The 54,410-nt window shown below is 70.5% G+C and carries 51 protein-coding genes, 2 tRNA genes and 1 pseudogene (2 of these 54 cut by a window edge); 36 read left to right on the top strand and 18 right to left on the bottom strand.

The genetic code is table 11. The features are described from left to right. On the bottom strand, nt 1-211 hold the 5' portion of the coding sequence (locus E0493_RS07860; protein ID WP_160936378.1) for an aldehyde dehydrogenase family protein. It extends 1,301 nt beyond the left edge of the window; the window shows 211 of its 1,512 coding nt (coding positions 1-211); the start codon lies at nt 209-211; its stop codon lies off the left edge, out of view. 261 nt (nt 212-472) lie between these two features. Here E0493_RS07860 and E0493_RS07865 point away from each other — a divergent pair, with 261 nt between their 5' ends. The 4 genes from E0493_RS07865 (at nt 473) to E0493_RS07880 (ending at nt 6,698) form a co-directional block, all read left to right on the top strand. Further along, a complete protein-coding gene (locus tag E0493_RS07865) occupies nt 473-2,959 on the top strand; it encodes an EAL domain-containing protein (protein WP_160936379.1) in 2,487 nt (828 codons plus the stop codon). Between the two features lie 98 nt (nt 2,960-3,057). Further along, entirely contained in the window at nt 3,058-4,275 is a 1,218-nt protein-coding gene (locus E0493_RS07870) for a CaiB/BaiF CoA transferase family protein (RefSeq protein ID WP_160936380.1), read from the top strand. A 120-nt stretch (nt 4,276-4,395) separates the two neighbouring features. Beyond that, nucleotides 4,396-5,535 (top strand): alpha/beta hydrolase, encoded by a 1,140-nt coding sequence (locus tag E0493_RS07875; RefSeq protein WP_160936381.1) that lies wholly within the window; start codon nt 4,396-4,398, stop codon nt 5,533-5,535. Between the two features lie 215 nt (nt 5,536-5,750). After that, a complete protein-coding gene (locus tag E0493_RS07880) occupies nt 5,751-6,698 on the top strand; it encodes an aldo/keto reductase (protein WP_160936382.1) in 948 nt (315 codons plus the stop codon). 232 nt (nt 6,699-6,930) lie between these two features. On the opposite strand, the gene hemB is transcribed toward E0493_RS07880, so the two are convergent. Continuing rightward, complete coding sequence (gene hemB, locus E0493_RS07885; protein ID WP_160936383.1) at nt 6,931-7,959, bottom strand: porphobilinogen synthase; 1,029 nt, start codon at nt 7,957-7,959, stop codon at nt 6,931-6,933. Next, the gene (locus E0493_RS07890; RefSeq protein WP_160936384.1) at nt 7,956-9,257 is read right to left on the bottom strand and encodes an O-acetylhomoserine aminocarboxypropyltransferase/cysteine synthase family protein; all 1,302 of its coding nucleotides are present in this window, start codon (nt 9,255-9,257) and stop codon (nt 7,956-7,958) included. Before E0493_RS07890 ends, hemB begins: the two co-directional genes overlap by 4 nt. A 236-nt stretch (nt 9,258-9,493) precedes the next feature. On the opposite strand from E0493_RS07890, the gene rpiB reads away from it, so the two are divergent. From rpiB to thiL, 10 genes are read left to right on the top strand one after another with little or no spacing between them, the layout of a single operon-like run. Next, the gene (gene rpiB / locus E0493_RS07895; protein WP_160936385.1) at nt 9,494-9,958 is read left to right on the top strand and encodes a ribose 5-phosphate isomerase B; all 465 of its coding nucleotides are present in this window, start codon (nt 9,494-9,496) and stop codon (nt 9,956-9,958) included. A gap of 4 nt (nt 9,959-9,962) precedes the next feature. Next, nucleotides 9,963-11,267, top strand: coding sequence for a serine hydroxymethyltransferase (gene glyA, locus E0493_RS07900; RefSeq protein ID WP_160936386.1), 1,305 nt, complete (start codon nt 9,963-9,965; stop codon nt 11,265-11,267). Between the two features lie 27 nt (nt 11,268-11,294). Then, complete coding sequence (gene nrdR, locus E0493_RS07905) at nt 11,295-11,756, top strand: transcriptional regulator NrdR (RefSeq protein ID WP_160936387.1); 462 nt, start codon at nt 11,295-11,297, stop codon at nt 11,754-11,756. A 49-nt stretch (nt 11,757-11,805) separates the two neighbouring features. Then, the gene (locus tag E0493_RS07910; RefSeq protein WP_160936388.1) at nt 11,806-12,339 is read left to right on the top strand and encodes a GNAT family N-acetyltransferase; all 534 of its coding nucleotides are present in this window, start codon (nt 11,806-11,808) and stop codon (nt 12,337-12,339) included. Continuing rightward, complete coding sequence (gene ribD, locus E0493_RS07915) at nt 12,336-13,472, top strand: bifunctional diaminohydroxyphosphoribosylaminopyrimidine deaminase/5-amino-6-(5-phosphoribosylamino)uracil reductase RibD (RefSeq protein ID WP_235913643.1); 1,137 nt, start codon at nt 12,336-12,338, stop codon at nt 13,470-13,472. Before E0493_RS07910 ends, ribD begins: the two co-directional genes overlap by 4 nt. Then, nucleotides 13,473-14,105: a riboflavin synthase gene (locus E0493_RS07920; RefSeq protein WP_160936389.1), complete on the top strand. Its 633-nt coding sequence runs from the start codon at nt 13,473-13,475 to the stop codon at nt 14,103-14,105. It begins immediately after the preceding gene. Then, a complete protein-coding gene (ribB, locus tag E0493_RS07925) occupies nt 14,102-15,226 on the top strand; it encodes a 3,4-dihydroxy-2-butanone-4-phosphate synthase (RefSeq protein WP_160936390.1) in 1,125 nt (374 codons plus the stop codon). Before E0493_RS07920 ends, ribB begins: the two co-directional genes overlap by 4 nt. Further along, complete coding sequence (ribH, locus tag E0493_RS07930) at nt 15,223-15,705, top strand: 6,7-dimethyl-8-ribityllumazine synthase (protein ID WP_160936391.1); 483 nt, start codon at nt 15,223-15,225, stop codon at nt 15,703-15,705. Before ribB ends, ribH begins: the two co-directional genes overlap by 4 nt. After that, a complete protein-coding gene (gene nusB / locus E0493_RS07935) occupies nt 15,702-16,205 on the top strand; it encodes a transcription antitermination factor NusB (protein WP_160936392.1) in 504 nt (167 codons plus the stop codon). The genes ribH and nusB overlap by 4 nt, the downstream gene beginning before the upstream one ends. A 55-nt stretch (nt 16,206-16,260) precedes the next feature. Continuing rightward, a complete protein-coding gene (gene thiL / locus E0493_RS07940) occupies nt 16,261-17,229 on the top strand; it encodes a thiamine-phosphate kinase (protein WP_160936393.1) in 969 nt (322 codons plus the stop codon). A gap of 39 nt (nt 17,230-17,268) precedes the next feature. Here thiL and E0493_RS07945 read toward each other — a convergent pair whose 3' ends face one another. Next, a complete protein-coding gene (locus E0493_RS07945; protein WP_160936394.1) occupies nt 17,269-18,486 on the bottom strand; it encodes an MFS transporter in 1,218 nt (405 codons plus the stop codon). A gap of 100 nt (nt 18,487-18,586) precedes the next feature. Between E0493_RS07945 and E0493_RS07950 the strand changes: the two genes are divergently transcribed. Beyond that, nucleotides 18,587-19,297, top strand: coding sequence for a DUF6544 family protein (locus E0493_RS07950; RefSeq protein WP_160936395.1), 711 nt, complete (start codon nt 18,587-18,589; stop codon nt 19,295-19,297). A 12-nt stretch (nt 19,298-19,309) separates the two neighbouring features. On the opposite strand, the gene E0493_RS07955 is transcribed toward E0493_RS07950, so the two are convergent. Together E0493_RS07955 and copM are read right to left on the bottom strand one after the other, a co-directional pair. Beyond that, nucleotides 19,310-20,134, bottom strand: a complete 825-nt coding sequence (locus E0493_RS07955; RefSeq protein WP_160936396.1) for an RNA methyltransferase — start codon at nt 20,132-20,134, stop codon at nt 19,310-19,312. A gap of 79 nt (nt 20,135-20,213) precedes the next feature. Beyond that, entirely contained in the window at nt 20,214-20,585 is a 372-nt protein-coding gene (copM, locus tag E0493_RS07960; RefSeq protein WP_235913644.1) for a CopM family metallochaperone, read from the bottom strand. Nucleotides 20,586-20,750: 165 nt separating this feature from the next. Between copM and E0493_RS07965 the strand changes: the two genes are divergently transcribed. Beyond that, entirely contained in the window at nt 20,751-21,617 is an 867-nt protein-coding gene (locus E0493_RS07965; protein ID WP_160936397.1) for a protein-methionine-sulfoxide reductase heme-binding subunit MsrQ, read from the top strand. 56 nt (nt 21,618-21,673) lie between these two features. Here the strand turns inward: E0493_RS07965 and cysS are convergent, their stop codons facing one another. Further along, nucleotides 21,674-23,104, bottom strand: a complete 1,431-nt coding sequence (cysS, locus tag E0493_RS07970) for a cysteine--tRNA ligase (RefSeq protein WP_160936398.1) — start codon at nt 23,102-23,104, stop codon at nt 21,674-21,676. 102 nt (nt 23,105-23,206) lie between these two features. Continuing rightward, entirely contained in the window at nt 23,207-24,778 is a 1,572-nt protein-coding gene (locus tag E0493_RS07975; RefSeq protein ID WP_160936399.1) for a putative bifunctional diguanylate cyclase/phosphodiesterase, read from the bottom strand. Nucleotides 24,779-24,973: 195 nt separating this feature from the next. Between E0493_RS07975 and E0493_RS07980 the strand changes: the two genes are divergently transcribed. Further along, nucleotides 24,974-25,918, top strand: coding sequence for an N-carbamoyl-D-amino-acid hydrolase (locus E0493_RS07980; protein WP_160936400.1), 945 nt, complete (start codon nt 24,974-24,976; stop codon nt 25,916-25,918). Nucleotides 25,919-26,254: 336 nt separating this feature from the next. Here the strand turns inward: E0493_RS07980 and E0493_RS07985 are convergent, their stop codons facing one another. Further along, nucleotides 26,255-26,431, bottom strand: coding sequence for a hypothetical protein (locus E0493_RS07985; RefSeq protein ID WP_160936401.1), 177 nt, complete (start codon nt 26,429-26,431; stop codon nt 26,255-26,257). Nucleotides 26,432-26,907: 476 nt separating this feature from the next. On the opposite strand from E0493_RS07985, the gene E0493_RS07990 reads away from it, so the two are divergent. Next, entirely contained in the window at nt 26,908-27,171 is a 264-nt protein-coding gene (locus tag E0493_RS07990) for a hypothetical protein (protein ID WP_160936402.1), read from the top strand. An 817-nt stretch (nt 27,172-27,988) separates the two neighbouring features. Then, nucleotides 27,989-29,554 (top strand): polysaccharide pyruvyl transferase family protein, encoded by a 1,566-nt coding sequence (locus E0493_RS07995; RefSeq protein WP_160936403.1) that lies wholly within the window; start codon nt 27,989-27,991, stop codon nt 29,552-29,554. Nucleotides 29,555-30,292: 738 nt separating this feature from the next. Here E0493_RS07995 and E0493_RS08000 read toward each other — a convergent pair. After that, nucleotides 30,293-30,366: transfer RNA gene (locus tag E0493_RS08000), tRNA-Gln, on the bottom strand. Between the two features lie 175 nt (nt 30,367-30,541). Between E0493_RS08000 and E0493_RS08005 the strand changes: the two genes are divergently transcribed. The 8 genes and pseudogenes from E0493_RS08005 to E0493_RS08040 all read left to right on the top strand — a co-directional run bounded on the left by E0493_RS08005 (nt 30,542) and on the right by E0493_RS08040 (nt 37,013). Next, nucleotides 30,542-31,612, top strand: a complete 1,071-nt coding sequence (locus tag E0493_RS08005) for a Ppx/GppA phosphatase family protein (RefSeq protein WP_160936404.1) — start codon at nt 30,542-30,544, stop codon at nt 31,610-31,612. Nucleotides 31,613-31,625: 13 nt separating this feature from the next. After that, nucleotides 31,626-32,306, top strand: coding sequence for an RlmE family RNA methyltransferase (locus E0493_RS08010; RefSeq protein WP_160936405.1), 681 nt, complete (start codon nt 31,626-31,628; stop codon nt 32,304-32,306). Nucleotides 32,307-32,434: 128 nt separating this feature from the next. After that, a complete protein-coding gene (guaB, locus tag E0493_RS08015; RefSeq protein ID WP_202396983.1) occupies nt 32,435-33,958 on the top strand; it encodes an IMP dehydrogenase in 1,524 nt (507 codons plus the stop codon). A 9-nt stretch (nt 33,959-33,967) separates the two neighbouring features. Further along, nucleotides 33,968-35,287 carry an RsmB/NOP family class I SAM-dependent RNA methyltransferase gene (locus E0493_RS08020; protein ID WP_160936406.1) on the top strand — a complete coding sequence of 440 codons (1,320 nt, stop codon included), beginning with the start codon at nt 33,968-33,970 and terminating at the stop codon, nt 35,285-35,287. A 35-nt stretch (nt 35,288-35,322) separates the two neighbouring features. Then, nucleotides 35,323-35,886 carry a GNAT family N-acetyltransferase gene (locus E0493_RS08025; protein ID WP_160936407.1) on the top strand — a complete coding sequence of 188 codons (564 nt, stop codon included), beginning with the start codon at nt 35,323-35,325 and terminating at the stop codon, nt 35,884-35,886. A 158-nt stretch (nt 35,887-36,044) separates the two neighbouring features. Next, the gene (locus E0493_RS08030; protein ID WP_160936408.1) at nt 36,045-36,353 is read left to right on the top strand and encodes an integration host factor subunit alpha; all 309 of its coding nucleotides are present in this window, start codon (nt 36,045-36,047) and stop codon (nt 36,351-36,353) included. A 99-nt stretch (nt 36,354-36,452) separates the two neighbouring features. After that, a pseudogene (locus E0493_RS24045) lies at nt 36,453-36,714 on the top strand (MerR family transcriptional regulator); the annotation flags it as partial. Between the two features lie 222 nt (nt 36,715-36,936). Further along, nucleotides 36,937-37,013 (top strand) — tRNA-Pro (locus tag E0493_RS08040). A gap of 96 nt (nt 37,014-37,109) precedes the next feature. Here the strand turns inward: E0493_RS08040 and cysK are convergent. Further along, complete coding sequence (gene cysK, locus E0493_RS08045) at nt 37,110-38,072, bottom strand: cysteine synthase A (protein WP_160936532.1); 963 nt, start codon at nt 38,070-38,072, stop codon at nt 37,110-37,112. A gap of 78 nt (nt 38,073-38,150) precedes the next feature. On the opposite strand from cysK, the gene E0493_RS08050 reads away from it, so the two are divergent. The 6 genes from E0493_RS08050 (at nt 38,151) to E0493_RS08075 (ending at nt 43,524) form a co-directional block, all read left to right on the top strand. Beyond that, nucleotides 38,151-38,606 carry an RrF2 family transcriptional regulator gene (locus tag E0493_RS08050; protein ID WP_160936410.1) on the top strand — a complete coding sequence of 152 codons (456 nt, stop codon included), beginning with the start codon at nt 38,151-38,153 and terminating at the stop codon, nt 38,604-38,606. Nucleotides 38,607-38,721: 115 nt separating this feature from the next. After that, nucleotides 38,722-39,495, top strand: a complete 774-nt coding sequence (locus E0493_RS08055; RefSeq protein ID WP_160936411.1) for an ABC transporter ATP-binding protein — start codon at nt 38,722-38,724, stop codon at nt 39,493-39,495. Beyond that, a complete protein-coding gene (locus E0493_RS08060; protein WP_160936412.1) occupies nt 39,488-40,192 on the top strand; it encodes an ABC transporter ATP-binding protein in 705 nt (234 codons plus the stop codon). Before E0493_RS08055 ends, E0493_RS08060 begins: the two co-directional genes overlap by 8 nt. A 106-nt stretch (nt 40,193-40,298) precedes the next feature. Next, nucleotides 40,299-41,546, top strand: coding sequence for an ABC transporter substrate-binding protein (locus tag E0493_RS08065; RefSeq protein WP_160936413.1), 1,248 nt, complete (start codon nt 40,299-40,301; stop codon nt 41,544-41,546). 85 nt (nt 41,547-41,631) lie between these two features. Next, nucleotides 41,632-42,519 (top strand): branched-chain amino acid ABC transporter permease, encoded by an 888-nt coding sequence (locus tag E0493_RS08070; protein ID WP_160936414.1) that lies wholly within the window; start codon nt 41,632-41,634, stop codon nt 42,517-42,519. 3 nt (nt 42,520-42,522) lie between these two features. Continuing rightward, the gene (locus E0493_RS08075) at nt 42,523-43,524 is read left to right on the top strand and encodes a branched-chain amino acid ABC transporter permease (RefSeq protein ID WP_160936415.1); all 1,002 of its coding nucleotides are present in this window, start codon (nt 42,523-42,525) and stop codon (nt 43,522-43,524) included. A gap of 9 nt (nt 43,525-43,533) precedes the next feature. Here the strand turns inward: E0493_RS08075 and E0493_RS08080 are convergent, their stop codons facing one another. The 5 genes from E0493_RS08080 to E0493_RS08100 form a co-directional block, all read right to left on the bottom strand. After that, on the bottom strand, nt 43,534-44,247 hold the full coding sequence (locus tag E0493_RS08080) for an ABC transporter permease (RefSeq protein ID WP_160936416.1): 714 nt from the start codon (nt 44,245-44,247) through the stop codon (nt 43,534-43,536). Continuing rightward, entirely contained in the window at nt 44,244-45,176 is a 933-nt protein-coding gene (locus tag E0493_RS08085; protein WP_160936417.1) for an ABC transporter ATP-binding protein, read from the bottom strand. The genes E0493_RS08080 and E0493_RS08085 overlap by 4 nt, the downstream gene beginning before the upstream one ends. Then, nucleotides 45,173-46,366 carry an ABC transporter permease subunit gene (locus E0493_RS08090; RefSeq protein WP_160936418.1) on the bottom strand — a complete coding sequence of 398 codons (1,194 nt, stop codon included), beginning with the start codon at nt 46,364-46,366 and terminating at the stop codon, nt 45,173-45,175. Before E0493_RS08090 ends, E0493_RS08085 begins: the two co-directional genes overlap by 4 nt. A gap of 3 nt (nt 46,367-46,369) precedes the next feature. Continuing rightward, nucleotides 46,370-47,305 carry a glycine betaine ABC transporter substrate-binding protein OsmF gene (gene osmF, locus E0493_RS08095; protein ID WP_160936419.1) on the bottom strand — a complete coding sequence of 312 codons (936 nt, stop codon included), beginning with the start codon at nt 47,303-47,305 and terminating at the stop codon, nt 46,370-46,372. 190 nt (nt 47,306-47,495) lie between these two features. Beyond that, on the bottom strand, nt 47,496-48,560 hold the full coding sequence (locus E0493_RS08100) for an FAD-dependent oxidoreductase (protein ID WP_160936420.1): 1,065 nt from the start codon (nt 48,558-48,560) through the stop codon (nt 47,496-47,498). A gap of 131 nt (nt 48,561-48,691) precedes the next feature. Between E0493_RS08100 and E0493_RS08105 the strand changes: the two genes are divergently transcribed. From E0493_RS08105 to E0493_RS08115, 3 genes are all read left to right on the top strand, one after another. Then, nucleotides 48,692-49,276: a tetratricopeptide repeat protein gene (locus E0493_RS08105; protein ID WP_160936421.1), complete on the top strand. Its 585-nt coding sequence runs from the start codon at nt 48,692-48,694 to the stop codon at nt 49,274-49,276. Between the two features lie 55 nt (nt 49,277-49,331). Further along, nucleotides 49,332-50,372, top strand: coding sequence for a bifunctional DNA-binding transcriptional regulator/O6-methylguanine-DNA methyltransferase Ada (gene ada / locus E0493_RS08110; protein WP_235913646.1), 1,041 nt, complete (start codon nt 49,332-49,334; stop codon nt 50,370-50,372). Between the two features lie 99 nt (nt 50,373-50,471). Continuing rightward, a complete protein-coding gene (locus tag E0493_RS08115) occupies nt 50,472-51,668 on the top strand; it encodes an amidohydrolase family protein (RefSeq protein ID WP_160936423.1) in 1,197 nt (398 codons plus the stop codon). Between the two features lie 21 nt (nt 51,669-51,689). Here the strand turns inward: E0493_RS08115 and pyk are convergent, their stop codons facing one another. Together pyk and E0493_RS08125 are read right to left on the bottom strand one after the other, a co-directional pair. Continuing rightward, on the bottom strand, nt 51,690-53,123 hold the full coding sequence (pyk, locus tag E0493_RS08120; RefSeq protein ID WP_160936424.1) for a pyruvate kinase: 1,434 nt from the start codon (nt 53,121-53,123) through the stop codon (nt 51,690-51,692). A gap of 85 nt (nt 53,124-53,208) precedes the next feature. Continuing rightward, nucleotides 53,209-54,410, bottom strand: the 3' portion of a protein-coding gene (locus E0493_RS08125; RefSeq protein ID WP_160936425.1) for a glycerate kinase type-2 family protein. The gene runs 82 nt beyond the window's last position; 1,202 of the gene's 1,284 nt are visible here — the last part of the coding sequence; the start codon falls outside the window, past its right edge; the stop codon is at nt 53,209-53,211.

The raw sequence follows: 54,410 nt of genomic DNA on the forward strand, positions 1-54,410 counted from the left end.
CATCGGCCACCGCCGCCTCGACATCGGCGGCGTCGCCCTCGGCCGCCTGCGCCACCTCGTCGCCGGTCGCCGGATTAACAACGGCGAAGGAGCGGCCGGACCGGGCCGGCGTGAAGCGGCCACCGATCAGGTGCGACCCCGAGAGCGCCTTGGCGAGGGCGAAGGGGTCGAGGCAAGGCGCTTCCGGCGCAGGGTTCGGACGGTCGAGCATGGGTTTCCTCCGCTGCGGTCTGGCAATCGGCAAAGCGCGACCATGCGCCGCCGCGGTCAGGCGGGCAACCCCGGCACCGGCGGCGACGCGCCGGAACTCAACGCCCGGTCACATTGTCTTGCACAACCTTCGCCGTTCTGGAATTTTGCGCTTGGACAGAAGGTCCGACCGCATGCTGGAGAAGGGCGTTGCGCCGCATCGCGGTGGCAGGCGCCCGGCCGGGCTGGGGGAAGGGTTCCGGCACGCGACGGGGGGCATGTCATGGCGAGCATGGACGTGGCCACGGGGGTTCAGCAGGGCGGGGCGGGGCAGCCGCGCGACGGCGCGGGGGACCTTGCCGTCTTCATGCTCGATCCCGGAGGGCGGGTCGCCAGCTGGAACGCGGGCGCGGCCCGGCTGAAGGGCTATGGGGCGGCCGAGATCATCGGCAAGCCCTTCGCCATCTTCTTCGGCCAGGAGGAGGTTCGCCAAGGGAAGCCGGAGGCGCTGCTCGCACGCGCCCTGCGCGACGGCCATGCCGAGGCCGAGGGGCGGTGCCTGCGGCGTGACGGGCGCTCCTTCCGGGCCCATGTCACCCTCAGCCTGATCCGTGATGCGGAAGGGCGGCATGTCGGCTTCGTCGAGGCCACGCGCGACCTGGCGCCGCTGCGGGAGCGCGAGGAGGCGCTGCGCGCGAGCGAGGAGCAGTTCCGCAAGACCATGCTTCATTCGCCCATCGGCATGGCGCTGGTGGGGCTGGACGGCACCTTTCTGCGCGTCAACCGGGCGTGCTGCGCGCTGCTCGGCTATGGGGAGGCGGAGCTGCTGCGGCTGAGCTTCCAGGAGATCACCCATTCCTCCGACCTCGCCGGCGACCTGCGGCAGCTGGAGGCGCTTCTGCAGGGCCGGACCGACAGCTATCAGGTGGAAAAGCGCTACCGCCGCCGGGACGGCGAGCTGATCTGGGGGCTGCTCTCCGTTTCGCTGCTGCGTGACGCGGCCGGACAGCCCATGCATTTCATCTCGCAAATCCAGGACATCAGCCGGCTCAAGCGCAGCGAGACCGCCCTGCACGAGGAGCGGGACCGCCTGCATGTCACCCTCTGCGCCATCACCGACGGGGTGATCAGCACGGATGCGGAGGGGCGCATCTGCTTCATGAACCCGGCCGCCGAGGCCGCCACCGGCTGGATGCTGGAGGAGGCGCGGCACCGGCCGATCGAGGCCGTCTTCGAAATCGCGGACACGGAGGCCGGCGAGGCGCTGCTCAACCCGGTCCGCGTCACCCTCGCGACCCGCCGGCCCTTCGACCTGAAGCGCCAGGCGGTGCTGATCGACCGGCAGGGCGAGCGGATCGAGGTGCGGGACTCCTCGGCGCCGATCCGGGCGAAGGACGGCGGCATCCTTGGCGCGGTGCTGGTCTTCCAGGACGTGCGGGCGGTGCGGAGCATCGAGAAGGAGCTGGAGTTCTCCACGCTGCATGACGCCCTGACGGGCCTGCCCAACCGCAGGAAGTTCGAGGCGGCGCTGGCCAGCGCCGTCGACTCCGCGCATATGGGCGGCGGCGAGCACACCCTCTGCTTCCTGGACCTCGACCGCTTCAAGATCGTCAACGACAGCGCCGGCCATGCGGCGGGGGACGCGCTGCTGCGGGCGGTGGCGCAGACCCTCTCCCGGATGGTGCGGCCCACCGACATGGTGGCCCGGCTGGGAGACGACGAGTTCGCCATCCTGCTCTTCGGCTGCCCGGTGACCAAGGTGCGCCGCGTGCTGGCGCCGGTGATCGAGGCGATCGCCGCCATGACCTTCACCTGGGAGGAGCGGGACTACCACATCACGACCAGCATCGGCGTGGCTTCCATCGGCGCGGTGGCGACCAGCGCCAGCGTGATGAAGCACGCCGACGTCGCCTGCTACGCGGCCAAGCTGGCCGGCCGGAACCGCATCAGCGTCTACGACATGGAGGACGAGGCCGGCGGCGCGCATCACCGCGAGATCATCATGGCGACCGAGATCCGCACGGCGCTGCGCGAGGAGCGATTCCGCCTGCACGCCCAGCGCATCGCCGCCATCGGGGTGGAGCGGGGCAGGCACTACGAGCTGCTGCTTCGCATGGTGGGGAAGGACGGCGCGCTGGTCTCGCCCGGCCTGTTCATCCCCGTGGCGGAACGCTACGACCTGATGGCGGAGCTGGACCGGTGGGTGCTGCGCGAGGTCTTGCAGCGCCGCGCCCCGCAGCTCGCCGCCGTGCCCGGGCTCTCGCTGGCGGTCAACATCTCCGCCCATTCGCTGAACGACCCGCAGTTCCTGCCCTTCTTCCTGCAGCTCCTGCAGGACTCGCCGCTGCGGCCGCAGGCCCTCACCCTGGAGATCACGGAAACCGCCCTGGTCAGCAACCTGACATCGGCGGGGGCGATGCTGGACAGCATCCGCCAGCTCGGCTGCCGCGTGGCGCTGGATGACTTCGGGGCCGGCCTCAGCTCCTTCGGCTATCTGCGCGCCTTCAAGGTGGATGTGATCAAGATCGACGGCAGCTTCATCCGCAACCTTCCGGAGAGCGTGATCGACCTCACCATCGTGCGGTCGATCCACCGCATCGCGCACGAGATCGGCGCGGAGACGGTGGCCGAGTTCGTCGAGAACGGCCTGATCCTGGAGCGGCTGCGCGAGATTGGCGTGGACTACGCGCAGGGCCACGCCATCGCGGTTCCCGTGGACCTCGACGAACTGATCGCCGAGCTGAGGGCCCTGGGCGGAATACTGGCCTGAGGGGGCCGGGCTGGCAGGGCGGCGGCGAATCTGGCTTCATGCCCGTTCGGCCCGGTTTGCGGCCGCACCAGCCAACGCGACAGGAAAGAGCCAGCCTGATGACCGAGCCAAGCCCCTCCAACGTCACGGGTCCGCTGAAGGGCTTGCGGGTGGTTGACCTGACCCGCGTCCTGGCCGGCCCCACCTGCACCCAGATGCTGGGCGACCTCGGCGCCGAGGTGATCAAGATCGAGCGGCCCGGCGCCGGCGACGACACCCGCGGCTTCGCGCCGCCCTACGTGCCCAACACGAAGGAGAGCGCCTACTTCGTCGGCGTCAACCGCAACAAGAAGTCCCTGACGCTGGATATCGCCCAGCCCGAGGGTCAGGCGGTGGTCCACAAGCTGCTGGAGACGGCGGACATCCTGGTCGAGAACTTCAAGGCCGGGGCGCTGGCCAGGTACGGGCTGGGCTGGGAACAGCTCAAGGAGAAGTATCCCGGCCTGATCTACTGCTCGATCACCGGCTTCGGCCAGACCGGCCCCTACGCGCCGCGCCCGGGCTATGACGCGCTGATCCAGGCCATGGGCGGCGTGATGAGCCTGACCGGCGAGCCGGAGGGCGAGCCGCAGAAGGTCGGCATCCCCATCGCCGACCTCTTCGCCGGGCTGTACGGCACCATCGGCATCCTGGCCGCGCTGCGCCACAAGCAGGCGACAGGGCAGGGGCAGCAGATCGACATCGGCATGCTCGACACCCATGTCGCCTGGCTCGCCAACCAGGGCATGAACTACCTCGCCACCGGCGAGAACCCGCCGCGCCTCGGCAACCAGCACCCCAACATCGTGCCCTACCAGGTCTTCCCGACCCAGGACGGCTACATGGTGCTCTCCATCGGCAACGACCCGACCTTCGAGCGCTTCTGCAAGAGCTTCGCGCTGGAGCACCTGCTGGCCGACGCGCGCTACGCCACCAACGCCGCCCGCGTGCAGAACCGCGCGCTGGTGACGGAGACGCTGACCGAAGTCACCCGGACCATGCCCACCAAGGAATGGATCGCCAGGCTGGAGGCGCTGAAGATCGGCTGCGGCCCGATCAACACGCTGAAGGATGTTTTCGCCGACCCCCATGTGCTGGCGCGCGACATGCTCAAGGAAATGCCGCACGCCTCCGGCGAGACGGTGACGGTGATCGCCAATCCCGTGAAGCTTTCCGCCACCCCGCCCGACTACCGTTCCGCCCCGCCGGTGCTGGGGGAGCATTCCGACGCGGTGCTGGGCAGCCTCGGCTATTCGGCCGGGCAGATCGCCGCCCTGCGCGAAAAGGGTATCGTCTAAGCCACCCTGGCGGCTTGGCCTGAACCGGAGCACCCGCAAGGGTTCTGCAACCTGGCCGCCAAGACCACGTTGCCATCTCCGCATGTCCCGGTCCTCCGACCGGGGCCGAGGAGATGCCCCATGCCTGTTCTGTCGCGCCGCGCGAGCCTGTTGCTGCCACTGGGCCTCGCCGGCCTCGCCAGCGCCTGCGCAACCTCGCCCGAGCCAATGCCGCCCGCCGACCCGACCGGCCGCGCCGACCCGCAGATGCGCGATTTGCTGGAGAGCCTGCAGGCGCTCCGGCCCAAGCCCATCGAGACGCTGAGCCCCGCGGAGGCGCGCCTGCAGCCTGGCATGGCGGATGCGGTGAAGCACCGCCTCAACGCGCTGGGCCGGCCGGATACGCCTCGACCGCTGCCGGTCGTCCGCGACCTGCAAATCCCCGGCCCCAGCGGCCCGCTGGCGGCGCGGCTCTACAGCCCGGCGGAGCTGCCGCGGCGGAACCAGGGCCAGCCCTTGCTGCCGCTGATCGTCTATTATCATGGGGGCGGCTGGGTGATCGGCAGCCTCGACGCCTATGACTCCTCGGCGCGCACCCTGGCGGCCGAGGCCCAGGCCGTGGTGCTCGCCGTGCACTACCGCCAGGCGCCGGAGACCAAGTTCCCGGGCCCGGTGAACGACGCCTATGCCGGCTACCTCTGGGCGTTGCAGAACGCCGCGCAGTTCGGCGCGGACCTTTCCCGCGTGGCGGTGGTGGGCGAGAGCGCCGGTGGGAACCTGGCGCTGGACGTGGCCATGGCCGCCCGGGAGGCCCGCGCGCCGCTGCCGGTGGCGATGGGGCTGATCTATCCGGTCGCCGGCACCGACGTGACCACCGAGTCCTACATGCAGAACGCCAACGCCAAGCCGCTCAACGCGGCCATGATGCGGTGGTTCTTCGACAAGTACATCACCAGCCCCTCGGACCTGCAGGACACGCGCCTCAACGTCTATGGCCGGGCCGATCTGCGTGGCCTGCCCAAGGCGGTCATCGTCACGGCCGAGATCGACCCCCTGCGCAGCGATGGCATGCTCCTCGCCGAGCGGCTGCGGCAAAGCGGCGTGACCGTGGTGGCGCAGGACTTCCCCGGCGTGACGCACGAGTTCTTCGGGGTGAATCCGTTCCTGCTGGCGCAGGCGGGCGCGGCGCAGCGCTTCATGGCCGGCGAGTTGCAGTCCGCCTTCGCGCTTCCTGCCCCCGCCGTGGTCGTGCCGGACCGCCGGCGCGCCCGGCGCGGCTGAGCCGCGCCTCACTCCGCTTGCTCACGCGGCCTGCCCCCACGGGCCGCGCGAGCAAGGACGGGCCAGGGGAGCCCGCCTCCCCTGGCTGCCCGCCTCCCCTGGCTGCCCGCCCAAGCTTCCATCCTTGGGGACTTCCGCCGCGGCGAAGGAAGGGCCACTCTCCCGCCCGGCGCGCCGCGCACGGCCGGTGCCCCACCGATGGAAGGAAGCTGACGATGGACATGCGCCCCCTCGGCCGCTCGGGCCTGAAGGTCTCGCCACTCTGCTTCGGCGGCAACGTGTTCGGCTGGACGGCCAGCGAGGCGGACTCCTTCCGCCTGCTCGATCGCTTCGTGGAGGCAGGCTTCAACTTCATCGACACCGCGGATGTTTATTCGCGCTGGGCGCCCGGCCACCAGGGCGGGGAGTCCGAGACGGTTCTCGGCAACTGGCTGGCACGCAGCGGCAAGCGCGACCGCGTCATCATCGCGACCAAGGTCGGCATGGAGATGGGGCCGGACCGCAAGGGCCTCGCCCCCGCCTACATCCGCCAGGCCGTGGAGGACTCGCTGCGCCGCCTGAAGACCGACGTCATCGACCTCTACCAGTCCCACAAGGACGACCCGGACACCCCCCTGGAGGAGACGCTCGGCGCCTATGCGGAGCTGATCAAGGCCGGCAAGGTGCGCGCCATCGGCGCCTCCAACTACGAGGCACTGCGGCTGAGAGCCGCGCTGGAAGCCAGCGCGAAGCATGGGCTGCCACGCTACGAAAGCCTGCAGCCGCATTACAACCTTGTCGAGCGGACCCATTATGAATCCGGGCTGGAGGCGCTCTGCCGGGCGGAAGGGCTGGGGGTGATCCCCTATTTCTCGCTCGCCGCCGGCTTCCTCACCGGCAAGTACCGCTCGGAGGCCGATCTGGGGAAGAGCCCGCGCGGGGAACGCAGCGTGGCGAAGTACCTGAACGAGAGCGGCTTCCGTGTTCTGGCGGCGCTGGACGAGGTGGCCGCGCGCTACCGGGCCAAGCCGGCGCAGGTGGCTCTGGCCTGGATGATGGCGCGCCCTGGAATCACCGCCCCGATCGCCAGCGCCACCCGCCTGGAGCAGCTGGAGGACCTGATCGGCGCCGCCGACATGCGGCTTGATGCGCAGGATATCGAGCAGCTGAACCAGGCGAGCTGACCCTTGGCTGCGCGCCCTGCCGCGTTGCTTGATAATCAGCGCCTCAGGCAGCTTTGTTCAGGACGGAGGAAGGACGGCCAACAGGATGGCCGAGAGGAGAAGGCCAAGCGAGGAGTCCACCCGCGCCCGGCCTTTTTCTGCCTGCTGTGACGAGGGGCGCGCCCCGTAAAAGACGAAAAACCAACGCCTTACAGGATGTTCCTGCGTCGGATGAGAGGCCGCGGGAAAGGTGTCAGCCGGCCCGCATCCGCCGCGCCGCCTCGATGGCGAAATAGGTCAGCACTCCGTTCGCGCCGGCCCGCTTGAAGGCCAGCAGGCTTTCCAGCATCGCCTTGTCATGGTCCAGCCAGCCGTTGCGTACGGCGGCCATGATCATCGCGTATTCGCCGCTGACCTGATAGGCGAAGGTCGGCACCGCGAAGCGCTCCTTCACGCGCTGGATGATGTCCAGATACGGCATGCCCGGCTTCACCATCACCATGTCCGCACCTTCGGAAAGGTCCAGCGCCACCTCGCGCAGGGCCTCGTCCGAGTTGGCGGGGTCCATCTGGTAGGTCTTCTTGTCACCCTTCAGCGCGCCGCCGGAGCCGACCGCGTCGCGGAAGGGGCCGTAGAAGGCGGAGGCGTACTTCGCCGCGTAGGACATGATGCGCGTGTGGATCAGCCCCCTGGCATCCAGCGCGGCGCGGATGGCGCCGACGCGGCCATCCATCATGTCGGAGGGGGCGATCACGTCGATCCCGGCCTGCGACTGCACGACGGCCTGGGCGGTCAGCACCTCCAGGGATTCGTCGTTGTCCACATAGCCGTCGCGGATGACGCCGTCGTGGCCGTGGTCGGTGTAGGGGTCGAGCGCCACGTCGCCGACCAGGCCGATCTGCGGAAACTTCTCCTTCAGCAGCCGGGAAGCCCGGCACATCAGGTTCTCGGGGTTGCGCGCCTCGGTGCCCTCGGCGTTCTTCTTCTCGGCCGGCGTCACCGGGAAGAGCGCCAGGGCAGGGATGCCCAGCTCCGCCGCGGGCGCCACATGCGCCTCCAGCCGGTCCAGCGTCACCCGCTGCACGCCCGGCATCGAGGCCACCTCGGTGACCGTTTCACGCCCTTCCATGACAAAGATCGGCCAGATCAGGTCGTCCACCGAAAGATGGTTCTCCGCCACCAGCCGCCGCGTCCAGGCGTCATAGCGGTTGCGGCGGGGACGGAGGGCGGGGAAAGCCCCGTGGCAAGCGCCGTGGTGGGCGGCCGTGGCGGGAGCGGTCATGCAGTCTCTCCTGCGGCGACCAGCGCCTGGTCGAGGTCGGCCAGGATGTCGTCGATATGCTCGATGCCGATGGAGAGCCGGACATAGCCCGGCGTGACGCCCGCCGCCAGTTGCTCCTCGGGCGAAAGCTGGCTGTGGGTGGTGGTGCCGGGATGGATCGCGAGGCTGCGTGCGTCGCCGATATTGGCCACGTGATAGAAGAGCCGCAGCGCCTCGATGAAGCGGCGCCCCGCCTCGATGCCGCCCTTCAGCTCGAAGCCGAGCAGACTGCCGAGGCCGCCTTTCAGGTGCGCCTCCGCCCGCCGCCGGGCCTCGCCCTGAGCAACCGAAGGATGAATGACGCGCGCGACAGCCGGGTGGCCGGAAAGGTAGGCGGCGACGCGCAGCGCGTTGGCGCATTGCCGCTCCATCCGCAGCGGCAGGGTTTCCAGCCCCTGAAGGAAGAGGAAGGCGCTCATCGGGCTCATGGCGGCGCCGATGTCGCGCAGCAGGCAGGTTCGCATCCGCAGGATGTAGGCGACGGGGCCGAGCGGCTTGGCTGCTTCCGTCCAGACCGCGCCGTGGTAGGAGGGGTCGGGCTGGTTCAGGGTGGGGAAGCGGTCGGCCTGCGCCGCCCAGTCGAAGTTGCCGCCATCCACCACGATGCCGCCGATGCTGGTGCCATGCCCGCCGATCCATTTGGTCGTGGAATGCATGACGATGGCGGCACCGTGCTGCAGCGGGCGGCAGAGCACCGGCGCCGCGGTGTTGTCCATGATCAGCGGAATGCCGAGCTTGCGCCCGACGGCCGCGACCTCGGCGATCGGGAAGACCTCCAGCGCCGGATTGGGCAGGGTCTCGGCGTACCAAGCACGGGTGCGGGCGTCCGAGGCGCGCGCGAAAGCTTCCGGATCAGCCGGATCCACGAAGCGAACTTCGATCCCGAACTGCTTGAGAGTGTTGGCAAAAAGGTTCCAGGTGCCACCATAGATGGCGGTGGAAGAGACGATGTTGTCCCCCGCCGCGCAGAGGTTCATCACGCAGAAGGTGCTGGCCGCCTGGCCAGACCCCAGCCCGAGCGCCGCCACGCCGCCCTCCAGCGCCGCGATGCGCTTCTCCAGCACATCCACGGTGGGGTTCATGATGCGGGTGTAGATGTTGCCCAGTTCCTCCAGCGCGAAGAGCCGCGCGGCGTGGCCGGTGTCCTGGAACTGGTAGCTGGTGGTCTGGTGGATCGGCACCGCGACCGAGCCGGTCGTCGGGTCCGCGCGCCAGCCGGCGTGCAGCGCGATGGTCTCGGGGTGGGTGAACTCGGCCATGCTGCGCCTCCCGTCGTTCTTCTCCGCGCTTTGGTGCCATGCGGCGGGGGGCGCAGGGAAGGGGGCGCCGCGCCCGTGCCCTCTGCGCAGGCTGTATCGGACCGCCGTCGCGGATCCGCCCGCCCACCCTGGCGCGGCCGCCCGCCGCTGCCTACCTGGACGCACATGACGGGGTTGCGCACAGCCCGTGGTGGGCCGAGTTCCCCCGATCAACAAGGCGTGGTAACGGAGGCGCCATGAATCCGGCCAGCATCCCCATCGCCCTCGGCGCCGACCATGCCGGTGTCGCCCTGAAGGACAGCCTGCGGGCCGCGCTGGAGGCGGCTGGCCATCCTGTGCTCGACTTCGGCACCCATGGCGCGGCGAGCTGCGACTATGCCGATTTCGCCCATCCGGTTGCCGACGCGATCACCACCGGCAAGGCGCGGTTCGCCGTGCTGGTCTGCGGCACCGGCATCGGCATGGCGATGGCGGCCAACCGCCACCCGGCCATCCGTGCCGTCGTCCTGCACAACACCACCGAGGCGCGGCTGACCCGCGCCCACAACGATGCCAACGTCGCCTGCTTCGGCGCCCGCACCATGGGGCCGGAAGTGGTGCTCGACACGCTTTCCGCTTTCCTCACCACGCCCTATGAGGGCGGCCGGCATGATCGCCGCATCGCCAAGCTGACGCCCGGCGCGCGGCCGCAGGAGGCCTGAACCCATGAACGAGCTGTCCCCCGCGAATGGCACCGGCCGCTTCTTCGCCGCGCCGCTGACCGAGGCCGACCCCGAGATCGCCGCGCTGATCGGCAAGGAGCTGACCCGGCAGCAGGACGGGATCGAGCTGATCGCCTCGGAGAACATCGTCTCCCGCGCGGTGCTGGAGGCGCAGGGCTCGGTGCTGACCAACAAGTACGCCGAGGGCCTGCCGGGCAAGCGCTACTACGGCGGCTGCGAGTTCGTGGACGAGGTGGAGACGCTGGCCATCGAGCGCGCCAAGCGGCTCTTCGGCTGCGCCTTCGCCAACGTGCAGCCGCATTCCGGCGCGCAGGCCAACATGGCCGTGTTCTTCGCGCTGATGCAGCCAGGCGACACCTTCATGGGCCTCGACCTCGCCGCCGGCGGGCACCTGACCCATGGCAGCCACGTCAACTACTCCGGCAAGTGGTTCAAGGTGGCGCCCTACACGGTGGGCCGCGAGAGCGGCCTGATCGACATGGAGGAGGTGGCCCGCATCGCCCGCGAGAGCCGCCCCAAGGTGATCGTCGCCGGCGGCTCGGCCTATTCCCGCGCCTGGGACTTCGCCCGGTTCCGCGCCATCGCCGACGAGGTGGGCGCGCACTTCATGGTGGACATGGCGCATTTCGCGGGGCTGGTGGCCGGCGGCGCGCATGACAGCCCGTTCCCGCACGCGCATGTCGTCACCACCACCACGCACAAGACGCTGCGCGGCCCGCGCGGCGGCATGATCCTCACCAACGACGAGGCGCTGGCCAAGAAGTTCAACAGTGCCGTTTTCCCCGGCCTGCAGGGCGGCCCGCTGGAGCATGTGATCGCCGCCAAGGCGGTGGCCTTCGGCGAGGCGCTGCGCCCCGAGTTCCGTGCCTACGCCCAGGCCGTGGTGGCCAATGCCAGGGCGCTGGCGGCCGAGCTGGTCGCCCAGGGCGCCGGCATCGTCACCGGCGGCACCGACAACCACCTGATGCTGGTGGACCTCCGCCCGATGAACCTGACCGGCAAGGCCGCCGAGGCTGCGCTGGGCCGCGCCCACCTGACCTGCAACAAGAACGCGGTTCCCTTCGACCCGGCGAAGCCCGCCGTGACCTCCGGCATCCGCCTCGGCACGCCGGCCGGCACCACCCGCGGCCTTGGCGAGGCGGAGTTCCGCGCGATCGGCCGCATGATCGGGGAGGTGCTGACCGGCCTTTCCCGCGCCAACGACCCGGAGAGCAACGCGGCGGTGGAGAAGGAAGTCGGTGCACGGGTGCTGGAACTCTGCAACCGCTTCCCGATCTACCGCGCCTGATCTGGACGGGCAGGAGGGCCGAAGGCGATGCGCTGTCCCTTCTGCGGCAGTGAGGATACGCAGGTGAAGGACAGCCGCCCCGCCGATGACGGGGCGGCGATCCGCCGCCGGCGCTCCTGCCCTTCCTGCGGGGCCCGCTTCACCACCTTCGAGCGCGTCACGCTGCGCGAGCTGACGGTGGTGAAGGCGGATGAGCGCCGCGTGCCCTTCGACCGGGACAAGCTTGCCCGCTCCATCCGCATCGCGCTGCGCAAGCGGCCGGTGGACGAGGACCGGGTGGAGCGCATCGTCAACGGCATCCAGCGACGGCTGGAGGCCGAGGGCGAGAGCGAGATCAGCAGCCGCGCCATCGGCGAGATGGTGATGGAGACGCTCAAGGAACTCGACCAGGTGGCCTATGTGCGCTTCGCCTCGGTCTATCGAAACTTCAGCGAAGCCAAGGACTTCAAGGCTTTTCTTGGCTCGCTGGATCCAAACGACAACGGCTGAACGCATCGTGGTGAAGCTTTTCCATCCCGCGGCCCTGGCGGCCGGGGGCATGTCCGTCATCTCCTTCCCCGGCAGCGTGCCGCTGCGGTCGGCCCGCCTGGCCGACCATGCGGCGCTTTCGGCCCTGGCGGCGGAAGCCTTCGCCCAGGGAGCGGTGGCGCTGGTTCCCGCGGGCCTGCGGGCGGGCGCCGATGCGGTGCGCTTCCGCGCGCTGTTCTCCGAAGGTGGTCCGCTGCTGATGGCCGAGGATGAAGACGAGCAGCCGCTGGGCTGCATCCTCGCCGAGCGGGCCGTCGAAGAGGGAACCGCCCGCCTCACCGGGCTCTGGGTTGCGCCGCAGGCGGCGGGCCAGGGCATCGGCTCCGCGCTGCTGGAGGCCATGGAAGCCCTGCTCGCCGCCGAGGGCGCCGCGAAGCTGCGGATCCGGGTGCCGAGCGGCAACCTCCGCGCGCTGGGCCTGTTCCGGCGCCGTGGCTACGCGATGCTGGCGGCGGGCCGGCGCAGCGAGCCGGTGCTGCGCGTGCAGTTGCCGCACTGCATCCTGGCCAAGCCGCTGGCGGCGCCGGTCAGCGCCACGGCATGAGCGCGCCGCCCGACCCGCCCGATCCGGCCCGGGACGCGGCGCATATGCGCGCCGCGCTGGCGCTGGCCGCGCGCGGGCTGGGCAACACCTGGCCGAACCCCTCGGTCGGCTGCGTCATCGTCAAGGGCGGTGCGGTGGTGGGGCGCGGCTGGACAGCTCCTGGCGGCCGCCCCCATGCCGAGACCGAGGCGCTGAAGCGCGCCGGCGACGCGGCCAGGGGCGCCACCGCCTATGTCACGCTGGAGCCCTGCTGCCACTGGGGCCGCACGCCCCCCTGCACGGATGCGCTGGTCGCCGCCGGGGTGGCGCGCGTGGTGGTGGCGCTGCGCGATCCCGACCCGCGCGTGGATGGCGCCGGGCTGGAGCGGCTGCAGGCCGGCGGCGTGGCGGTCACGGTGGGGGTGCTGGAGGCCGAGGCACGGATGCTCAATGCCGGCTTCATCACGCGGCTGGAGGAAGGCCGCCCGCTGGTGACGCTGAAGCTGGCCACGACGCTCGACGGCCGCATCGCCACCCGCACGGGCGAGAGCCAGTGGATCACCGGATCCGCCGCCCGCCGCGCCGCCCATGCGCTGCGCGGCCGTCACGATGCCGTGCTGGTCGGCAGCGGCACCGCCCTGGCCGACGACCCCGATCTTTCCTGCCGCATCCCCGGCTTCGCCCCCGTGCCCACCGTGCGTGTGGTGGCCGATGCGCGGCTGCGCATGCTGCCCACGGCCCGCATGTTCCAGGGGCGAGGCCCGGTCTGGATCGCCACCCGCGCCGGCCACCCGGACGCGCCGCGCGAGGCGCTGCAGGCGGCGGGCGCCGAGATCATCGAGGTGCCGCCGGCCGGGCATGGCCCCGGGCTCGACGTCGCCGCCCTGCTGCGGGCGCTGGCCGCGCGCGGCCTGACGCGCGTGCTGGCAGAAGGCGGCGCGGCCCTTGCCGCCGGGCTGCTGCGCGCCGGGCTGGTGGACCGGCTCGCCTGGTTCCATGCTCCGGCGATCATGGGCGCCGATGGGCGCCCAGCCGCGGACGCCCTGCCGTTGGAGGTTCTGGCCGCCATGCCCAGATATCGCCGCGTCGGCCTGGCGCCGCTGGGGCCGGACCTGCTCAGCGAGTTCGTCAGCGAAGGATCGGGGGCTGCCTGAATGTTCACCGGCATCATCACCGCCACCGGCATCGCCGCCGCCATCGAGCCCATCGGCGCAGGGGAAGATGGCAAGGGCCATGACATGCGCCTGGCCATCGAGACGCCCGAGGGCTGGCTGGAAGGCGCCGCGATCGGCGCCTCGATCGCCTGCTCCGGCTGCTGCCTGACCGTTGTCACGCTGGAGACCAACCGCTTCACCGTCGAGGTCTCGGGCGAGACCCTGTCCAGGACCACGCTCGGCCGCTGGCGCGCGGGCAGCCGCATCAACCTGGAGCGCGCGCTGCGCATGGGTGACGAGCTGGGCGGCCATGTCGTCTCCGGCCATGTGGACGGCGTCGCGGAGGTGCTGTCCGCGACGCCGGAGAATGGCTCGCTGCGCATGCTGTTCCAGCTTCCGCAAGGCCTCGCGCCCTTCGTCGCGCCCAAGGGTTCGATCACCGTCGAGGGCGTCTCGCTGACGGTGAACGAGGTCGAGGGCGCCAGTTTCGGGGTCAACCTGATCCCCCATACCGCAGCCGTGACCACCTTGGGCGAGCTGCGGCCGGGCCAGCCGGTGAACGTCGAGATCGACATGCTGGCGCGCTACGTCGCACGGCTTCGTCAGTTCAACGCGAAGGATCTCACCGCATGACCGTCCTGACGAGCCGCACCTCCTTCGCCGAGTTCCTGAGCCCCACCGAGGAACTGCTGGAGGAGGCCCGCCGTGGCCGCATGTTCATCCTGGTGGATGACGAGGACCGCGAGAACGAGGGCGACCTCGTCATCCCCGCGCAGTTCGCGACGCCCGACGCCATCAACTTCATGGCGCGCCATGCGCGTGGCCTGATCTGCCTGGCGATGACCAAGAACCGCGTCGAGCAGCTCGGCCTGCCGCTGATGGCGCAGAGCAACGGCACCCGCCACCAGACCGCCTTCACGGTTTCCATCGAGGCGCGGGACGGGGTGACCACCGGCATCTCCGCCGCCGACCGCGCCCGCACCGTGGCCGTCGCCATCAACCCCGAAGCCTCGCGGGACGAGATCGTCACCCCCGGCCATGTCTTTCCGCTGGTGGCGCGCGAGGGCGGCACGCTGGTGCGCGCCGGCCATACCGAGGCGGCGGTGGACTTCGCCCGCCTCGCCGGGCTGAACCCGGCGGGCGTGATCTGCGAGATCATGAACGAGGACGGCACCATGGCCCGGATGCCGGACCTGGTGGCCTTCGCCCAGCACCACGGGCTGAAGCTCGGCACCATCGCCGACCTGATCGGCCATCGCCGCCGCACCGAACGGCTGGTCCGCCGCGTGCAGGAAGGGGCGCTTCCCGAGGCGCCGGGCGGCGAATGGCGCATCATCGTCTATGCCAACGCGCTGGAATACGGAGAGCACATCGCGCTGGTGAAGGGCGACCTTTCGCGCGGCGGCCCGGCTCTGGTGCGCATGCATGCCGTGAACCTGTTCACCGACATTGTCGGCCCGCATGGCCCGCATGGGCTGCAGGCCGCCATGCGCGAAATCGGCGAGGCGGGGCGCGGCGTGGTGGTGCTGATCCGCGAGGTCAGCCCCACGGCCCTGTCCGAGCGGGTGCGCGACGGCCGCCAGCTTCCCGTGCAGCGCGAGCTGCGCGACTACGGCATCGGCGCCCAGATCCTGGCCGACCTCGGCGTGCACGAGATGATCCTGCTGACCAACCATCCCAAGGCCATTGTTGGCCTGGAAGGCTACGGCCTGACCGTGGCCGAGACACGACCGATTGAGGAAGGCGCCGCATGAGTACGATCGACGCACCGGAGCGCGCCACCCCCGCCATTCCCGGACCTCCACCGCGCATCCTGCTGATCCAGGCGCCCTACTATGAGGCGGTGGTTGGCGGCATGCGGCGCGGCGCCCAGCGCGTCTGCGCCGAGGCCGGCGCCACGCTTGAGGTGGTGGACGTCGCTGGCGCCTATGAGCTGCCAGCGGCGCTGCGCATGGCGCAGAAGGTCGCTCCGGGCTGGGACGGCTTCCTGTTGCTGGGCTGCGTGGTGAAGGGCGAGACCGACCACTACCAGTTCATCTGCGAGGCGGTCTGCCAGGGTGTGATGGACATCAGCGGCGAGACCGGGCTGGCGCTCGGCTTTGGCCTCCTGACCGTCGAGACGCTGGCCCAGGCCGAGGCCCGCAGCGCCGAGGACCGCCACAACAAGGGCGCCGAGGCGGCGCATGCCGTGCTCGGCCAGGTCGCCCTGGCGCGCAAGTGGGGCCTGCGATGAGCACCACCTCCGGCAAGCCGACCCGCCGCCCGAACGTGCAGGGCCGCCCGCGCACCGGCTCGCGCGTCGCCGCCATCCAGGCGCTGTTCCAGAGCGAGCAGACCGGCGAGACCGCCGAGACCGTGATCGACCAGTTCGTGCGCCACCGCATCGGCCCCGATGCCGGCGGCTACGAGGATGGCCGCGTGCCGCTGGCCGACGTGCCGCTCTTTGCCGAGTTGGCGCGCGGCGTGGCGCGCCAGTCCGACGGCCTGGACGAGATCGTCGCCGGCCATCTCGCCAAGGACTGGACCGTGGCGCGGCTCGACCCGGTGCTGCGCGCCCTGCTGCGCGCCGCCGCCTTCGAGCTGTCCTCCGGCACCGAACCGCCGGCCCGCGTGGTGATCAACGAATACATGGACATCGCGCACGGCTTCTTCAGCGGCGACGAGCCACGATTCGCCAATGGCGTGCTGGACGCCCTGGCGCGCAGCCTGCGCCCGGACGAGTTCCGGCGCTGAGAGGCTGGGCTGGGGCCCGCGCGCCCCGGCAGTCCCGCGGAGAGGGAGGGCGCCGATGACGCTGCCGCCGGAATTCGAGCTCATCGCCCGGCATTTCCGGCCGCTCGCCGGGCCGGGCGCGCTCGGCCTCACTGATGATGCGGCCGTGCTGGCCCCGCCGGCGGGGCGGGAACTGGTGCTGGCGGCCGACGCCATGGTGGCCGGCGTGCACTTCCTGCCCGACGATCCGCCGGAGACCATCGGCCGCAAGCTGCTGCGCACCAACCTTTCCGACCTCGCCGCCATGGGTGCTGCTCCGCTCGGCTACCTCATGACCACCGCCCTGACGCGCGGCACCGGCAGTTCCTGGCTTGCCGCATTCGCCGCCGGGCTGCGGGAGGATCAGGCGGAGTTCGGCGTCTCGCTGCTGGGCGGCGACACCGTCTCGACGCCGGGGCCGGTGACGCTTTCCCTGACCATCCTCGGCCATGTCGCGCCCGGCAGGGCGCTTCGGCGCACGGGCGCGGCGCCGGGGCAGGACGTCTGGGTCTCCGGCAGCATCGGCGACGGCGCGCTGGGGCTCGCGGTGCTGCAGGGCGAGCTGCCCGCCGATGCCGAGGGCCATCTCGCCGGGCGCTACCGCCTGCCGCGGCCTCGGCTGGCGCTCGGGCAGGCGCTTGCCGGGCTGGCCACGGCGGCGCTGGATGTCTCGGACGGGCTGGTGCAGGACCTCGGCCACCTCTGCCGTGCCGCGGGCTGCGGCGCCGCGCTGCAGGCGGCGGCGGTGCCGCTGTCGGCCCCGGCAGCGGCGCTGGTCGCCCAGCGCCCGGCGCTGCTGCCGCGCCTGCTGACCGGTGGCGACGACTATGAGCTGCTCTTCGCGGCCCCGCCGGCGGCGGCGGCGGCGGTCGCCGCGCGGGCGGCGGCCTGCGGCGTGGATGTCACGCGCATCGGCCAGTTCGTGCCCGGCGAGGCGGTGGTGGCGGTGCGCGACGCGCGGGGGGAGATGCTGCGGCTCGACGGGGGCGGCTGGAGCCACTTCTGATGGCGCGGCGCCGGGCGGCCGCCCGGCGCCGCGCCCGGCTCAGGGGGTGACCGGCCGCGTCCGGAAGGATCCGGTGGCCCAGAGGGTCGCCACGGCGATCAGCAGCGGTGGCAGCGACACCCAGCAGACCATTTCCCAGCCATAGCTGTTCAGCAGCCCGCCCGAGGCGAAGGAGCCGACCACCATCAGGCCGAAGACGAGGAAGTCGTTCAGGCTCTGCACCTTGGTGCGCTCCTCCGGCCGGTGGCACTCCACCACCATGGCCGAGGCACCGACGAAGCCGAAGTTCCAGCCCAGGCCCAGGAAGATCAGCGTCAGCCAGAAGTGGCCGACCGTAATGCCGGTGAGGCCGACAACGGCGGCGCAGGCGGTGAGCAGCAGGCCGACCGAAACCACGCGCGGCGCGCCGAAGCGCGCGATGACGCGACCGGTGATGAAGGAGGGACCGTACATGGCGATGACATGCCATTGCAGGCCGAGATTCGCGTCATCCTGCGAGAGGCCGCAGAGCCGCATCGCCAGGGGGGCCGAGGTCATGACGAGGTTCATGATGAGATAGGAGATCACCCCGGCGGTGACGGCGCTGATGAAGCGCGGCTGGCGGGCGATCTCGGCGAGCGGGCGCCCGCGCTCGGCAGAATCGCCTGCCTTCGGCTTTGGCAGCCGGACGCCGGCGAGCACCAGGGCGCAGAGCACCGCCACCGCGGCCTGGGCCAGGTAGGTCGGCACGAAGAGGAAGGGCGGCCAGAGGTCCATGGTGTGGGTGACCAGCTGCGGCCCGATCACTCCGGCGAAGACGCCGCCGGCCATGACGGCGGAGATCGCCCGCGCCCGCCTCGTGGCCGGCACGCAATCGGCGGCGGCGAAGCGGAAGGTCAGCACCACGGCGGCATAGGCGCCGCCGAAGAAGGTGGCGAGGCAGAACAGCCAGAAGGAGCCCAGCGTCACCGCCAGGGCCGCGAGCAGGCCCACCAGCACGCCGCAGCCGGTTCCCAGCAGGAAGGCGGCGCGGCGGCCGTGGCGTTGCGCCACGGCGCCGGCGGGCAGGGTGCAGGCCGCCATGCCGACCACGAAGATGGTGATCGGCAGGGTGGCCAGGGCCTTGTCCGGCGCCAGCGTGTTGCCGACGACCGCGCCGGTCGCATAGACGATGGTGGCATTCGCGCCAGCCAGCGCCTGGGCGATGGCGAGCCGGGCGACGTTTCCGCGCTCATTTGGGAGTACCGCCGGCGAGGCGGCTTGTGCTTCCTTGGTCATGCCGTCTTATAGGATCATTGCAGGGGCTACGGCCAAGGCAGGGCAGATGGTCTGCCAAGCGCCGGCGACAGGCCAGCAGGGTCCCTGATGGGCGGTCTGCATGGAAACCCGGCTCTCCGATCCGTCAACCCAGGCCGTGCCGCCGCTGCCCGGCGCCGCCAGCGTGCTGGCGCAGCGCCTCGGCGCCACCGGCGGGCCGTGGCTTTCCGGGGTCTCCCTGGCGCAGTCCGGCACGATGCGGGGATCGCCCGGGGCGCGGCCACTGCGCTTCTCGGCCGCCCAGAGCATCGATCTCCGGCGGTGCGCCTTCTCCTGGCGCGCCAATGTGGGGCCGCTCGGCTGCGTTTCCGTGGTGGATGCGCTGGAGGGGAGCGAGCCAAGGCTCGATCTACGCCTCCTCCGCGTCATCCCGCTCGGCAGCGCGACGGCGAGCCCGGCGCTGACCAAGGGTGAGATCATGCGCTACCTGGCGGAGCTCGCCTGGGCGCCCGATGCCATCCTGCTGAACCCCGAGCTGGACTGGCAGGAGCTGGACGGACGAAGCCTCCGCGTCGGCGCCGGGCAGGGCGCGGCGCGCGGCGAGGTCACGCTGCGGCTTGATGCGCAAGGGCGAATCGTCGAGGCAAGGGCGGAGGACCGCCCGCGCGAGGAGGAGGAGGGCTTCGTCGAGCGGCCCTGGCGCGGCCGCTTCGGCGACTATCGCCAGCACGAGGGGCGCTGGATTCCCTTTGCCGCCGAGGTGGACTGGGTGATCGAGGGGCGCCCCTTCACCACCTGGAGCGGTGTTCTGCGAAGTTGGGAAATCGCTTGAGGCCAGCGGCGCTCAGGCTGCGCCCCAGGGGGGCGGCGGGTCTTCCGCCGCAGGGCGGCCGCGCTGCATCCTACCGCGGGAAAGCTCGGTGACCACGCCATGCAGGGTGCGCAGCTCCTGCTCCGTCACCTCGCCGCGCTGGAACCAGTGGCGCAGGTTGCGCACCATGCCCGGCCGCTTTGGAAGGTTGTCGAGGAAGCCGCAGGCGTCCAGCTCGGCCGTCAGACGGGTCAGGAAGCCTTCCAGCTCGCCCTTGGTGGCCACCCGCGTCTCGTTGGTGACGAGCTGGCGCGGCGGCGTGCTGTCCTCGGCGGCGTTCCACCACTCATAGGCCAGGATCATCACCGCCTGGGCGAGGTTGAGCGACATGTGGTCGGGGTTGAGGGGGTAGCGCACCCAGGTGTCGGCACAGGCCATGTCCTCGTTCTCCAGCCCGGCGCGCTCGGGGCCGAACAGCACGGCGCTGCGCAGCCCACGGCCGCGGCAGATCTCCACCAGGTCCTCCGCCGCGGAACGGGCCGTGCGCAAGGGGGCGATGACATGGCGCGCGCGCGGACAGGTGGCGAAGACGCGGTGGCAGTCGGCCACGGCCTCGGCCACGCTGGCGTGCACCGTCGCCGCCTCGAGGATCCGGTCGGCGCCGGAGGAGGCGAACCAGGCGCGCTCCAGCGGCCAGCCGTCGCGCGGGGCCACCAGCCGCAGGTGGAACAGCCCGCCATTCGCCATGGCGCGCGCCGCCGTGCCGATGTTCTCGGCCAGTTGCGGCCGCACCAGCACGACGATCGGGCTCTCGCCGGGCAATGGCTTCAGGTCGGCGCCACCGTCGCGGCCGGTCATGGGCGGATCATCCTCAAGGGTTGCCAGGGCAGGCTGCCCCCGATAGCGCCCCGCGGCGCCCGGCGAAAGGGCCGGACGCTCAGCGCCGGCGCGGCGGCGGCTCCAGATAGGTGCGCAGCACGGCGATTTCCTGCTCCTGGGTCGCGATGATCTCCTCCGCCATCTTCCGCAGCACCGGATCCCTCCCGTAGCGAAGCTGCACCCGCGCCATGTCGATGGCGCCCTGATGATGCGCGATCATCCCGGCCGCGAAGTCGCGGTCGGGATCGCCGGTGACGGGGAGGTTCAGGTCGCGGCGCATCCGCTCGGCGGCAGCGCGATACTCGGTGCTGGCGGAAGCCTCCGGCCTCGCACCACCGGGGGCAGCCTGGCCGGCATGCTGCGCCTGCCCGGGGCTGGCGAGAACCAGGCCGGCGAGGAGGCCGCCGGTCGCCAGAAACATGCGGGTCATCAAGTTCTCCGGTCGTGACGGGATTCTCCGGCCAGATGCCACCCTTCCAGGGGGGGAATGCAAGGCCCGGCGACGCAAGGAAATGCTCGGTAACACTGCGGACCACTGTCAGGATGGGCAGCGCGCCTTAAATGCCTGTGACCCACAGCCGGTGCCGGAGACCTGATGGCCCAGCCTCACCGCCGCATCCTGCCGCCCTGGCGTGACCGCCAGGGCCAGTTCTCGCCGCTGAAGCTGGGCGTGCTGCTGGGCCTCGCCCTCCCGGCACTCTGGACCGCCTGGCTGGCGGCGCAGGGGAACCTGGGTGCGCGGCCGATCATGGAGGCGGTCCATCAGGCGGGCCTCTGGGCCGTGCGCATCCTGCTGCTCTCGCTGCTGATCACGCCCTTGAAGCAGATGCTGCGCTGGCCGCGCCTTATGCTGGTGCGCCGCATGGTCGGGCTCGGGGCGCTCGCCTATGCCGTGCTGCACCTGACCCTTTATGCGCTGGACCTGGACTGGAACCTCGTGAAGGTCGCCAGCGAAATCGTGCTCCGCTTCTACCTGGCCATCGGCTTCGTCGCCCTGCTGGGGCTGGCGGCGCTGGGCGTCACCTCGACGGACGGATGGGTGCGGCGGCTTGGAGGGCGGCGGTGGCAGCGGCTGCACCGTATCGTCTACGGCATCGGCGTGCTGGCTCTGGTGCACTTCGCCCTGCAGTCGAAGATCGACGTCACTGAGGCCATGCTGATGGCCGGGCTCTTTCTCTGGCTGATGGGCTACCGGGCCGTGGCGCCGAAGGGCGGTGCGCCGGGGCTGCTGCGGCTGGGCGGGCTGGCCCTGGGCGCCGCCCTCGGAACGGCGCTGCTGGAGGCCGGTTGGTATGCCGTGGCGACAGGCGTGCCGCCACTGGCCGTGCTGGAGGCGAATTTCGACGTCAGCTTTGGCCTGCGTCCGGCGCTCTGGGTCGGGATCGCCGGCGGCGGCGCCGTGTTGCTGCGGGCGGCACGCCAGTTGCGCGACCGCCTGCCGGCCGCCCGACCAGCTCATTGAACCCGGCCCGCTGAACCTGGCCCACGGAGCGCAGGACGCGGGGCGCAGGGGCGTTTTCAGCCCCGCCGCCAGGTGGTGCCGCCTGGACCATCCTCCAGGATGATGCCCTGCGCGGCCAACTCGCCGCGGATGCGGTCGGCCTCGGCCCAGTTCTTCGCCGTGCGGGCGGCCAGCCGTGCGGCAATGGCGGACTCGATGGCGGCTTCATCCCCGCCGCCACCCTGGCGCCACGCCACCGGGTCGCTTCCGAACAGGCGGAGCACCTCGGCGGCCTGACGGATCGCCGCCGCCGCGGTACCCGATTCCGGCTGCCAGGCCTTGCCGATGCGGGACAGCACCGTTGCCGCCGAGCCGCCCACGGTGGCCACGTTCTCCAGCGTCCGCAGGTCGCGCAGGCGGGTGAGGGCAAGGGGGGTGTTCAGGTCGTCGGCCAGGGGTTCGAGCGCCCATTCCGCCATCTCCCCCACCAGCGGGTCGTCCGCCTCGGGCGCGGGGAGGTCGCGGGCGAGCAGGGCGTAGAAGTCGTCCAGCTCCGCCTTGGCCTCCTCCAGCCGCTCGGCGGTGTAGTCGAGGGCGGCGCGATAGTGGGTCTTGAGCAGCAGCAGGCGAAAGGCCTCGCCCGCCCAGGCACCGGCTGCCAGGATGTCGCGCACGGTCAGGAAGTTGCCGAGCGACTTCGACATCTTCTCGCCGTTCACCAGCAGCATTCCGTTGTGCAGCCAGTAGCGGGCGAAGCGGCTGCCGGGAAAGGCGCAGACGGACTGGGCCAGTTCGTTCTCATGGTGCGGGAAGAGCAGGTCGTGCCCGCCGCCATGAATGTCGAAGTCGGTGCCGAGATAGCGCCAGGACATGGCCGAGCACTCGATGTGCCAGCCAGGCCGGCCGCGGCCCCAGGGGCTCTCCCAGCCCGGCAGTTCCGGCTCGGAGGGCTTCCACAGCACGAAGTCGCCGGGGTCGCGCTTGTACGGGGCGACGTCCACGCGGGCGCCGGCCAGCATCTCCTCCGGTGAGCGGCCGGACAGCGCGCCATAGGCGGCATAGCTCGGCACCGCGAAGAGCACGTGCCCCTCGGCCTCGTAGGCATTGCCGTTGGCGATCAGCCGTTCGATCAACGTGACCATGCGGTCGATGTTATCGGTGGCGCGCGGTTCCTCGTCAGGCGGCAGGCAGCCGAGCGCGGCCATGTCGCGGTGGAAGTCGGCCGTGGTGCGGGCGGTGATGGCGGCGATCGGCTCGCCGCTCTCGCGTGAGCGCGCGTTGATCTTGTCGTCAACGTCCGTGATGTTGCGGACATAGGTGACGCGGGGAAAGCGCCGCCGCAGCAGCCGCGCCAGCACGTCGAACACCACGACCGGGCGCGCATTGCCCAGGTGGGCCAGGTCATAGACCGTCGGGCCGCACACATAGAGGCGCACATGCTCCGGATCGAGCGGGACAAACGTCTCCCGCCGGCGCGTGGCGCTGTTGTGGAAGGCCAGTTCGGTCATCAGGCTGCCTTGTCGGGCTGAGCTGTGGAAACAGGGGCGGTTGGTGCGCCAGATCGGCGCTCCCCGTCAACCTCCCACTGCTCGCTCCCACTGCCCTGCGCGTCAGGAGGCCTGCCGGAAAAGCGTGGCGAACTGCTGGGGCGGCATGGGGCGGCCGTAGAGATAGCCCTGGACCTCCTCGCAACCCTCCTGGCGCAGCAACTCGGCCTGCTCGTCGTTCTCCACGCCTTCCGCGTGCGCGCGGATGCCCAGCGTCTGGCTGAGGCCCATCACCGCATGAACCACCGCCTTGGCCTTTGGATCGTTCGTGAGATGCCGCACGAAGCTGCGGTCGATCTTGATTTTGTCGAAAGCAAAGCGGTTGAGATAGCCGAGGCTGGAATAGCCGGTGCCGAAATCGTCCATGGCGAGACGCACGCCGAGATCCCGCAGGCGGCAGAGGACTTCCAGGGTTTCCCGTGTGTCGCGCATCAGGATGCCCTCGGTGATCTCCAGTTCCAGCCGCTCCGGCGCCAGCCCGGCCTGCTGCAGCGCCGCCTTCACCGTCCCGTAAAGGTCGGGGAGCCGGAACTGCAGGGGGGAGACGTTGACGGCGATGCCAAGCGGCGCCGGCCAGCCAGCGGCCTCGCGGCAGGCCTCCTGAAGCACCCAGGCGCCGATCGGACCGATCAGCCCGATCTCCTCGGCGAGGCCGATGAACTGATCAGGGGGGATCTCGCCATGGCCAGGCCGGTGCCAGCGCAGCAAAGCCTCGGCGCCCAGCACCCGCCCCGAAGCCAGGCAGACCAGCGGCTGGTATTCCAGCCGGAACTGGCCCCCGGCCAAAGCGCGCCGCAGGTCCCATTCGAGCCCGTGCCGCTCCTGCCACTGCGCCCCCAGCTCGGGCGTGAAGAGGCAAAAGCCGGCGCGGCCCTGCTGCTTCGCCTGGGACATCGCGCGGTCGGCCTGCTGGAGCAGGTGGAGAACGTCGCCTGACCCGTCCCGGTGGCCGACGGCGATGCCGATGCTGGCGCCGATCTCGACCGGGCCGCCCCCCAGGAAAAAGGGTGCGCCGAAGGAGGCGAGAAGCCTTTCGGCCAAAGCGGCCGCCGCTTCCGGCTGCGCGCCGGCCTGCAGCACCCCGAACTCGTCGCCACCGAGGCGGGCCAGCGTCTCGCCGGGCCGCAGGCTCTCGGAGAGCCGTTGCGCAACCGCCCGAAGCAGCGAATCGCCGGCCGCCTGGCCGAGGGCATCGTTCACCGACCGGAAGCGGTCGAGGTCGATCAGCAGGACCGCCAGCGCGCCGTTCCCGACCAGCGCGGCCTTGGCAAGCCGCTCCAGGAAGGCGGCGCGGCTGGGCAGCCCGGTCAGCGGGTCGTGGGAGGAAAGATGAGCGGCGTGACAGAGGGCGGCCGACAGGGCGCGGAGGGGCGACATGCGCAGCAGCAGAAATACCAGCGCTCCGAGGCCGCCACTGCCGGCCAGCACCAGGGCGGCGGCGGGAAGTGCGGCGCCCGGCGCCTCCTGCGCCAGGAGGTAGCTTCCAGGCGGCACCAGCGCGGTCACCAGCGCCGCCACCGCCGCGAGCGGGGTGACAAAGGCGGCGGGCGGGGGGCGGTGCGGCGAAGGCCAGTGCCAGCCTCGGGGCGCGCGGGGCCGGCGGGCAGGGGGCGCCGCGAACAGGCTCTGCGTCATGGGCGATGGTCCCTCCTGGTCCCTCTGCGCGGCGGATTGCGTGCCCCCGTCCAGCCCGGAGAGATTGGCTGACGAGACCTCGCCAGCCGGTTAATGCAGCGCCGGTCGCGGGGGGGCGGATTGCCTCGGGAAAGGGGATGCGGCATTCCAAAGGCGTCAAATCGCCGCTCCTCGGTCCAGCTGAAGGTTTCCGCCATGCCCCGCATCCTGCGTGTCGCCGCCGCCCAGATGGGGCCCACGCAACGCGCCGATTCCCGCCCGCAGACACTCGCCCGCATGATCGCCCTGCTGGAGCAGGCGGCGGCCGGCGGCGCGCGGCTCGTGGTCTTTCCCGAGCTGGCCTTCACCACCTTCTTTCCCCGTTGGCTGCTCGACGAGGCGGCCCTCGACGCCTACTTCGAATCCGCCCTTCCCGGGCCCGATACCCAGGCGCTGTTCGACCGTGCCCGCGAGCTCGGCGTCGGCTTCTATGTCGGCTATGCCGAGAAGACGCCGGAGGGGCAGCGGTTTAACAGCGCCGTCACGGTTGGGCCGGATGGCGAGGTGCTGCAGAAGTACCGCAAGATGCACCTGCCGGGCTCCGTCGAGCCGCGGGAGGGCTCGCGCTTCCAGCAGCTTGAGAAGCGGTATTTCGAGTATGGCGATCTCGGCTTCCCGGCCTTTCACGGGCCGGCCAGCTGGGGCGAGCCGGTGCTGGGGATGCTGGTCTGCAACGACCGCCGCTGGCCGGAGGCCTGGCGTGTCTATGGCCTGCAGGACCTGGAAATGCTGCTGGTCGGCTACAACTCCGCCGCCTACGACCCCAATGGCGGCGACAGCGAAGACGCCGCGCTGCGCACCTTCCACTCGCAGCTGATGGCGCAGGCCAACGCCTACATGAACGCCAGCTGGGCCGTGGCGGTCGCCAAGGCGGGTGAGGAGGATGGCTCGGGCCTGATCGGCGGCTCCTGCATCGTGGACCCGAACGGGCGCATCGTGGCGGAAGCCAAGACGCTGGCGGACGAGGTGATCCTGGCGGATTGCGACCTCGATCTCTGCCGGCAGGGCAAGGAGAAGATGTTCAACTTCGCGGCCCACCGGCGGCCGGAGGCCTACGGGCTGATCACTAGCCGGAAGGGCGCTGAGGCGCCGCCGCGCTAGAGCAGATCCCGTTCCGATGGCATCATCGGGACGGGTGAAGATGCTCGTCGAAACAACCGGCTAGAGCATTTCCCGTGAGCCGGAGCGAACGGAAAATGCTCCAGAGCAGATCCCGTTCCGATGGCATCATCGGGACGGGTGAAGATGCTCGTCGAAACAAACGGCCAGAGCATTTCCCGTGAGCCGGAGCGAACGGAAAATGCTCTAGCCTTCTCCGGCGCGATGCCGTGACCGTCCTGAACTCCAACGGGTGCGGCGCAACTCACGGCACGCACGCAAAAAGCCCGGTTGGGGGACCGGGCTTCGCGGAGAACGGGGATGAGAGGCTTTGGCTGCTTACCAGCGGCCGTAGGAGCCGAGCGTCAGGGGGTTGCGCTCACCCCAGGAGTTCCAGCTGGAATAGCCGTTGCCGGCCTCGGTGCGGAACGTGTCGTAGCGGTCGGCTTCCGGAGCAACATGGCCCGGGCGGCGATCGGCAGGCGCTTCGCTTTGGGTCGGCTTGCTGTCCATCATGGGTGGCCTCCTCTGCTGCTCTCCTAATTAGGGCAACGCACGCCACATTTCAGCCCTAAATGTGGCGATGGCCGAAAATTCTGCCTTATTCGTGATGACCGCAAGCGAGCTGAAGCCTGTTCGCAGCTCGCAAGGAGCCCGCAGGTTTCAGGTAAATACCTTCACTCTCAGATGTTTGGCGGAAACGGAGAATGCTCCGCGCTAGGATTTCTGGCGGCCGGATTGAGGCCGCAATTGGGCCTGCTCATTCGGCGTGCAGCGGGCGAGGCGGCCTTCCCCTATGCGCCCCGGAGGCCAAGAAGGAAGAGCGAGCGGGCCGCAGGCGCGATTCTTCCCACGCAAAACTCGCCTTGAGGGGCAGGGGCGCGGAAGCAGCATTTCAGGGCGCCAGCGGGGCCGCATCGGTCAAGCCGCGGAACAACGGACCGCGGTCACCGGGGCACCGTTGGCCCCAGCCGAGCGATGATGCGGGCCCAATGCTCACCGAGGCCATGCGCGGCGAGAACCCGAGAGGCGGCAGCGCCATGCCCGCGGAGTTCCGCGATCTCCAGCCGAAATGCCGCCGCCTCCGGCGAATCAGCCAGGAGCAGATCAGTCAGCAGGCGAAGCGTATCGGCTGTTTCTTCCCGGCGGGCATCCCGCTTGAGGCGGCTCCGAAGGGAATTGGACATCGCCTGCCCGAAACGTGGAGGGCGCCCGCGCTTCCTTGGCTGCGATGCGTCACTTGCTTCCCCATCTGAGGGCTCGGCTGGTGAAGTGGCACCCCGGCTGGTGGCGGCGGCTGGCCTGGACTCGCCACCCAGCTCCGCTGTCGCAGGGGCGAGGCCAGGTTCTGGCGAAACAGGGCTGTTGTCGCGCTCGCCCCCTGGCGGTGGGCTTTCTGATCGCCTGCTTGGCGGCCCCTCGTTCGGCGCAGACATCCGCAGCTTGCTCATGAGGTTTCTCACTTAACGTGGCGCCACGCAAATTGGAGGGGGAATTAGGTGGAAGCAAGCATTCCGTGTCGCCACTAAAGATCGTGGCGCGGCGGGCGGGAAGGGGACTGGCATCCAGGGACCGCGCGGCCTCGCTTCGCTTGATCGTGTGGGATGGGCGGGGGGCTCCCATGCCGGCGGCAGTTCCTGCCGGAGCGGCCAGTTGGGCCCTTCAGCAAGTGGCATTCGGCTCCCGGCGGGAGCCGACGGGTGGAGCGTCATGGCAACACGGCGGTTCCGATCGCCGGAACCTGGAAAGGCACGCTCCCATAAAGCGTTTTCACGGCTGAGTGAGATGCGGTAAAAAAGCCGGATGGCTCTCTATCAGAGGTTTAGCGGGTCTTCGGGATGCCGCAGGGACGAAGCCTGGACGGGCGGCGCGTGAACAGGAATCGTACCGTCGATGCGACGGATCTGGAGTGCCCCGCCGTGCTTTCCGCAAAGCGGAGGAAAACTTCGCAGCTTTGGGCAGGAAGTGGCGGTCATAACCGGCATGTTTCACCGGCTCCTTCGCGGCCCGATCGCCCACGCTCGCGAACAGAGCCTCGGATAGTTTGTTAACACTGTGAGAAGAACTCACCTGATGAAGGTCACCTACCTAACTCTTCCCCACGAGCACGACGGAAAGTCCCTCAATCTGGGTGACCGGATTATCTACTTGGGTGCGCGGAACATTGTCCGCCGTGCCATCGGCCAGCATGAGGAAGAAGTCCGCTTCCTTTCGGACAATGAAAGCTTTCCGAGCGACACCGACATGATTGTGGTCTGCGGAACTCCGCAGATCCTGGTCGGCGCCACTCCGAGCCAGAATTTGCAGCGCATCCTGGAAGCGGCCAACAGCGACGTTCCGGTCAAAATCAACCTGGGTGCAGGCGCCTTCTACTTCGACGCTTTCGGTGAGCTCAGGAATTCATTGGACGAGGCGTTCGGTGAACGCGTCCGGCAGGCGCCGATCGCCTCGGCCTACGCCCAGTACGCGAAGTTCGACCTCTGCACATGCCGGGACTTCGCTGGCGTGGCCGTTTTGAAACAACTGGGCCTGGAGCCCTTGGCTCTTCCTTGCCCAGGCTTCTTCTCAGCCATTTTCGAACCCCGGCCACTGTTCCGGCGCCAGGAACAGCTGGTTTCTGTTTTGAATGGCACCGCGAGCTTCTGGAACCGCGTTTCCGGCGATGTTCATGGCTTCTTCCGGAGGTTGTGGGAACAGGACCCCACGCGGGTCTTCATCGCGCATGACGAGCAGGACTGCGCCATGCTTTCCGAAATGGGCATCCCCTTCGTCACCTTCACCGACGCGGATCGCTTCCTCACCTACCTGGCGTCCGCGCAGAACCTGCTCTCGCTCCGCGTGCATGGGGCGCTTCCCGCCTGGACCTTGGGACTGAACGTGACCCTGCTTGGCATCGACAGGCGTTCTCTTCTGGGCGAGGACTTTGGCGCCCGCTTCAGGGTGATACCGCTGCGCAGCCAGTCCGACTTCGACCAGGCGCTGGCACTGCCATCCAGCGAGAAGCCTCCGCAGGACGACGATGAGCGTCGCGCATGGCTTTCGAAGCACCTGGACAGCTATGTGAGCAGCATCCGGCAGACGGTCCGTGAAAAGCTGGGGGTGGTGCCGGATGAGAGTGTGTCGCCTGATGGAGCCGGAAATAAGCCGAAAGACGAGGTGGCAGAAAAGCAGTATGCCGGGAGCTACTTCAGGGAATTCTTCTACAGTACCCAAGAAGAATTCGAGGTTGGCCTCGACCTCATGCGGTCCTCACACTCCTCCACCATGCGGGAAGGGGAACTTCTCGTCAAAACCAGCGCCAACCAGTCTACTCTGGCTTTCGGACCTTACATCCGCATTCCCGCCGGCGAGTGGGTGGTCTCAGCAGACCTCGCCATCGAACCCCTGGAATCGGACTTCTTCCAGGCTCAGCCGGAGAACATCATTCTCATGCGGATCACGAAAGGTGTTCCTGGGACCGAGTTGGGACGTGCGAAGAGAGAAGTCCCGGAAACATCGAGGAGGTTCGAGGCAGTGTTGGAGATCGGTTTCACGAATCCGAGCGACACGGGACACATCGAGATCGTGTTCTCCACGGTGAAGATGCTTCCTCTGAGCACAAGAATCTCCCTGCGCAATCTCAGGCTGCAGAGAAAGTAAGAATCGGCTGGTACTGCTCGGTTTCTTTAATGGAAATGATCGAGGACGGCTTGCTGCACTTGTCTCCATTTGGAGCCATCTCGCACCAAGGAGGCCTGCGGTACAGCCCGCGATCAGAGACCACGCCTTCACCGCCGGTCCCAACGGCGGCGGGGAAGGCAGCCTTCCTCCGTGACTGTCGCCTGCCGGCCCGGCTCGGCGCCTGAAGTCCGGCGAACCCCTGTTGCCGATCGGCAAGAGCCTTGTGCTCCACGCGGGCTGCTGCGTCATGGTTCACCGCACGTCCGGAGGCTCGGCAGAACAGCTCCTCCGCCTTTCCGGACAACCGAGCCCGCGGAAAAGGCGACGCCCGCGCTGCGCTTCGCTTGGTCCGGGAATTCGGAGGGATTGAACGCAGGGACGCGAACTGCCTGGCCTGGAGAAGAGTTCCGGGCTGCACTACCCCGTGCGAGAATGCTCATCACGCGGCGCCGAATGCTTTGCAGCAGGCGTCCCTGAGCAGCCACCGGGCCTCGCCTGCGCCTCGCCAAGAGACAGCGGCCGAAAGACCTCTCTCCTGGATCAGATCCCGAGCGGATGGAGCCGGCTGATTGGGAAAAGATGCTCGTCGAAACAGAAGGCTGGAACGGCTGAAGTGAGCAAACACGAAGGGAAGCCGCTCTGGCGTGACAGCCGAACCCTGCGCCGACTCCCAGGCTGGGCGAGCTTCGTTTGAAGCGATGATGGCTTTGGAGAGCGTGGCTGGGGAACCTGGATTCGAACCAAGACTGCCCGAGTCAGAGTCGGGAGTTCTACCGTTAAACTATTCCCCACCAGCCGTTCGGCGGTGGCGGCGATATAGCGTCGTCCGGTGAGGCTTGCAACCCGTCTCGTAAATCGTTCCGCAGTGCGGTACGAAACTGCTTGCTCTCGCCGCCCATAGGCCGGATCATAGAGAAGCCCCCCCTGTCGCCGCTTCATCGGCGGCCGTGGGAAGGCCGTATTGTCATGCCAGAAGCTGTATCTCATCCTGCCGTCGCCTCGTCACGCACCTGCCCGGACCGCTCGGCCGGGACGTTCGCGGCGATCGACCTGGGAACCAACAACTGCCGCCTGCTGGTTGGTGTCCCAACCTCCTCCGGTTCATTTCGCGTGCTGGACAGCTACAGCCGCGTCGTCCGGCTGGGGGAGGGGCTTGCGGCTCATGGCCTGCTCTCCGAGGGCGCGATGAGCCGGGCCCTGGCGGCGTTGCAAACCTGTGCGCAGAAGCTGCTCCGCCGTCCGCTGCGCCGCCTTCTCGCAGTGACCACCGAAGCCTGCCGCCAGGCCCGGAATGGCCCCGCCTTTGTGGCCGAGGCGCGCGCCGCCACGGGCTTGCCGATCCGCATCATCTCGGCGCGGGAGGAGGCGGAACTGGCCATGGAGTCCTGCGCGCCCCTGCTGCGGGCGCATGACCGGCGGGCGCTGCTCTTTGATATCGGCGGCGGCAGCACCGAGATCGCCTGGATCCGCAGCGAAGCCCGCGGCTCCACGGAGTTGATCGGCTACGTCTCGTTGCCGCTCGGCGTCGTGACCCTGGCCGAACGGGCCGGCCTCTGCTGCGGCACGCCCGAAGGCTTTCGCCACGTAGTGGAAGAAGTGGTCGAGGAACTCGCCCGCTTTGACCGGGTGCACAGCATCGCGCGCGAGATGCGGGCAGGCGGCGTGCGATTGATGGGCACCAGCGGCACGGTCACCACCCTGGCCGGCGTCGCGCTGGCGTTGCCGCGCTACTCCCGGCCGCTGATCGATGGCCGCGTGCTGGACACCGGGGCGGCCGACCAAGCGCTGCGCGACCTTTTCGCCCTTGGGCCGGATGGCTTGCGGGCCCATCCTTGCATCGGGCCGGAGCGCGCCGACTTCGTGCTGCCGGGCTGCGCCATCTATGCGGCGATCCGCAAGGTCTGGCCCTCGTCCTCTGTCACGGTCGCGGACCGGGGGCTGCGGGAGGGCATGTTGCTGCGCATGATGCGGCAGGAGCTGGCGGCGCCCCGGCGTGCCGCCTCCTGGCAACGGGCGGCGGCGCACCCCGCCCCTTGAGGATGAAACAACTGTGAAACTGCCGAGCGAGGCCGGACGCGGCCTGACCACGCGCCTGCGCACCGCCAAGGGCCGCAGCACCGCCAGCCAGAAATGGCTGGAGCGGCAGCTGAACGATCCCTATGTCCGCGCGGCCAAGGCAGCGGGATGGCGCTCGCGCGCCGCCTTCAAGATCCTGGAGCTGGACGAGAAGTACAAGCTGTTCCACCCGGGCCAGCGCGTGGTGGATCTCGGCGCAGCGCCGGGCGGCTGGACGCAAGTGGCCGTGCAGCGCGCCGGTGAGCGCGGCAAGGTGGTGGGCCTCGACCTGCTGCCGATGGACGAGATCGCCGGCGCAACCCTGCTGCAGGGCGACTTCCAGGACGAGGCGGTGGAGCGGCGCGTGCTGGAGGCGCTGGACGGCCCCGCCGACCTCGTGCTTTCCGACATGGCGCCCAACACCACCGGCCACAACGCGACCGACCACCTGCGCATCCTCGGCCTGGTCGAGCTGGCGCTCGATTTCGCCGGCAAGGTGCTGACGCCCGGCGGCGGCTTCGTCGCCAAGGTCTTCCAGGGGGGCACCGAGCGCGAGCTGCTGAACCGCATGAAGCGCGACTTCGCCAGCGTGAAACACGCCAAGCCACCGGCCAGCCGAAAGGACAGCGCGGAGATGTACGTGGTTGCCCAGGGGTTCCGCGGCGGCGAGGGCTGAGCGGCGGGCGCGGGTCCCTGTTGCGCGATCATCACGCCTGTGATGCTTGCGGCGCGGCGCGATTCTGGGGTAGGGGGACGCGCCAAGGCTGCGGAACGCGCCTGTGAGTTCTGCGAAAGGCTCCCGCCATGGCTCCCGACACCATCCCGACCGACGGCCCCGCTGATCGCGGCGCCGCGCCGCGCCGCACCCTCATCGCCGAGGCCTACGCCTTCGACGACGTGCTGCTGGTGCCGGCCTATTCCACCGTGCTGCCGGCCCAGACCGACATCCGGACCAGGCTCACCCGCGAGATCGCGCTCAACATGCCGGTGATCTCCGCCGCCATGGACACGGTGACGGAGAGCCAGATGGCCATCGCCATGGCCCAGGCCGGCGGCATCGGCGTCATCCACAAGAACCTCACGCCGGAGGAGCAGGCCGCCCAGGTCCGCCAGGTGAAGAAGTTCGAGAGCGGCATGGTGGTGAACCCCGTCACCATCCATCCCGACCAGACCCTGGCCGAGGCACAGGCGCTGATGACCAGCTTCCGCATCAGCGGCATCCCCGTCGTCGAGCGGGAGAGCAAGCGGCTGGTCGGCATCCTCACCCACCGGGACGTGCGCTTCGCCACCGATCCGAATATCCGCGTCTATGAGCTGATGACGCGCGAGAACCTGGTGACGGTGACGGCCGATGTTCTGGCCGAGCAGGCGCGGGGCCTGCTGCACAAGCACCGCATCGAGAAGCTGCTGGTGGTGGACGATGCCTACCGCTGCATCGGCCTGATCACCGTCAAGGACATGGACAAGGCCCAGGCCAACCCGAACGCGGTGAAGGACGCCATGGGCCGCCTGCGCGCCGCGGCCGCCACCGGCACGGGCGAGGATGGGCTGCGCCGCGCCGAGCTGCTGATCGAGGCCGAGGTTGACGTCATCGTGGTGGACACCGCGCATGGCCACTCGGCGGGCGTGCTGAAGGCGGTCGAGCGCATCAAGCACCTTTCCAACAGCGTCCAGGTGATCGCCGGCAACGTGGCGACGCCGGAAGCCGTTGAGGCGCTGGCGGAGGCGGGGGCCGACGCGGTCAAGATCGGCATCGGCCCGGGCTCCATCTGCACCACCCGCATTGTGGCGGGCGTTGGCGTGCCGCAGCTTACCGCCGTGCTGGAGAGCGCCGCGGCGGCGCACGGGAAGGGCGTGCCTGCCATCGCCGATGGCGGCATCCGCTCCTCCGGCGACATCGCCAAGGCGATCGCCGCCGGCGCGGACTGCGTGATGATGGGCAGCCTCTTCGCCGGCACCGACGAGGCGCCGGGCGAGGTGTTTCTCTACCAGGGGCGTTCCTACAAGTCCTATCGGGGCATGGGCTCGATCGGCGCCATGGCACGGGGCTCGGCCGACCGCTACTTCCAGGCGGAGGTGCAGGACCAGATGAAGCTGGTGCCGGAGGGCATTGAAGGCCGGGTCGGCTACAAGGGGCCGGTCGGTCCGGTGGTCCACCAGCTGGTCGGAGGCCTGCGCTCGGCCATGGGCTACACCGGCAACGCCACCATCGCCGAGATGCAGAACGGATGCACCTTCCGCCGCATCACCAACGCGGGCCTGCGGGAGTCGCACGTGCATGACGTGGCGATCACCCGCGAGGCGCCGAACTACCGCCAGGAAGGCTGACGCCGGACCATGACCCCCGCCGCGCGCATTGCCGCCACGGTGGCGCTGCTCACCGAGGTGGAAGCCGCGCCGCGCCGGCCGGCGGACGCCACCGCCAACGCCTTCTTCCGCGAGCGCCGCTACATCGGCAGCGGCGACCGCCGGGCGGTGGCGGAGCGTGCCTGGGGCGTGCTGCGCCAGCGGCTACGGCTGGAATGGCATCTGGCGCGGCGTGGCCTGCCGCCGACGCCTCGCCTTCTGCTGATGGCCTATCTCCTGCTGGTGGAGCGCTGGACGCGCGAGGAGGTGCTGCAAGCCTTCCCGGGCGGCCGCTTCAATGCCGATCCGCCCGATCCCGGCGAGCTGGCCACCATCGCGGCGCTGGACGGCGCCCCCTTGCAGCCTCCCGCCATGCCAGAGGGGCCGCGCCTGAACCTGCCGGACTGGGCCTTGCCGGGCTTCCGCTCGCGGTTCGGCGAGGAGCTGCCGGAGGCCGCCGCGGCGATGGATGGCAGCGCGCCGCTGGACCTGCGCGCCAACCTGCTGCGCGGCACGCGCGAGCAGGCCGCCGCCGCCCTGGCCGCCGAGGGCATAACGGCTGAGCCGATGGCCTTTTCTCCCTGGGGGCTGCGCGTCCCGGACCGCCGGCCCATCCTGGCCAGCCGCGCCTTCACCGAAGGCCTGATCGAGATCCAGGACGAGGGCAGCCAGCTCATCGCCCTGCTGACCGGCGCCCGGCCCGGGATGCGGGTGGCCGACTATTGCGCCGGCGCCGCGGGCAAGACGCTGGCGGTCGCGGCCATGATGGGCAATCGCGGCCGCATCGTCGCCTGCGACGTCTCGGCAACACGGCTGGAGGGAGCGGCCAAGCGGCTTCGCCGGGCGGGCGTGGACAACGCGGAGCGCCACCTGCTGACAGCGGGGGATCGTTGGGTCAAGCGCCGCGCCGGGCAGTTCGACTGCGTTCTGGTGGATGCACCCTGCACGGGTAGCGGTACCTGGAGACGCAATCCCGACGCGCGCACCCGCACCGATCTGCGCGACTTCGAGGAGCTGATCACGAAGCAGCGCGCCATCCTGGATAGCGTTTCCGGTCTGGTGCGCCCTGGTGGGAAGCTGGTCTACGCTACCTGCTCGGTTTTGCCGGAGGAGGATGGCGTGCAAGTGCGGAACTTCCTGTCGGAACACCCCGAATACGAGGCGGTGCCGCTGGCGGAAGCCTGGACCGCCGCCTTTGCGCCTGCCGCGCCGCCGGTGCCGCCGCCCGGGTCGGGGCAGTGGATGGAGCTGGCACCCCACCAGCATGGCACCGACGGTTTCTTCGCGGCCGTCCTGCGGCGAAAGGCCTGACCCGGCCGGAAGACAGGAGGGGGAGCCCAGCGCTGATGATCTGCATCCGCCGAGCGCAACCCGCCGACGCCACCGCGATCGCTGCCGTTCACGTGGCCTGCTGGCGCAGCACCTATCCGGGCCTGCTGCCGGATACCTACCTCGCCGGGCTGTCGCCGCCCCGTATTGCGGGGGGCTATTACCGCAGCCTCGTGGAACGGCAGAATGGGGAAGCGCTTTTCGTTGCTGTGGCGCCGCCGCAACAGCCGGAGGAGGTGCCGCTCGTGGTCGGCTTCGCCTCCTGCCGGCGGGCACGCCGCCGTGGCCTGGCGCAGGGGGAGATCGAGACCCTCTACGTGCTGGACGACTGGCGTGAGCGCGGACTCGGTCGCCGGCTGATGCGGGCCGCCGCGGCGCATCTCGCCGCCATCGGCTGCGGTTCCGTCATGCTTTGGGTGCTCAGCCAGAACCCGTCGCGCTGGTTCTATCAGCGCCTGGAGGGCAAGCTTGTGGCCACGGAGTCCATCCTCGTCGGCGGCCGCCCGGTCGCTCAGGAGGCCATGCTCTGGGATCCCATCGAGCGGCTGCTGACCGCCACGGCACGTGCCGACGGCGCCTGAGCGCCTTCTCCCGGCAGGAGCGGTGTTGCACGAAAGCATCACCCCGCTGAAGCTTCTACGCCACACCCCGACGCGCGGTTGACCTTGGCCGGTCATACCGGTTCTGTTGCAAGAAGAAGGGGTTGCGAGGAGTCTCACGCCATGGGCCGCGCTCGGTCATGAACACCATCACGCGCGCGCAACTGGCCGAGGCGATTTATGCGCAGGTCGGTCTGTCGCGTAACGAAAGCGCCGCGTTGCTGGAGGATGTGCTGGAGCGCATCTCCGCCGCACTGGAAGCCGGACGTCCGGTGAAGATCTCCGCCTTCGGGACCTTCTCCGTGCGCCAGAAGGGAATGCGCGTCGGGCGCAACCCGAAGACGGGCGTCGAAGTGCCGATCATGCCGCGGAAGGTGCTGACCTTCCGGCCCAGCCAGGTTCTCAAGGCGCGGTTGAACGGCGAGTCGACCGGCGCCGATGACGAATGACGCCACTGGCCAACGGGCCAGTGCCGAAGCTGGCTCCGACCGATGAATGACGGGGTGCAACTCATGCCTGAGGACCAGGAGGCTTCCGGCCGACTGCGCAAAGCGCCCACTGCTTTCCGCACCATTTCCGAGGTCGCCGAGGACCTGCAGATCCCGCAGCATGTGCTGCGCTTCTGGGAAACCAAGTTCCCGCAGCTGAAGCCGCTGAAGCGCGGCGGCGGCCGCCGCTACTACCGGCCCGAGGACATCGCCCTGCTGCGGCGTATCGGCGACCTGCTCTACACCCAGGGCTATACAATCAAGGGCGTGCAGCGCCTGCTGCGCGAGGGCGGGCTGGAAGGTCCGGAGCCCGCCGAGGCGGAGGCGGAGGCGGAGAGCGACATGCGGGCCGAGATGGAGGTCCCGCCCGCGCCGTCCGGCCAGGTGGTGCTGCGTGACATCCTGGCCCAGCTGGAGGCGATCGCGGCCGAGCTGCGCCTGCTCGGCGAGGCGGGGCAGGGGGGCGCCAAAGGCTGACAAGCGCGCAAGAGGTGACTTGCGGGGGCTTGAGGGGGGCGGGCGCCGGTGCTATTGCCCACGGCGTCGGAGCGTAGCGCAGCCTGGTAGCGCATCAGTCTGGGGGACTGGGGGTCGTGGGTTCGAATCCCGCCGCTCCGACCATCCGCGAGGGACCGGACGCTCATCCCGCCTCGCCTCGACCCAATTCACTTGCTGCCTGCGACGCGGCCTGCTGGAGCGGCGGTGGAGCCGTTCTCCTCAGAGGCCGGCGAAAAGGTCGGTCGAGAGGTAGCGCTCCGCGAACGAGGCGGCGATGCCCACAACCAGGCGCCCGTGCATTTCCGGGCTGGCCGCGAGGTCCAGCATGGCGTGCAGCACGGCGCCCGAGGAGATCCCGATCGGCAGGCCCTCGGTGCGCGCGCAGAGCCGGGCGGCGGCGAAGCTCTCCCGTTCCGTCACGCGCCGCACCTCGTCGAGCCGCGCGAGGTCCAGCACCCCTGGGCGGAAGCCCGCACCGATGCCCTGGATCTCATGTGGGCCGGGATCGTCGCCGGACAGCACCGCCGATTCAGCGGGCTCGACGCCGACCACCCGCAGCCCGGCGCGGCGCGGCTTGAGCGCCCGCGCGATGCCGGTCAGGGTGCCGCCGGTGCCAATTCCGCCCACCACAACATCCACTTCGCCAGCGGTGTCGGTCCAGATCTCCTCCGCCGTGGTGGCCTCATGCACCGCCGGATTGGCGGCATTGTCGAACTGCCGCGGCATCCAGGCGCCCGGCGTCGAGGCGAGGACGGCCTCGGCCCTCGCGATGGCGCCCGACATTCCCTGGCTGGCCGGCGTCAGCTCCACCTCCGCGCCGAGCAGGCGGAGCATCTTGCGCCGCTCGACGCTGGCGCCATCCGGCATGGTCACGATCAGTCGGTAGCCCTTGGCGGCCGCGACGAAGCCAAGCGCGATGCCGGTGTTGCCGGAGGTCGGCTCCACCAGCACTGATTCGCCAGGGGCGATGCGTCCCTCGCGCTCCGCCGCCTCGACCATCGCGAGCCCGATCCTGTCCTTGACCGAGCCCAGCGGGTTGAAGAACTCCAGCTTCAGCGCCAGCCGCGCTCGCAGCCCATGCGCCGCCTCCAGCCGGGGCAGGCGCACCAGCGGCGTTTTGCCGATCGTGGAGAGCACACTGGCGTGCATGCCGCCCGCATTCTGCGCCGAGCGGTCGCTCATACCGGAGGGGGAGGTGTTTCCTTCACGCATGGGCGCGGTATATCACGTCTTGTGCGCGTGGATCAGGGGGCAGTCACGATGTTATTGCGGCGGGACCGGGCGATGACTGCGGTTCGCATCGTGCTTGACGTGGCGTTCCATGCCGGGCGCGGCACCACGGTTCCGGCAGGTGACATCGCCGACCGGCTTGGCGAGGCGCGGCGTGGCATTGAGCCGGTGCTGCAGGCGCTCTCGCGGGCGGGGATTCTGAGCAGCACGCGCGGTCCGAGGGGAGGGTACCGCCTCGGCCGCGCCGCCCGGGACATCACCCTGGCCGAGGTGGTGGCGGCGGTCGGCGCGCCGGAGAACGGCGCACCGGCGGAGGAGGTGCCGCCGTCGGCCCTGCAGAGCCTGGTGATGCAGCCGCTCTGGGCCGAGCTGGAGCATTCGCTGCTGGAAACGCTTGGCGGCCATACCGTGGCCGAGCTGCTGCGCCGCGCCGCCGTCGCCGGCCTGCGGCGGCCCGCGCCGGAAGCCCTGAACTTCGCCATCTGAACCACTTGCCCGAGCCGTCAAGCTGATGCTTGCGCGGCGGCGGCCACTTCGTCATGCTTCTTCTAAGGGGTTGAAACAGCCCTAAAAGAATGATCAGGGAAGCGGGAGATGCAGGGTGGACACCATCCTGGCGACGGAGGACCTGACCAAGGAGTTCCTTGGTTTCACGGCTGTGAGCGGCGTTTCGCTGAATGTACGGCGTGGTAGCATCCATGGGCTGATCGGCCCGAACGGGGCAGGCAAGACCACCTGCTTCAACCTGCTGACCAAGTTCCTGCAGCCCACGCGCGGCAGCATCCGCTTTGACGGTCGGGACATCACGGGCATGAAGCCGGCCGAGGTGGCTCGCCTCGGGCTGGTGCGTTCCTTTCAGATCTCGGCCGTTTTTCCGCATCTGACGGTGCTGGAGAACGTCCGCGTGGCGCTGCAGCGTGCCCGCGGCCGCAGCTTCGACTTCTGGCGTTCCGACAAGGTGCTCGGGCAATACGATGCCCGGGCCCGTGCGCTGCTGGAGGATGTCGGGCTGCACACCCATGCGCATCTGCTGGCTGGCGAGCTGCCCTATGGCCGCAAGCGGGCGCTGGAGATCGCCACCACCCTGGCGCTAGACCCGGTGATGATGCTGCTGGACGAGCCCACCGCCGGGATGACGCATGAGGATGTGGACCGCATCGTGGCGCTGGTGCGCCGCGTGGCGCAGGGCCGCACCGTTCTGATGGTGGAGCACAACCTGCGCGTGGTGGAGGGGCTCTGCGACACCATCACCGTGCTGACGCGCGGCCGCGTGCTGGCCGAGGGCGACTATGCCGGCGTCTCGCGCAACCCGGAGGTTGTCGCCGCCTATCTTGGCACCGACCCCGCGATATCCGGAGCACAGGCGCATGGCTGAGCCGCTGCTGAAGGTCGCCGGCCTGCAGGCCTGGTACGGCGAGAGCCACGTGCTGCACGGCGTGGATATCGAGGTGCGGGAAGGGGAGGTGGTGACGCTGCTCGGCCGCAACGGCGCGGGCAAGACCACCACGCTGCGGTCCATCATGGGCCTGGTCGGCCGGCGCAGCGGCAGCGTGCGCTTCGAGGGGCAGGAGCTGGTCAGCGCGCGCAGCGACCGCATCGCCCGCGCCGGCATCGCCCTTTGCCCGGAGGAGCGCGGCATCTTCGCCAGCCTCGACGTGACGGAGAACCTGCTGCTGCCCCCCGTGGTGCGGCCGGGCGGAATGGATCTCGACGCGATCTACACGCTCTTTCCCAACCTGAAGGAACGCGCGCGCTCGCCCGGCACCCGGCTCTCCGGCGGCGAGCAGCAGATGCTGGCCATCGCGCGCATCCTGCGCACAGGGGCGAAGCTGCTGATGCTGGACGAGCCGACCGAAGGACTCGCACCTGTCATTGTGCAGCAGATCGGCCAAACCATCCGCACCATTAAGGAACGCGGCTTCACCGTGCTGCTGGTCGAGCAGAACTTCCGCTTCGCGCAGACCGTCGCCGACCGCCACTACGTCATGGAGCACGGCCATGTGGTGGACGCGGTGAGCAACGCCGAGATGGCCGGCGCGATGGACCGGCTGCACGGATACCTGGGCGTCTGAGCGCGCCCGCAACGCTTCACGTCCGCGCGGTGACCGGCCGCCAAGTCCGCGCGGTGCTGTGGAACCGACCCCGGGGATGCACAGGGGCATTGGGAGAAACGGATCGATGACACAAGATCGTCGTAGCCTGCTGAAGACTGTCGCCGCCGCGGCCATGACGCCGGCGCTGGGCGCCGGGCTGAGCGCCCTGCCCGGCCGGGCGCGCGCGCAATCCAACACCATCAAGATCGGCGTGCTGAACGACCAGTCGGGCGTTTATCGTGAAACCTCCGGCCCCACCTCGGTCGCCTGCGTCCGGCAGGCGGTGAAGGAAATGGCGCCGCCCGGCACGACGGTGGAGGTGGTTGTCGCCGACCACCAGAACAAGCCCGATGTCGGCGCCACCATTGCCCGCCAGTGGCTGGACCAGGATGGCGTGGATGTCATCGTGGACGTCCCGAACTCCTCGGTCGCCCTGGCGGTGAACACCGTCGTGCGCGAGAAGAACAAGGTCTATCTCAACTCCGGCGCCGCCACGACGGAGCTCACCGGCGGCCAGTGCACGCCCAACACGATCCACTGGACCTACGATACCTACATGCTCGCCAGGTCCACCGGCGGCGCCATGGTGAAGGCCGGCGGCGATTCCTGGTTCTTCATCACCGCCGACTACACCTTCGGCCACTCCCTGGAGCGCGACACGTCGAACTTCGTCAAGCAGGCTGGTGGCAAGGTGCTGGGCAGCGTGCGCCACCCGCTCCAATCCACCGACTTCTCCTCCTACCTGCTGCAGGCGCAGAGCAGCCGCGCCAAGGTGATCGGCCTCGCCAATGCCGGCACCGATACCATCAACTGCGTGAAGCAGGCGGCGGAGTTCGGCGTCACCCGGCGCGGCACGAAGCTCGCGGTGCTGCTGATGTTCATCGGCGACGTGCATGCGCTCGGGCTCAAGACGGCACAGGGCCTGGTCTGCACCGAAAGCTTCTATTGGGACCTCAACGACCGCACCCGCAGCTTCCTCAGCCGGGTGAAGGGCGCGGTGGGCGACAACTATCCCAACATGGACCATGCCGGCTGCTACGCCTCGGTGCTGCACTACCTGAAGGCGGTGAAGGACATGGGCGTCGGCGCCGCCAAGGCCAGCGGCAAGGACGCGGTAGCGCGCATGAAGGCCATGCCGACCGACGACGACTGCTTCGGCGCCGGCAAGATCCGTGAGGATGGCCGCAAGCTCTGCCCGGTCTATCTCTTCGAGGTGAAGTCGCCCGAGGAGTCGAAGGCTCCCTGGGACTACTACAAGGTGCTGCAGACCACCCCGGCCGACGAAGCCTTCCGCCCGCTCGGCGAGGGCGGTTGCAGCCTGGTCCGCACCTGAGTGATACGCCGTGCGGCGGTGGCCCGGTGCCGCCGCCGCGCTTCCATGCCTTGTTGCAGGAAGCCCCGCCAAGGGAGCCCTACCAGTGCTCGAAGACCTCCTGTTCCAACTGCAGATCGGCCTGCCGCAGGTTGCCCTGGGCCTGGTGAATGGCGCCTTCTATGCGCTGCTCTCGCTTGGCCTCGCCGTCATCTTCGGCATGCTGAACGTCATCAATTTCGCCCATGGCGCGCAGTTCATGATGGGCGCCTTCGTCGCCTGGATGATGCTGAGCTGGCTCGGCATCGGCTACTGGCCGGCGCTGATCCTGGCGCCGTTGATCGTCGGCGCCTTCGGCGTGCTGCTGGAAAAGACGATGATCAGCCGGCTCTACAAGCTGGACCATCTCTACGGGCTGCTGCTGACCTTCGGCCTCGCGCTGATCATCGAGGGCGTGTTCCGCAACCAGTTCGGCTCCTCCGGCATGCCCTATGCACCGCCTGCGGCGCTCGGCGGGCCGCCGGTGGACCTCGGCTTCATGTTCATGCCGGTCTACCGGCTCTGGGTGGTGGTGGCGGCGCTGGTGATGAGCCTGGTCACCTGGCTGGTCATCGAGAAGACGCGGCTCGGCGCCTATCTGCGCGCCGCGACGGAGAACGCGGCGCTGGTGCAGGCCTTCGGCGTCAACGTGCCGCGCATGATCACGCTCACCTACGGCGCCGGCGTGGCGCTCGCCGCCTTCGCCGGCGTGCTCGCGGCCCCGATCTACTCGGTGAACCCGCAGATGGGCTCCAACCTCATCATCGTCGTCTTCGCGGTGGTGGTGATTGGCGGAATGGGCTCCATCCTGGGCTCGGTGCTCACCGGCTTCGGCCTGGGGCTGGTCGAGGGGCTGACCAAGGTCTTCTATCCGGAGGCTTCCTCCACCGTGATCTTCGTCATCATGGCCATCGTGCTGCTGGCGCGGCCCGCCGGCCTGTTCGGAAGGGCTTAAGTCATGGCTGTGCAGGCATCCGCCCTTGTCGGGGCTCCGGTGAACGATGCGCCGGGGCTGCTCGGTCTTTCCGGCTTCGGCTTCAATCGCGCGCAAAGCATCACATTCCTGGTGATGCTGCTGCTGGTGGTGGCCGGGCCGTTCTTCCTCTACCCCGTGCTGCTGATGAAGCTGCTGTGCTTCGCGCTCTTCGCCTGCGCCTTCAACCTGCTGATCGGCTATGTCGGGCTGCTCTCCTTCGGCCATGCCATGTTCTTCGGCACGGGCGGCTACCTCGCGGCGCACGCGGCCAAGGTCTGGGGCCTGACGCCGGAACTCGCCATCCTGGTGGGCACCGCCTTCGGCGCGGCGCTGGGCGCGGTGGCCGGCTGGATCGCCATCCGCCGCCAGGGCATCTACTTCGCGATGATCACCCTGGCGCTCGCCCAGATGGTCTACTTCTTCTACCTCCAGGCGCCCTTCACCGGGGGCGAGGACGGCATCCAGCGCGTGCCGCGCGGTGCCCTCTTTGGCCTGATCGACCTGCGCGCCGACATGGCCCTCTACTGGGTGGTGGCCGTCATCTTCCTGGCCGGCTTCCTGTTCATCAGCCGCGTCGTGCATTCGCCCTTCGGCCAGGTGCTGAAGGCGATCCGCGAGAACGAGCCGCGCGCCATCTCGCTCGGCTACCGGGTGGACGACTACAAGCTGCTGGCCTTCACCCTCTCTGCCGCGCTGGCGGCGCTGGCCGGCAGCGCCAAGGCCATCGTCTTCGGCATCGCCACGCTGACCGACGTGTACTGGACCATGTCGGGCGAGGTGGTGCTGATGACGCTGCTTGGTGGCCTCGGCACCGTCTTTGGCCCGGTGGCGGGCGCGGCGGTGATCGTGCTGATGCAGAACCAGCTCGCCGAGCTCGGCGCCTGGGTGACGGTGATCCAGGGCATCATCTTCGTGGTCTGCGTGCTGCTCTTCCGCGCCGGCATCATGGGCGAGCTGGGGCGGTTGCTGAAGGTGCGGCTGTAACGCCGCGCCTCAACCCCGGGCGCCGTGGCGCAGCCCCAGCCGCAGCGCCCGGTCGGCGATCAGCGCCAGCCAGGCGGTGAAGAGCGCCCCCTGCAGCACCCAGGCGGTGTTGCCGTTGGCCAGCCCGACCACGATTGGCGTGCCCAGGCAACTCGCCCCCGCGACGGCGCCCACGGCGGTGGTGGCGATGGAAAGCACCACGGCCACCCGCAGCCCGGCCTGGATCACCGGCAGGGCGAGCGGCAGTTCCACGCGCGCCAGAATGCCGGCCCGCCCCATGCCGGTGCCGCGCGCGGCGTCCAGCACCGCGGGCGGCACGGCGTCCAGCCCCGCCACGGCGCTGCGCATCACCGGCAGGGCGGCATAGAGCACCAGCGCCAGCAGCGTCGGCGCCGCGCCGAAGCCGAGCAGCGGCAAGGCGAGCGCGATGACCGCCACGGGCGGAATGGCCTGCGCCAGCGCGAAGACGGCGTCCAGCAGGGGGCGCAGCGCGCGACCGGCCCCGCGCGTGGCGAAGATGCCGGCGCCGAGGCCGATGGCGGCGGCGATCAGCGCCGCGCCGAGCGAGAGCAGCAGGTGCTCGCCGAGCAGGGTGAACCAGCTCTGGCTGTCCCAGGTCGGGCGGGCAAGCGCGGGAAACAGCGCGTGCCACAGCGCGCCCAGATGCGGCGCCGCCCAGAGCGCGGCCAGGAAGGCCGCCACCTGTGCCAGCAGCGCCATCATGCCGGACGCACCAGGTCGGCCCAGTAGAGCGTGCCGCCGGGAAATTCTCCGGTTGGCGGCACCGCCAGCCGGTCGCTGCCCTCCGAGAGCATCAGCATCAGCGCCTGCTTGAGCGAGGCCTCCGCCGGCAGGATCGGCAGGTCGCCCGCGGCATCCTCCGGGCGGGCGATGGTGCTGGCGGGCAGGGTGGCCAGCCGGTGGAAGGCCAGGCTCTCCTCGCCGAACAGCCGCCGCACCGGCGCCCCGGTGCCTCGCTCCAGCAGCTCGGCGGGGCGGCCGCGCGCGGCGAGCCGGCCCTCCTCCAGCACCGCCACGGTGTCGGCGAGCGCCAGCGCCTCCTCGACGTCATGCGTGACGAAGAGGATGGTCTTGCCCGTCTCGGCGTGGATGGTGCGCAGCTCCGCCTGCAATCCGCGCCGCGTGCCGGGGTCAAGGGCTGAGAAGGGCTCATCCATCAGCAGCAGCGGCGGATCGGCGGCCAGCGCCCGCGCGAGGCCGACGCGCTGCGCCTGTCCACCGGACAGCTCATGCGGGAAGCGGTCCCGGAAGCGGCCGGGCTCCAGCCCCACCAGCGCCAGCAGCTCGTCCACCCGCGTCGCGATGCGGGCGGCCTCCCAGCCCAGCAGGCGCGGCACGGTGGCGACGTTCTCCGCCACCCGCCAGTGCGGGAACAGCCCGACCGACTGGATGACGTAGCCGATGCCACGCCGCAGCGTCTCGGGATCGGTGGCCGTCACGTCCCGGCCGTTCACCAGCACGCGCCCGGCGCTTGGCTCGACGAGCCGGTTGACCATCCGCATCAGCGTGGACTTGCCGGAGCCGGATTCCCCGAGCAGCACGCAGATGCTGCCGTCCGGCACGTCCAGCGTCACGCGGTCCACCACCGCGCGGTCACCGTAGCGGCGGGTGACGCCCTCGAAGCGGATCACCGCGCCACCTCCAGCCCCGACTGAAGGATGGCCAGCAGCCCGTCGACCAGCAGGGAGAGCAGCACCACCGGCAGCACGCCGAGCAGGATCAGGTCGGCCGCCATCTGGCCGATGCCCTGGAAGACCAGCCGGCCAAGTCCGCCGCCGCCAATCAGCGCCGCCAGCGTCGCCAGCCCCACCGCCTGCACCGCCGCGACCCGCAGCCCCCCGAGCATGACGCCCCACCCGAGCGGCAGGCGCAGCCGGCGCAGGATGCCGGCTTCGGTCATGCCTTGCCCGCGCGCGGCGTCCAGCAGCGCGGGCGAGGCGACGCGCAGCCCGGCCAGCAGGCTGCTGGCCAGCGGCAGCAACAGGTAGGCCGCGATGCCGAGGATGGCCGGCGCCGGGCCGATGCCGCCGACGCCCCAGTCCCGCAGCGCCGGCCAGAGCGCCGCGAGCGCGGCCAAGGGGCCCATCAGCAGTCCGAACAGGGCCAGCGAGGGCACCACCTGAAAGCCGTTGGCGAGGCCCATCAGTGCTGCCTCCAGCCGTGGGCGGCGCAGCGCCAGCAGGCTCAAAGGCACCGAGACCATCAGCGCCAGCGCCAGCGCGCCGCCGGCGAGCGCCAGATGGCCGCTGAAGGCGCTCCGCAACTCCGGCCCACGCGCGGCGGCCTCATGCACCACGGAGAGCCCATCCAGCAGGCCGGTGGCCAGCAGCCCGCCCACGCCCAGCACCGCCAGCGCCAGAAAGCGCCCGGGCGTGCCGCCGCGCCCCGCGGCGCAGCTTCCCGCCGCCAGGGCCAGCAGCAGCATGGCGACCCAGACGCCCGCCGCCGGCATGGCCCGCGCCATGGGCGAGGCTGCCTCCAGCGCCGCCCTCGCGCCCAGCCCTGCCGTGGCCAGCAGTGCGCAAAGCGCCAGCGCGGCGGCTGCCTCCGCCCAGGGCAGCAGGGCGGCGCGGCGCGCCAGCAGCAGCACCAGCAGGCAAGCCAGCAGGAAGCCGCCCATGGCCAGGCCCAGTTCCGGCCCCATCGGCAACTCGGCGGGGCGCGGGCTCAGCAGCCGGTTCGGCGCCAGCGAGAGCCAGCCGAGCAGAAAGGGCGCCAGCGCCGCCAGCGCGGCGAGCAGCCCCACCGCGGTGGCCTCGCGCGGCGGGGAGGGCGCGGCGGCCGGCTGGCTGGCGGCCAGCAGCGCAGGGCGCAGCGGCATGCCTCAGCCCAGCAGGCCGAGGCCACGCAGATGCGCCTCGGCCACCTGCCGCGCCGGCTGCCCCTCGACCACGATGCGGGCATTCAGCTTCTGCAAGGCCTCCAGCGTGAGCGAGGCGAAGAGCGGCCGCATCCATTCGTCGATCTGCGGCAGGCGGTCCGCCACCGCCTTCCGCAGCACCGGCGCCGGCTGGTAGACGACCTGGGCGCCCTTCGGATCCTCAAGCACCACAAGGTCAAGGGCGGAGATGGCGCCGTCCGTGCCGTAGACCATGGCGGCATTCACCCCGTTCAGCCGCTCGGCGGCGGCGCGCATGGTCACGGCGGTATCGCCACCCGCCAGCACCAGCAGGCGCTCCGGCGGCAGGGTGAAGCCGTAGGCCTTCTGGAATGCGGGCAGCGCCGCCGGGCTCTCAACGAATTCGGCCGAAGCCGCAAGCTTGAAGTCGCCGCCCTTCTGCAGGTAGCTGGCAAGGTCAGCCAGCGACTTCAGCTTGCCTTTCTCCGCCAAGTCGCGGCGCACGGCGATGGCCCAGGTGTTGTTGGCGCTGGCCGGCTGCAGCCAGACGAGCTTGTTGCGTTCCAGGTCAAGCGCGCGGACTTTGTCCGCGGCCTTCGCCGGATCATGCCAGGCTGGATCATCCTCCATCTGGAAGAAGAAGGCGCCGTTGCCCGTGTATTCCGGATACATGTCGATCTCGCCGGAAAGCAGCGCCTGCCGCACGATCCGGGTCGGGCCGAGCTGCAGGCGGCGCTCCACCTTCACGCCCTTGGCTTCCAGGAGCTGCGCCATCATCTCGCCCAGCAGGGCGCCCTCGGTGTCCAGCTTGGAACTGACGACGACCGGCCTCTCCTGCGCCCTGCCGGGGCGCGGGTGGGCAAGCAGCAGGGCCGTCGCGGTGGCCAGGGTGGCGCGGCGCGTCAAGGCGGTGCGGTGCATCGGGGCGGTTCTCCGGTCAGGGCCGCACCGGACGACGGGTGCGGCAATGGCGTGATGGACCCCGCCGCACGGCGCGGCAGGCAGAGGCTGAGCCGCCAACGCGCGAGGCGACGGCGGGTGGCAGCGGCCCGCGAGGATTTTTGCGGGTGCTTCGGTGAAGCAGATGGGACAGCCGCGGCGACCTTCAAACCTAACCTTCTCCCGTGCCGGCGTAGCGCCGCACGAAGCGGCCATCCAGCCATCGCTTCCACCGCCAGGCCCAGGCTCCCTCGAAGCTGATCCCGCGCCAGAGCCCGATGGCTTCCCCGCGACCGGTTCCGAGCAGAATGAGCGCCTGCCGCTGCGGCTCCCAGGGGCGGAGCGGCTCTCCCAGCAACGCGCGCGAAAGGTTGTCCGCCAGCACCGGGCCGGCCCGCACGGCCCATACTCCCGCCTTAGGCAGGCCGGCGGCAACGCCATCGCCCGCTCCGAAGACGTCGTGATGGCTCTGGCTGCGCAGTGCCGCGTCCATCCTCGGGAAGCCTGCCGCATCGCAGGCGAGGCCGCTGTCACGAAGGTCCAGGGCCGGCCTGGTGCCGGTGCAGGCGATCGCCAGCGCGACCTGGCCCATGCGGGATTCCGGGCCGTGGAGCGCGCCGTCATCGAGTCGCTCAACGGGGAAGTCGGTTCGCCAGGAGACGCCTGCCAGCCGCAGGGCGCGCTCCGCCCGGGCGCGAAAGGGCGCCGGAAGTCCAGGCAGCACGTCAGGCATCGCCTCCAGCAGCAAGGGCCGGGGGCCAGGTCGGCGCGCCAGCGCCAGGGCGAGTTCCGTGCCGGCCGCGCCCGCGCCGATGACGGCCACCCGTCCGGCCGCCGGATCAAGCGCCGCGAGGGCCGCGAAGAGGCCGCGCCAGGGGCGCACCGGCACGGTGCCCGGCGGGGTAACCGGAAGGGCTCCGGTATCGAGGGAAAGCAGATCGTAGGGCAATGGCGGGTTGCGGCCGAGGCGGAGCAGCCGGCGGCCTGCATCAAGGCCGGTCACGCGGTCCTCGATCCATTCCGCACCGGCGTCGGACAGCAGCGGGGCCAGGGGGATCTCCGCCGCCGTCGGCGGCAGCAGGCCGGCCACCACGCCGGGCACCGCGCCCGAATAGATCGCTGTGGCCTCGGGCGTGACCAGGGTGAGGCGCGCCGGCCCGGCATCCGGCGGCGACCGGGCGAAGTGCCGGAGCACTTCCAGATGCGCGTGGCCCGCGCCTGCCAGCACCAGATGCATCGGCCCATCCTGCCCACCGGCGCCTCCCTTGCCAATCGGTGACAGCCCCCGCCTGGCAGCGGTGTGACCCGCCAGCTCGCCGCGCGCCGATTTCCCTTGCGCCGGTGGAGGGACGATCCAAGCTAGGGACCATGCGCGCCGCGCCGTTCCTCCTCGCTTCCGCCCTGGCCGTGACGCTCGCGCCCCATGACGCCGGGGCGCAGCCGGCGGCCGGCCCCGCCGCACCCGAAGCGCGCCGCGCGCAGCTTGACCGCCTGCTGGACGCCCTGCCGAACGCGCCGGACGAAGACATCGCGGCCGCCGTGGCGGCGCAGATCCGCAACCTTTGGGCGCAGGCCGCTTCGCCGGCGGTGACGCTTCTGCTGGAGCGCGGCCGGCGCAACCTGCGCAGCGAGGCGGCGGCCGATGCGGTGGAGGACTTCGACGCCGCACTGGTGTTGCAGCCCGATTGCGTCCAGGCCTGGCTGCTGCGGGCGCAGGCCCTTGCCGAAACCGGTGACTTCGCGGCCGCCATGCGCGATCTGCGTCAGGTGCTGACCCTGGAGCCGCGCCACTTCACCGCGCTGGCGGTGCTCTCCGGCTTGCAGGAGCAACTGGGCGACACCGAGGACGCGCTGCGCTCCATGCAGGAAGCCGTGGCCATCTACCCCCGCATGCCCGGGGCGGAGGAGCGGCTGCGGAAGCTTTACCAGGCCGCGCATGGCCAGGGCATCTGAACCGCCGCAACCGGCGGAAGGCGCGGAGGCCGCCGGCAATGGCATAAGCCTTCTCATGAACCCCGATCCCGAGATGCTCTGGGCCGAGCTGCAACGCCGCGAGGCGAGGCCCGACATGGTTTACGCCGTGGCCACGCAGGGCGTGTTTTGCCGGTTCGGATGCCCGTCCCGCCTGCCGCTGCGGCGCAACGTCCGCTTCTTCCCGGACTGCGCCAGCGCGGAGGCCGCCGGCTTCCGCCCCTGCCGGCGCTGCGATCCGCTCGGCACCCGTGCCGCCCTCCATGCCGAGGCCGTGCGCGACGCCTGCGCCCGCATCGAGGGGGCTGAGGCGATGCCGCCCCTGGCCGAACTGGCCGCGCACGCCGGCTATGCCAGGCATCACTTCCTCCGGCTGTTCCGCGAGATCACCGGCCTGACGCCGCGCGCCTACGCCGATGCGGTGAAGGCCCGGCGACTGCAGGCCGCACTGGGCGAGGGCGCCCGTGTGGCCGAGGCCGTCGCGGAGGCCGGCTTCGGCAGCGAAAGCCGCGTCTACGAGCAGCCCGGGCGGTTGCTTGGCATGAGCCCCGGCGCCGCCCGCCGTGGCGGAGAGGGAGAGACCATCCATCACGCCTTCACCGCCTCGCCGCTCGGCCTGCTGATGGTGGCTGCGACCGAGAAGGGCATCTGCCGCATCGCCTTCGGTCCGGACAGGGCGACGCTGCTGGGCGAACTCGCCGCGCGCTTCCCGAAAGCCCGCCACCTGGCCGGCGGCGAGGCCATGGCGGTGGTGCTGCAAGGCGTGGTGGCACTGATCGAGGAGCCGCATGCGGCCCGCGCCCTGCCGCTGGACCTGCGCGGCACCGCGTTCCAGCAGCGCGTCTGGCAGGCGCTGATGGCGATCCCGCCCGGGGAAACCACCACCTATTCCGGCCTCGCGGAAGCGATCGGCCAGCCCCGCGCGGTGCGCGCCGTGGCGGCGGCCTGCGCGGCCAATCCCGCCGCCCTCGCCGTGCCCTGCCATCGGGTGATCGGCAAGGACGGCGCGCTGACCGGCTACCGCTGGGGCCTGCCGCGCAAGCGGGAGCTGCTGGCGCGCGAGAAGGCGCCCGCCTGAGGCCGGGCCGCCGTGAGCCCCTGAGGCCGGGCCGCCGTGAGCCAGGGTGGCGCGCCATGTTTTGATGGCGGCGCGTCACCGCTCCCGCTAAGGTCGGACATGGAGCAGCACCCGACAATCCTTCCGGCGCCTTCCGTCACCACGGACATCCACACGCACCTCACCGGCGCCCCCCGCTCCGCCGAGCTGATCCGCCTCGGCCTGCTGCACGACCTTTCCTACCCCGCCGCCATGCTGCGCCTCGCCGAAGTCCCCTTACCAGAAGGCGTCCGGCTCGCCGAGGGCGACACGCGCATCCTGCCCGGCGGCATCGCCGCGCCCGCCCAGGGCTCACCCCAGGTGCGTCTTCGCGACCTGCCGCCGGAAAGCCTCGCCCGGCTGGAGGCCGCCATGGAAATGCCCCGGCGCCCCGCGGCGAGTGGAGGGATGGACCCGTTCGTGCTGCTGGAGCGGGCCTATTCCGTCCGCAGGCCACTCGGCGCCCATCCCGCGCTCCTGCCCGGCATCCTCGCCTCCGTGGCGGGCGACGCCCGCCGCGACGGCGTCACGCATGTCGAGCTCAGCGCGAGCGCGCCGCTCGCGCGGGGCGAGGAGGGCGCGGCCTGGATGCGCGTGGCCGGAGCCGCGGCCCGGCGGCTGCAGGCGGATGCCGGGGTCCGCATCCTCTTCCTGGCCACCATCAACCGCCACGCGGCGCCCGATGACATCGCCCGCGCCCTGGCGCGGCTGGACGCGCTGATGGCAGAGCACCCTCTGCTCGCGGGAGCCGATCTCGCCGGGCACGAGACCAACCCGACCGAGGACTTCATGCCGGTGGTGGTCGCCTGGGCCGCCGGCCGCGTGCGCCGGGGCCTGCCCACGGTGGTCCGCGTGCATGCGGGAGAAACGCCTCGCCACCCCGGCAACGTGCGCGCGGCGCTGGAAGGCTTCCGCGCGGCGGGGCTGCCGCCGGGCATGGGGCGGGTCGGCCATGCGCTCTACGGCGTCGGGCGGCGGGAAGTGGCTCTGGCCCGCGAGATCGGTGCCGTGGTGGAGATGGGCATCGGCTCCAACCGGGCGCTCGGCTACCGCAGTGGTCCGGGGCGGAGCGGCGGTGGCGGGCGGCTGGCGCGGCTGATCCGCGCCGGAGTGGCCACCGTCCTCGGCACCGACGGCCATGGCATCTACGGCACCTCCCCGGCGCTGGAGGCGCGGCGCGCGCTGCGCGACGGGGCGACGGACGGCATCCTGGCGGAGGTGGCGCGCCACGAGGGCGACCACCTCCGGCGGATGGGCGCGGCCTTTCCGCTGGCCTGACGCCCCGCCGCCGGCCTCGCCCTACTTCACCACCGCGACGCGCAGCGCGTTGGTGGTGCCGGGCGTACCGAAGGGCACGCCCGCCGTTACCACGACCTCCTCGCCGGCCTGCGCGAAACCCTCTGTCTGCGCGGCGCGCACCGCCTTGGCCACCATGTCCGTCATGCTGTTCGGCTCGGCGGAGGGCAGCGGATGCACGCCCCAGACCACCGCCATGCGCCGTGCCGTCTTCTCGCTGGAGGTCAGGCCAATGATCGGGCTGGTGGGCCGCTCCCGCGCCACGCGCAAGGTGGTGGAGCCGGTCGCGGTGAAGGTGGCGATGGCCTGTGCGCCGATGGTCTCCGCCACCTGGCGGGCGGCGGCGGCGATGGCGCCGGCCGAGTTCTTCTCCGGTGCCGGCCGGGCGGCATCGGTGATCTGCCGCCAGCCGTCGTCCTGCTCAACCCGGGCCAGGATGCGGTCCATCATGTTGACCGCCTCGTAAGGGAACTGGCCGGCGGCGCTTTCGGCGGAAAGCATCACCGCGTCCGCGCCGTCGAACACGGCGGTGGCGACGTCCGAGGCCTCGGCCCGGGTGGGGGAGGGCGCGCTGATCATGCTTTCCAGCATCTGCGTCGCCACCACCACAGGCAGGCCGCGCCGGCGGCACTCGCGCACGATGCGCTTCTGCACCAAGGGCACCTCCTCGGGCGGGCACTCCACGCCGAGATCGCCACGCGCCACCATGGCGCAGTCCGTGGCGTCGAGGATGCCCTCCAGGTTCTCCACCGCCTGCGGCTTCTCCATCTTCACCATGACCCAGGCGCGCCCGTCGGCGATCTCCTTCACCTCGATCACGTCCTCCGGCCGCTGCACGAAGGAGAGGCCGATATACTCGATGCCCAGCGGCAGCACGAAGTCGAGATCGGCGCGGTCCTTCGGCGTCAGGGCCGGGATCGGCAGCGCCACATCGGGAACGTTGACGCCCTTCCGGTCGGACAGCGCCCCGCCGACCAGGATCTCGGTCTCCAAATGGTCGTCGCGCTTGTGCACCACGCGCAGGCGCAGCTTGCCGTCGTCCAGCAGCAGGGTGGTGCCGATGCGGGCCGCCTCAATGATCTCGGGATGCGGGAGTTGCACGCGCCGCACGTCACCCGGCGTGGCGCTGAGGTCTAGGCGGAAGCTCTGGCCGGTCTGGAGCTGGACCCGGCCGCCCTGGAAGCGCCCGACGCGCAGCTTGGGGCCCTGCACGTCCGCCAGGATGCCAATCGGGCGGCCCACGCGCTTCTCCAGCGCGCGGATCATCTGGATGCGGCTGGCGTGGTCCTCATGGCTGCCATGGCTGAAATTGAGCCGGAACACGTCGGCCCCGCCGCGATAAAGGCGCTCGATCACCTCCGGCGTGGAGCTGGCGGGGCCCAGGGTGGCGACGATCTTGGTGCGACGGCGGCGGCGGAGGGGAATGCGCGGCGGCAAAGTGATGTCCTTCGGCTACGGCGCTTTGGCCGGCTTGAACGAGGTGGCGGGCGCTTTGGCCCGTCGGACGGAGGCCGGACTCGGCTCAGGCGATCAGAATGGCACGGAAGTCATTGACATTCGTAAGCGTGGGCCCGGTGACGATGGTATCGCCAAGCCGGTCGAACAAGGCGTGGCTGTTGTGTGACGCCAGCAGCGCGCGGGCGTCCAGCCCCGCCGCCGCGGCGCGGGCGAGGGTTTCCGGCGCCGCCAGGGCGCCGGCATTGTTTTCCGAGCCGTCGATCCCGTCGGTATCGCCCATCAGCGCCCAGGCGCCCGGCATCCCGGCGGCGGCGAGGGTGAAGCCGAGCAGGCACTCGGTGTTGCGGCCACCCCGCCCGGGCGTGACGCCGGGGCGGATGGTCACCGTGGTCTCGCCGCCGGAGAGCAGCACCGCCGGGGCGCCGAGCGGATGGCCATGCGCCCGCACGCTGCGGGCGATCCCGGCCAGCAAAGTGCCGGCCACCGCCGCCTCGCCCTCCAGTGCGTCGCCCAGCAGCAGCGGCGCGAGGCCGAGGGCGCGCGCCTCCTCGGCCGCCGCCTCCAGTGCCATCTGCGGCGTGGCGATCAAGCGGAACTCGGCGCGGGCGAGGCGCGGGTCCCCAGGCTTTGGCGTTTCCTCCGCCGCCGCCGCGAGATGCGCCGCCACCGCGGGCGGCAGTTCGATACCGTAATGCGCGACGATGCCGCGCGCCTCGGCGAAGGTGGAGGGGTCCGGCACGGTCGGGCCGGAGGCGATCACGGCCGGGTCGTCGCCCGGCACGTCGGAAACGGCGAGCGTCACCACCCGCGCCGGATGCGCCGCCGCAGCCAGCCTTCCGCCCTTGATGGCCGAAAGGTGCCGGCGCACGCAGTTCATCTCGTTGATGGTGGCGCCGGAGGCGAGCAGGGCGCGGTTCACCGCCTGCTTGTCGGCCAGGGTCAGCCCCTCGGCGGGCAGCGCCATGAGCGCCGAGCCGCCGCCGGAGATCAGCGCCAGCACCAGGTCCTCGGCGCCGAGCCCCTGCACCGCCGCCAGCACGCGCCGCGCCGCCGCCTCCCCCGCCGCGTCGGGCACGGGATGGGAGGCCTCAACGACCGCGATGCGCCGCGTCTGCGCGGCATGGCCGTAGCGGGTGATGACGAGGCCGGAAAGGTTGGCTTCCGGCCAGGCATCCTCAACCGCCGCCGCCATCACCGCGGCCGACTTGCCGGCGCCCACCACCACCACGCGGCCCTTCGGCGGCTCGGGCAGATGGCGGGCCAGGA

The sequence above is a fragment of the Teichococcus coralli genome (assembly GCF_009829925.1).
In the GTDB taxonomy this organism is placed as follows: Bacteria; Pseudomonadota; Alphaproteobacteria; order Acetobacterales; family Acetobacteraceae; genus Pseudoroseomonas; species Pseudoroseomonas coralli.

What these genes read in the sequence shown, in the direction of transcription:
- E0493_RS07890 (WP_160936384.1), bottom strand. Translation starts at nt 9,257, where the DNA reads ATGGCCGAGTTCACCCACCCCGAGACCATCGCGCTGCACGCCGGCTGG.
- E0493_RS08060 (WP_160936412.1), top strand. Translation starts at nt 39,488, where the DNA reads ATGGCTGAGCCGCTGCTGAAGGTCGCCGGCCTGCAGGCCTGGTACGGC.
- E0493_RS08075 (WP_160936415.1), top strand. Translation starts at nt 42,523, where the DNA reads ATGGCTGTGCAGGCATCCGCCCTTGTCGGGGCTCCGGTGAACGATGCG.
- hemB (WP_160936383.1), bottom strand. Translation starts at nt 7,959, where the DNA reads ATGACCGCTCCCGCCACGGCCGCCCACCACGGCGCTTGCCACGGGGCT.
- E0493_RS07875 (WP_160936381.1), top strand. Translation starts at nt 4,396, where the DNA reads ATGCCTGTTCTGTCGCGCCGCGCGAGCCTGTTGCTGCCACTGGGCCTC.
- E0493_RS08020 (WP_160936406.1), top strand. Translation starts at nt 33,968, where the DNA reads ATGACCCCCGCCGCGCGCATTGCCGCCACGGTGGCGCTGCTCACCGAG.
- E0493_RS08100 (WP_160936420.1), bottom strand. Translation starts at nt 48,560, where the DNA reads ATGCATCTGGTGCTGGCAGGCGCGGGCCACGCGCATCTGGAAGTGCTC.
- E0493_RS08105 (WP_160936421.1), top strand. Translation starts at nt 48,692, where the DNA reads ATGCGCGCCGCGCCGTTCCTCCTCGCTTCCGCCCTGGCCGTGACGCTC.
- E0493_RS07955 (WP_160936396.1), bottom strand. Translation starts at nt 20,134, where the DNA reads ATGACCGGCCGCGACGGTGGCGCCGACCTGAAGCCATTGCCCGGCGAG.
- E0493_RS07870 (WP_160936380.1), top strand. Translation starts at nt 3,058, where the DNA reads ATGACCGAGCCAAGCCCCTCCAACGTCACGGGTCCGCTGAAGGGCTTG.
- E0493_RS07965 (WP_160936397.1), top strand. Translation starts at nt 20,751, where the DNA reads ATGGCCCAGCCTCACCGCCGCATCCTGCCGCCCTGGCGTGACCGCCAG.
- nusB (WP_160936392.1), top strand. Translation starts at nt 15,702, where the DNA reads ATGAGCACCACCTCCGGCAAGCCGACCCGCCGCCCGAACGTGCAGGGC.
- cysK (WP_160936532.1), bottom strand. Translation starts at nt 38,072, where the DNA reads ATGAGCGACCGCTCGGCGCAGAATGCGGGCGGCATGCACGCCAGTGTG.
- glyA (WP_160936386.1), top strand. Translation starts at nt 9,963, where the DNA reads ATGAACGAGCTGTCCCCCGCGAATGGCACCGGCCGCTTCTTCGCCGCG.
- ribD (WP_235913643.1), top strand. Translation starts at nt 12,336, where the DNA reads ATGAGCGCGCCGCCCGACCCGCCCGATCCGGCCCGGGACGCGGCGCAT.
- E0493_RS07945 (WP_160936394.1), bottom strand. Translation starts at nt 18,486, where the DNA reads ATGACCAAGGAAGCACAAGCCGCCTCGCCGGCGGTACTCCCAAATGAG.
- E0493_RS07865 (WP_160936379.1), top strand. Translation starts at nt 473, where the DNA reads ATGGCGAGCATGGACGTGGCCACGGGGGTTCAGCAGGGCGGGGCGGGG.
- E0493_RS08050 (WP_160936410.1), top strand. Translation starts at nt 38,151, where the DNA reads ATGTTATTGCGGCGGGACCGGGCGATGACTGCGGTTCGCATCGTGCTT.
- E0493_RS07990 (WP_160936402.1), top strand. Translation starts at nt 26,908, where the DNA reads ATGCTCACCGAGGCCATGCGCGGCGAGAACCCGAGAGGCGGCAGCGCC.
- copM (WP_235913644.1), bottom strand. Translation starts at nt 20,585, where the DNA reads ATGACCCGCATGTTTCTGGCGACCGGCGGCCTCCTCGCCGGCCTGGTT.
- osmF (WP_160936419.1), bottom strand. Translation starts at nt 47,305, where the DNA reads ATGCACCGCACCGCCTTGACGCGCCGCGCCACCCTGGCCACCGCGACG.
- E0493_RS07995 (WP_160936403.1), top strand. Translation starts at nt 27,989, where the DNA reads ATGAAGGTCACCTACCTAACTCTTCCCCACGAGCACGACGGAAAGTCC.
- E0493_RS07975 (WP_160936399.1), bottom strand. Translation starts at nt 24,778, where the DNA reads ATGACGCAGAGCCTGTTCGCGGCGCCCCCTGCCCGCCGGCCCCGCGCG.
- E0493_RS08025 (WP_160936407.1), top strand. Translation starts at nt 35,323, where the DNA reads ATGATCTGCATCCGCCGAGCGCAACCCGCCGACGCCACCGCGATCGCT.
- ribB (WP_160936390.1), top strand. Translation starts at nt 14,102, where the DNA reads ATGACCGTCCTGACGAGCCGCACCTCCTTCGCCGAGTTCCTGAGCCCC.
- ada (WP_235913646.1), top strand. Translation starts at nt 49,332, where the DNA reads ATGAACCCCGATCCCGAGATGCTCTGGGCCGAGCTGCAACGCCGCGAG.
- nrdR (WP_160936387.1), top strand. Translation starts at nt 11,295, where the DNA reads ATGCGCTGTCCCTTCTGCGGCAGTGAGGATACGCAGGTGAAGGACAGC.
- E0493_RS07910 (WP_160936388.1), top strand. Translation starts at nt 11,806, where the DNA reads ATGTCCGTCATCTCCTTCCCCGGCAGCGTGCCGCTGCGGTCGGCCCGC.
- E0493_RS07950 (WP_160936395.1), top strand. Translation starts at nt 18,587, where the DNA reads ATGGAAACCCGGCTCTCCGATCCGTCAACCCAGGCCGTGCCGCCGCTG.
- E0493_RS07980 (WP_160936400.1), top strand. Translation starts at nt 24,974, where the DNA reads ATGCCCCGCATCCTGCGTGTCGCCGCCGCCCAGATGGGGCCCACGCAA.
- E0493_RS08115 (WP_160936423.1), top strand. Translation starts at nt 50,472, where the DNA reads ATGGAGCAGCACCCGACAATCCTTCCGGCGCCTTCCGTCACCACGGAC.
- E0493_RS07880 (WP_160936382.1), top strand. Translation starts at nt 5,751, where the DNA reads ATGGACATGCGCCCCCTCGGCCGCTCGGGCCTGAAGGTCTCGCCACTC.
- E0493_RS08005 (WP_160936404.1), top strand. Translation starts at nt 30,542, where the DNA reads ATGCCAGAAGCTGTATCTCATCCTGCCGTCGCCTCGTCACGCACCTGC.
- E0493_RS07985 (WP_160936401.1), bottom strand. Translation starts at nt 26,431, where the DNA reads ATGATGGACAGCAAGCCGACCCAAAGCGAAGCGCCTGCCGATCGCCGC.
- ribH (WP_160936391.1), top strand. Translation starts at nt 15,223, where the DNA reads ATGAGTACGATCGACGCACCGGAGCGCGCCACCCCCGCCATTCCCGGA.
- rpiB (WP_160936385.1), top strand. Translation starts at nt 9,494, where the DNA reads ATGAATCCGGCCAGCATCCCCATCGCCCTCGGCGCCGACCATGCCGGT.
- E0493_RS08080 (WP_160936416.1), bottom strand. Translation starts at nt 44,247, where the DNA reads ATGATGGCGCTGCTGGCACAGGTGGCGGCCTTCCTGGCCGCGCTCTGG.
- guaB (WP_202396983.1), top strand. Translation starts at nt 32,435, where the DNA reads ATGGCTCCCGACACCATCCCGACCGACGGCCCCGCTGATCGCGGCGCC.
- E0493_RS08030 (WP_160936408.1), top strand. Translation starts at nt 36,045, where the DNA reads ATGAACACCATCACGCGCGCGCAACTGGCCGAGGCGATTTATGCGCAG.
- cysS (WP_160936398.1), bottom strand. Translation starts at nt 23,104, where the DNA reads ATGACCGAACTGGCCTTCCACAACAGCGCCACGCGCCGGCGGGAGACG.
- E0493_RS07920 (WP_160936389.1), top strand. Translation starts at nt 13,473, where the DNA reads ATGTTCACCGGCATCATCACCGCCACCGGCATCGCCGCCGCCATCGAG.
- E0493_RS08090 (WP_160936418.1), bottom strand. Translation starts at nt 46,366, where the DNA reads ATGCCGCTGCGCCCTGCGCTGCTGGCCGCCAGCCAGCCGGCCGCCGCG.
- thiL (WP_160936393.1), top strand. Translation starts at nt 16,261, where the DNA reads ATGACGCTGCCGCCGGAATTCGAGCTCATCGCCCGGCATTTCCGGCCG.
- E0493_RS08065 (WP_160936413.1), top strand. Translation starts at nt 40,299, where the DNA reads ATGACACAAGATCGTCGTAGCCTGCTGAAGACTGTCGCCGCCGCGGCC.